The organism is Bradyrhizobium sp. STM 3843, from assembly GCF_000239815.1.
GTDB lineage: Bacteria > Pseudomonadota > Alphaproteobacteria > Rhizobiales > Xanthobacteraceae > Bradyrhizobium.
Window position 1 is genome coordinate 1 of sequence record NZ_CAFK01000098.1, and the last position, 43838, is coordinate 43838.

Annotated in this window: 34 protein-coding genes, 1 tRNA gene and 1 pseudogene; 16 read left to right on the top strand and 20 right to left on the bottom strand. The window is 64.3% G+C overall.

From position 1 onward, the window contains the following. A partial coding sequence (locus BRAS3843_RS41880) for a hypothetical protein (RefSeq protein WP_035981635.1) occupies nt 1-477 on the top strand: 477 nt, incomplete at its 5' end. 37 nt (nt 478-514) lie between these two features. On the opposite strand, the gene BRAS3843_RS13345 is transcribed toward BRAS3843_RS41880, so the two are convergent. The 5 genes and pseudogenes from BRAS3843_RS13345 to BRAS3843_RS13365 form a co-directional block, all read right to left on the bottom strand. Continuing rightward, the gene (locus tag BRAS3843_RS13345) at nt 515-1051 is read right to left on the bottom strand and encodes an NUDIX domain-containing protein (RefSeq protein WP_244425282.1); all 537 of its coding nucleotides are present in this window, start codon (nt 1049-1051) and stop codon (nt 515-517) included. A 660-nt stretch (nt 1052-1711) separates the two neighbouring features. Further along, nucleotides 1712-2833 (bottom strand): phosphatase PAP2 family protein, encoded by a 1122-nt coding sequence (locus BRAS3843_RS13350; protein ID WP_008969433.1) that lies wholly within the window; start codon nt 2831-2833, stop codon nt 1712-1714. Nucleotides 2834-3131: 298 nt separating this feature from the next. Continuing rightward, nucleotides 3132-3207: transfer RNA gene (locus BRAS3843_RS13355), tRNA-Lys, on the bottom strand. Between the two features lie 316 nt (nt 3208-3523). Further along, complete coding sequence (locus BRAS3843_RS13360) at nt 3524-6199, bottom strand: glycosyltransferase family 2 protein (RefSeq protein ID WP_008969435.1); 2676 nt, start codon at nt 6197-6199, stop codon at nt 3524-3526. Between the two features lie 398 nt (nt 6200-6597). Continuing rightward, nucleotides 6598-7164 (bottom strand): annotated as a pseudogene (locus BRAS3843_RS13365) (beta-1-3, beta-1-6-glucan biosynthesis protein); the annotation flags it as partial. Nucleotides 7165-7568: 404 nt separating this feature from the next. Between BRAS3843_RS13365 and BRAS3843_RS13370 the strand changes: the two are divergent. Beyond that, on the top strand, nt 7569-9125 hold the full coding sequence (locus BRAS3843_RS13370; protein ID WP_035981636.1) for a beta-1,6-glucan synthase: 1557 nt from the start codon (nt 7569-7571) through the stop codon (nt 9123-9125). Here BRAS3843_RS13370 and BRAS3843_RS13375 read toward each other — a convergent pair. Together BRAS3843_RS13375 and BRAS3843_RS13380 are read right to left on the bottom strand one after the other, a co-directional pair. After that, nucleotides 9085-9465 carry a hypothetical protein gene (locus BRAS3843_RS13375; RefSeq protein ID WP_008969438.1) on the bottom strand — a complete coding sequence of 127 codons (381 nt, stop codon included), beginning with the start codon at nt 9463-9465 and terminating at the stop codon, nt 9085-9087. The genes BRAS3843_RS13370 and BRAS3843_RS13375 overlap by 41 nt on opposite strands. Nucleotides 9466-9570: 105 nt before the next feature. Further along, nucleotides 9571-10995, bottom strand: coding sequence for a hypothetical protein (locus tag BRAS3843_RS13380; protein ID WP_008969439.1), 1425 nt, complete (start codon nt 10993-10995; stop codon nt 9571-9573). Between the two features lie 137 nt (nt 10996-11132). Between BRAS3843_RS13380 and glmU the strand changes: the two genes are divergently transcribed. Further along, the gene (glmU, locus tag BRAS3843_RS13385) at nt 11133-12488 is read left to right on the top strand and encodes a bifunctional UDP-N-acetylglucosamine diphosphorylase/glucosamine-1-phosphate N-acetyltransferase GlmU (protein ID WP_035981638.1); all 1356 of its coding nucleotides are present in this window, start codon (nt 11133-11135) and stop codon (nt 12486-12488) included. Between the two features lie 23 nt (nt 12489-12511). Here the strand turns inward: glmU and BRAS3843_RS13390 are convergent, their stop codons facing one another. Continuing rightward, nucleotides 12512-12733 (bottom strand): hypothetical protein, encoded by a 222-nt coding sequence (locus BRAS3843_RS13390; RefSeq protein ID WP_008969441.1) that lies wholly within the window; start codon nt 12731-12733, stop codon nt 12512-12514. 223 nt (nt 12734-12956) lie between these two features. Between BRAS3843_RS13390 and glmS the strand changes: the two genes are divergently transcribed. Then, nucleotides 12957-14783, top strand: coding sequence for a glutamine--fructose-6-phosphate transaminase (isomerizing) (glmS, locus tag BRAS3843_RS13395; RefSeq protein WP_008969442.1), 1827 nt, complete (start codon nt 12957-12959; stop codon nt 14781-14783). A 188-nt stretch (nt 14784-14971) separates the two neighbouring features. Then, nucleotides 14972-15769, top strand: a complete 798-nt coding sequence (locus BRAS3843_RS13400; protein WP_008969443.1) for a DUF502 domain-containing protein — start codon at nt 14972-14974, stop codon at nt 15767-15769. Nucleotides 15770-15810: 41 nt separating this feature from the next. Here the strand turns inward: BRAS3843_RS13400 and BRAS3843_RS13405 are convergent, their stop codons facing one another. Continuing rightward, the gene (locus BRAS3843_RS13405; protein ID WP_008969444.1) at nt 15811-16182 is read right to left on the bottom strand and encodes a VOC family protein; all 372 of its coding nucleotides are present in this window, start codon (nt 16180-16182) and stop codon (nt 15811-15813) included. 225 nt (nt 16183-16407) lie between these two features. On the opposite strand from BRAS3843_RS13405, the gene BRAS3843_RS13410 reads away from it, so the two are divergent. After that, a complete protein-coding gene (locus BRAS3843_RS13410) occupies nt 16408-17268 on the top strand; it encodes an NAD(P)-dependent oxidoreductase (protein WP_083841363.1) in 861 nt (286 codons plus the stop codon). 171 nt (nt 17269-17439) lie between these two features. On the opposite strand, the gene recG is transcribed toward BRAS3843_RS13410, so the two are convergent. After that, complete coding sequence (recG, locus tag BRAS3843_RS13415; protein WP_008969446.1) at nt 17440-19542, bottom strand: ATP-dependent DNA helicase RecG; 2103 nt, start codon at nt 19540-19542, stop codon at nt 17440-17442. A gap of 190 nt (nt 19543-19732) precedes the next feature. Here recG and BRAS3843_RS13420 point away from each other — a divergent pair, with 190 nt between their 5' ends. After that, nucleotides 19733-20020 (top strand): succinate dehydrogenase assembly factor 2, encoded by a 288-nt coding sequence (locus BRAS3843_RS13420; RefSeq protein WP_008969447.1) that lies wholly within the window; start codon nt 19733-19735, stop codon nt 20018-20020. Next, complete coding sequence (gene mfd / locus BRAS3843_RS13425; protein ID WP_008969448.1) at nt 20020-23535, top strand: transcription-repair coupling factor; 3516 nt, start codon at nt 20020-20022, stop codon at nt 23533-23535. The genes BRAS3843_RS13420 and mfd overlap by 1 nt, the downstream gene beginning before the upstream one ends. 11 nt (nt 23536-23546) lie before the next feature. Here the strand turns inward: mfd and BRAS3843_RS13430 are convergent, their stop codons facing one another. The 4 genes from BRAS3843_RS13430 to BRAS3843_RS13445 form a co-directional block, all read right to left on the bottom strand. Next, complete coding sequence (locus BRAS3843_RS13430; RefSeq protein WP_008969449.1) at nt 23547-24971, bottom strand: hypothetical protein; 1425 nt, start codon at nt 24969-24971, stop codon at nt 23547-23549. Nucleotides 24972-25416: 445 nt separating this feature from the next. Continuing rightward, nucleotides 25417-26646, bottom strand: a complete 1230-nt coding sequence (locus BRAS3843_RS13435) for a hypothetical protein (protein ID WP_008969450.1) — start codon at nt 26644-26646, stop codon at nt 25417-25419. Between the two features lie 88 nt (nt 26647-26734). After that, nucleotides 26735-28243 carry a class I adenylate-forming enzyme family protein gene (locus tag BRAS3843_RS13440; RefSeq protein WP_008969451.1) on the bottom strand — a complete coding sequence of 503 codons (1509 nt, stop codon included), beginning with the start codon at nt 28241-28243 and terminating at the stop codon, nt 26735-26737. A gap of 67 nt (nt 28244-28310) precedes the next feature. Further along, nucleotides 28311-30137, bottom strand: coding sequence for an extracellular solute-binding protein (locus BRAS3843_RS13445; RefSeq protein ID WP_035981639.1), 1827 nt, complete (start codon nt 30135-30137; stop codon nt 28311-28313). A gap of 261 nt (nt 30138-30398) precedes the next feature. On the opposite strand from BRAS3843_RS13445, the gene BRAS3843_RS13450 reads away from it, so the two are divergent. Then, on the top strand, nt 30399-31208 hold the full coding sequence (locus BRAS3843_RS13450) for an invasion associated locus B family protein (RefSeq protein ID WP_035981641.1): 810 nt from the start codon (nt 30399-30401) through the stop codon (nt 31206-31208). Between the two features lie 123 nt (nt 31209-31331). Here BRAS3843_RS13450 and hspQ read toward each other — a convergent pair whose 3' ends face one another. Then, a complete protein-coding gene (hspQ, locus tag BRAS3843_RS13455; protein WP_008969455.1) occupies nt 31332-31664 on the bottom strand; it encodes a heat shock protein HspQ in 333 nt (110 codons plus the stop codon). A 107-nt stretch (nt 31665-31771) separates the two neighbouring features. Here hspQ and BRAS3843_RS13460 point away from each other — a divergent pair, with 107 nt between their 5' ends. Next, entirely contained in the window at nt 31772-32725 is a 954-nt protein-coding gene (locus BRAS3843_RS13460; RefSeq protein WP_008969456.1) for an AEC family transporter, read from the top strand. A gap of 1 nt (nt 32726) precedes the next feature. On the opposite strand, the gene BRAS3843_RS13465 is transcribed toward BRAS3843_RS13460, so the two are convergent. Beyond that, the gene (locus BRAS3843_RS13465; protein WP_035981650.1) at nt 32727-33941 is read right to left on the bottom strand and encodes a UbiH/UbiF family hydroxylase; all 1215 of its coding nucleotides are present in this window, start codon (nt 33939-33941) and stop codon (nt 32727-32729) included. A gap of 135 nt (nt 33942-34076) precedes the next feature. Here BRAS3843_RS13465 and pcsA point away from each other — a divergent pair, with 135 nt between their 5' ends. The 3 genes from pcsA to BRAS3843_RS13480 all read left to right on the top strand — a co-directional run bounded on the left by pcsA (nt 34077) and on the right by BRAS3843_RS13480 (nt 36706). Further along, nucleotides 34077-34811 carry a phosphatidylcholine synthase gene (gene pcsA, locus BRAS3843_RS13470; RefSeq protein ID WP_008969458.1) on the top strand — a complete coding sequence of 245 codons (735 nt, stop codon included), beginning with the start codon at nt 34077-34079 and terminating at the stop codon, nt 34809-34811. After that, a complete protein-coding gene (locus BRAS3843_RS13475; protein WP_008969459.1) occupies nt 34808-35530 on the top strand; it encodes a TerC family protein in 723 nt (240 codons plus the stop codon). The genes pcsA and BRAS3843_RS13475 overlap by 4 nt, the downstream gene beginning before the upstream one ends. A 201-nt stretch (nt 35531-35731) precedes the next feature. Next, the gene (locus BRAS3843_RS13480) at nt 35732-36706 is read left to right on the top strand and encodes a quinone oxidoreductase (RefSeq protein WP_035981643.1); all 975 of its coding nucleotides are present in this window, start codon (nt 35732-35734) and stop codon (nt 36704-36706) included. Between the two features lie 55 nt (nt 36707-36761). On the opposite strand, the gene BRAS3843_RS13485 is transcribed toward BRAS3843_RS13480, so the two are convergent. The 3 genes from BRAS3843_RS13485 to BRAS3843_RS13495 form a co-directional block, all read right to left on the bottom strand. Next, nucleotides 36762-37253 (bottom strand): hypothetical protein, encoded by a 492-nt coding sequence (locus BRAS3843_RS13485; RefSeq protein ID WP_244425284.1) that lies wholly within the window; start codon nt 37251-37253, stop codon nt 36762-36764. 296 nt (nt 37254-37549) lie between these two features. Further along, on the bottom strand, nt 37550-37822 hold the full coding sequence (locus BRAS3843_RS13490) for a hypothetical protein (RefSeq protein WP_008969462.1): 273 nt from the start codon (nt 37820-37822) through the stop codon (nt 37550-37552). Between the two features lie 259 nt (nt 37823-38081). Further along, on the bottom strand, nt 38082-39278 hold the full coding sequence (locus BRAS3843_RS13495) for an acetylornithine transaminase (protein WP_008969463.1): 1197 nt from the start codon (nt 39276-39278) through the stop codon (nt 38082-38084). Between the two features lie 377 nt (nt 39279-39655). Between BRAS3843_RS13495 and BRAS3843_RS13500 the strand changes: the two genes are divergently transcribed. Next, nucleotides 39656-40789 (top strand): DUF2336 domain-containing protein, encoded by a 1134-nt coding sequence (locus BRAS3843_RS13500; RefSeq protein WP_035981652.1) that lies wholly within the window; start codon nt 39656-39658, stop codon nt 40787-40789. Nucleotides 40790-40812: 23 nt separating this feature from the next. On the opposite strand, the gene rimO is transcribed toward BRAS3843_RS13500, so the two are convergent. Then, nucleotides 40813-42138: a 30S ribosomal protein S12 methylthiotransferase RimO gene (gene rimO / locus BRAS3843_RS13505; RefSeq protein ID WP_008969465.1), complete on the bottom strand. Its 1326-nt coding sequence runs from the start codon at nt 42136-42138 to the stop codon at nt 40813-40815. Between the two features lie 112 nt (nt 42139-42250). Between rimO and BRAS3843_RS13510 the strand changes: the two genes are divergently transcribed. Further along, nucleotides 42251-42841 (top strand): ANTAR domain-containing protein, encoded by a 591-nt coding sequence (locus BRAS3843_RS13510; protein ID WP_008969466.1) that lies wholly within the window; start codon nt 42251-42253, stop codon nt 42839-42841. After that, the coding region (locus BRAS3843_RS13515) for a CmpA/NrtA family ABC transporter substrate-binding protein (protein WP_035981645.1) at nt 42838-43838 on the top strand (1001 nt) is incomplete at its 3' end. The genes BRAS3843_RS13510 and BRAS3843_RS13515, both read left to right, overlap by 4 nt.

A 43838-nucleotide genomic window follows, 5' to 3' on the forward strand; every position in this document is an offset into this window, starting at 1 on the left:
CCCGCTCCGGCGACGTTCGGCTACACGCTCTCGGTCGACCTGATAGGAGCGCCACTGACCACTGCCACGACCACGGACATCACGCCTTTTATCCTCGGTGTCGCCTCCGCTAGCGTAAACGGCAGCTCGGCGGGTGCAAGTGTCGGCAATTGCCTCAACTGTGGACCATTCCATCCCATTTCGGGGAATGGCTACTCCATCTCTGACGCTCAGCGAGACATTTCGGTTGTGCTTGCAGCAAACCTCTCCGCAATCGGGGCGGTCGATAATCTCCCGGCAAGTGACATCATCACGCTCGCCTACAACTTGAATATCGGACTGCCAGCCGGCCTTTCCGCTGAAATGGTGACGCCGCTTCCTAACAGTAGCTGGCTGTTCGCGTCCGTGCTTGGAGTGATGGCGCTGGCTGTTTGGTTCAGACAACGGCGTAGCCGGGGCGCGACGCCTTCAACAATTGTCCCTCGCTACGCTGAGTAGCCGCACGCAACCAACTTGGCTCAGGATGATGGCAAGCTCAGCTGCGCTGCGGCCGCCAGGTCGCGGCACGAAAATAGGAGCTCGCGGACGTTGCGAACGCCTGTTGCGAGATGACCTTGCTGGCGGCATCGATATCGTCCAGGCGGGTGCATTCAAGCTGACTGAAGTAGCGAAGTTCTGACATCTCGCCATCTTCGGGCCGATGACTGCCGCCGATCACCTCCGCGCGGAAGGCGATGACGGTGTAGTAGGTGAGATCGCCATTTGGATAATGGACCAGAAACTCATCCCCTCCGAACACGCCGATGAGCGCAGTTGGCTCGACGAGCAGGCCGGTCTCCTCGAAACATTCCCGGACGGCGGCATCCGCCGGGTGTTCATTCGGGTCAATTGCTCCGCCGGGAAGCCCCCATATTCCGGTCTCGCTGCTTCTGCCAAGCAGGACGCGGCCATCAACGTCAAAGATCGAGATCGAGGCCGCGGTCAGGGTGACCAGGTCATGCCCAACCTTCGCGCGAATCGCCTTGAGATAATCAGAAATGGGCATGCTGTGTTCTGGCTTCGGAGGGTCCAACAGAGGAGGGTGCGGTCAGCGCGGAAGGCCCTTGGACGATAGCACAGGGCTTGCAAGCCGGCCTCAGCTATTCGCCGTATGGACCCCGATCTTGGGCCGGACGAGACAATTGAACGTTGATTACAGGCTGTCGGAATCATTGCTGGGCCGGAATGCAGCCATGGCTCGCATGTGCAATCTGATGGCTGAGGTTTCAGGTTCGTGTGGCAACAGTCAACCATCCAAGCAGTCGTCGCAATTGCTCGACATCGAGTGAAACTGCCGGATAGTCCGGGCCGCCCCAGTCGCCGTGGTTGGTTGGAGCAAACGCCTCGAGCAGGGCGGCAGCAGTTGGCTCAGTAAGCGCCAGCTGCCGCAGGGCATCTGTCTGGATCTCCAACCGGATTGTCGAGCAGTCCGCGACGATGCGCGCCGGCGATGCGGGCGCGCCTGGCCGGAGCCGCTGCCAAAAAGTGCTGTGCCGACCAACGCTCATGATCGACGGAGCATAGCCGGTGGAAGTGTGATCGTGTGTGTGCAGCTGTAAAGTTTGGTGGCTTCCACCGCTGTCTGATCGTCACGTGCTGGCGATCTCGTCGGGGTTCAGAGTCGTCGTTCAAATGCCCAGAGAACCGTGGTCTTTGTCGCCGCATTCACCACAGACGATCAATTGGCTGCTCATCAACCCGAACCAGCCACGCCGATCGTTGCCCGCTGCACCCACGCAGATCCGCGTGGCTCCTCCAGGCTCCGGGCCGTGCCAGGCGAAACTTCGCTGGGCTCGCAGCTTTTTGTCCGAAACGAAAGCGTGGAAGCCGCAATTCGCGCCAAGCAGATTGCCAAGATAGCGACGATAATTCCCGCAAGCACATCGACGAGGAAATGTCCGCCGCCGATCGGTGTCGCGATCAACATGGTTCCATTAATGGTGATGTTGAACGGACGAAACCAGCGCCAGGGCCACAAGGCCCACGCATACAAGATCGCACTTGCCGCATGAAAGCTGGGGAACGTAATGACCCCAACGAGACGGCTGAGATCAAGCAAGCGTAACGTCCCATCCCGAATGAGTGGCATCTCGCGGGCCGTATCGTAATAGCAGTCCGGGACGATGTTTGGATAGTCCGACGGGAGCAGCCCCAACGCGTGATAAACACCAATTGCGGGCACTATCGTCGTGATACAGCATGTCAAGACGAGAGCAAGCATGAGTGCGAGAATGAATTCGGCGGTCTTGCGGCAGTAGCCGGCAAGAGGAAGGCCGATGACGATGAGGAAGACCTGCCAGAAAATTGAGCGATAGCCAAAGGCGAGGATGACGATGAACCACTCATGACTGTTCGCGAACTGCAGGTACTGCCGAAAATCGAAACCCAAAGTGCGATCGATCGCCAGCAGGTTCGCGTCTTGTAGCGGCAGATTGGCGGCCGTCGCCACATAAGTCAAAGACGTGAGGATGCTCATCCCTAGAATTGCCTGAGCAAGCCCAATCAGCAATGAGAACAGACGCGGGTGCGCGCGATGCGCAGACTGAGCATTCAAGTATCCTGAAACGCCGTAAAGGGCTGCAATCCCCAGCGCCAACAGATAGCCAAGCGGTTGGACGCGGAAATCCGTGAGCATCAGGCTCAGATCGAAAACCGCAAGGAGAACGGTCAGTACGAGCCAGTTCAGCCGGAACAAGGACCAGGCCAGCACGCCATCCTCGCCATGGCGCGCCTCGAGCAGCCCTCGCTCTGCAGGCAGGCCCGGAAGGTTGCGAAGCAGATTTGGCAATAGGGTGCCTATGGCAGGCTCCGCCATGGAGGTCTGCTCCGTTTCAGTTGATTTCAGATTGTGTCCCGTCGGTTTCTGGATACCCCAGCGCAGTCCAGAAAAGCAATTTAAAGCTGCATTTTATTCCGATACCGTTCGGGATGATTAACAATTTGAAGCTTTGGAATACCCTCGTTGCAACCATTTAAACCGGAAGCCGAGCGTCCCAGTGTGGCAGCGATGATCAGGTGTACGGAACGGCAGCTATCCCGGCTGCGCGGGTGTGCAAGGATCATTTTGTCGCTCGCATCGTGGCGAGCGGCATGCAGTCAATAATTGATTGGCTTGGTGAGCGCGCTGGGGCTCGAACCCAGGACCCCGTGATTAAAAGTCACGTGCTCTACCGGCTGAGCTACGCGCTCGCTCCCAAGGGCTTGACCGACGGGGGACCGTCGGGCCCGGTCGTGTGTCTTTCCGCGATCTGAAACGTCGGCGGTCGCCCGGCGGTTCACCAGCTTGGGGGAAAGGCCACAGCCGCGCCCAAAGCCGAACGGCCGTTCGCCCGCGCTGTGTAGGGGGTGCGGCCTGTTCGGTCAATAGCGCCGCCAAGCCAACCCACAAGGAGGGGCTATGAACGGTTTATCGCACGTTCAAAGGCGATTGGCACAGAATCCTGAGGTCTTGGACCGGCGACCGGTTATTTCTCACCAAGCACCTCGCCCTCCGTGTCGCCGGCCCTTAAACCTTCTCTGCGACCTTGGTGGCCGGCTTCTGCGAGATCAGTGCGGCCAGTTCCGGGACATAGACCGGGCGCAAGCCGATCAATTCGGCCGTGCGCACCGCGCTGTAGCGCCAGAACTCGAAGGAATTGATCCGCGACATTTCGAGAACCGCGATCGCCACGGCCGACACGAACGGCAGGCTCTCCAGGATCAGCACGGCGGCGAAGATATAGAGCTCGGTGATCTGGTAGGTGTTGGTGCCGATCAGGATGCCGGCGCCGATCAGGAGCAGGGTGGCGATCACCGCCTCCCAGAACGCCTGGAACTCGATCGACATCCGCGATAGCCCGCCCTTGGAGGTGCGGGCGAAGGCGATGTGCTCGGTGATCAGGCCCTGCGCCACCGCGCGGGAGACCGTCCATTGTACGCTCATTGCCGCCACCATGGCCCCCAGCATCTGCCACGGCCCGACCCTGACCCGCAGTCGGTACAGGACAAGGAAGTGGGCGAGGGAGACCACAAAGGCGGCGGTGATCGGGATGGTCAGGATCTTGTCGGGAATGGCGATGCCGGCAAAGGCCACGATCGGCACCCAGATCAGGTTCAGGATCGCGACCACGACCCCCAGGCTTTCGGCGCCGAGCCAGTTCAGCCAGCCGAGCAGGAACTCGCGTTTCTGGTCGCGAGAGAGCCGGCTCTTGCCGGGCAGGAAACGCCGCCAATGCTTCTTGACGATCTGGAAGCCGCCATAGGCCCAGCGATGGCGTTGCTTCTTGAAGGCCTCATAGGTATCGGGCAGCACGCCGCTTCCATAGCGGGTGTTGGTGTAATGGGTGGTCCAGCCGAGTTCCTGGATAGCCAGACCGAGATCGGTGTCCTCGCAGATCGTGTCGCTCGACCAGCCGCCGGCCACGTCCATCGCCGCGCGGCGGATCAGGCACATCGTGCCGTGCACGATGATCGCGTTCTCCTCGTTGCGCTGGACCATGCCGATGTCGAAGAACCCGGCATATTCGCCGTTCATGATGTAGTGCATCAGCGACAGGTCCTCGTCGCGATGGTCCTGTGGCGCCTGCACCAGGCCGACAGTCGGGTCGGCAAACGCCGGCACCAGGTCCTTCAGCCAGTTCTTGTCGACGACGTAGTCGGCATCGATGATGCCGATGATCTCGGCGTCGACAGCCGTACGGTCCATGGCGATCCGCAGCGCGCCGGCCTTGAAGCCCTTGACCTTCTCGGCATTGATGAACACGAAGCGCTCGCCGAGCAGGCGGCAATGATCCTGGATCGGCTGCCAGAACGCCGGGTCAGGCGTGTTGTTGATGATGATGACGCATTCGTAGTTCGGATAATCGAGCTGCGCCAGCGCGTCGAGCGTCTGCTTGAGCATCTCCGGCGGCTCGAAATACGCGGGCACGTGGATCGACACTTTCGGGAAGTAACCCTCTGGTGCGGCCTCGGCGTCCTTCTCGACCTTGTCCTTGGTCAGCAGCCGACGCGGCTGATGGCCGAAAGCGACCGCCGCGATCTCCTCGATGCGCGCCATCGCGATCAGGATCAACGGTACCAGCAGGATCAGGCCGAGGGTCAGCGCGAAGGCCGAGCCCCAGACGAAATAATGCCCGTTCCAATAGGCGAAAACATTGGAGAGCCAGCCGCCGACCCCGTGCGCCGAGATCGCCAGCACCAGTGCCTGCAGTACCGTCGGCTCGGCAATACGCAGGATCGGCAGCGAGACCAGCACGCCAATGAGCAGCGCGATCGCCGCAAGCTTCCAGTAATCCGGATTGACGATCGGACCGGTCCAGGAAAACTTCGGCTCGCGGTCGGCGTTGAGGATGCCCCAATAGGGACCGACGCCGCCCTCGAAGAATTTCCAGGGCTGATCGATGCCCTCGACGATGTTGTATTCCATGCCGATGGCCTCGGCGCGGGTGACGAAATTGCGCAGCACGCGCGCCTGTTGGAATGGTCCCGGCACGGCGTTCAGCCGGTTGTAGCCGGCGCTCGGCCAACCGAACTCGGCGATCATGATCCGCTTGCCGGGGAATTTCTCCCGCAACAGCCCGTACAGATACATCGCCTGGTCGACGGCCTGGGTGTCGGAGAAGTTTTCCCAATAGGGCAGGATGTGAGCGGCGATGAAGTCGACGTTGGAGGCGAGCTCCGGGTTGTCGCGCCAAGTGTTCCAGACGTCGCCCGTTGTCACCGGAACATTGACGGATTTCTTGACCAGCTTGATCTTGTCGATCAGCTCATCGACCTTCTGGGTGCCGGTCAGAATGGTCTCGTTGCCGACCACGATGCCGATCACGTTGCTGTTGCGGCGCGCGAGCTGGATCGCTGACTGGATCTCGCGCTCGCTGCGGTCGGGATCCTTGTCGATCCAGGCTCCAAGCATCACCTTCAGCCCGAATTCGGCGGCGATCGGCGGTACCAGCTCTACGCCGCCGGTCGAGGAATAGAGCCGGATCGCGCGGGTCACCGTCGCGAGCTTCTTCATGTCGGCGCGGATGCGCTCGACCGGCGCGACGCTGTCGACATCGGGATGCGCGATGCCTTCGTGCGGATCGTAGGAGACGCTCGGCAGCAGGCCATTGAAGTCCGGCGCCTGCTCCTTCTGCTGCAGGAGCCCCCAAAGCGCGGCGTGGGCCGCGGTGACGAACAGCAGGACGGCGACGATCGCGCGCATCGATGAGGCAACCATTCCGGGATTAGACGACAGGACCAAGCGAAGCAGTCCGCTGTTGTCCCGCCCCGAGGCCCGCCCGATCGCTTGGCCAACGCGTCAGCGAACGTGGATTGAGAAAGGACACCAGAAACCTACTCATCTCCGTGCGGGTCGGTTCACGCACGCTCTGTTACTTAGAAACTCAGGAGCCTGAAACCGCTATCGCGACGACGCTGAACAGGACCTGAACCGGCACACGAGATTCGATCGGTGCGGCCGCGATTTCAAGCGTCATACTGCCACGCCATATCGAACTGGACCATGTCGCAACTGGTATGACGCCATTGCGGGCTTCGAGCCTTCGCGGCTTGGCCAATTCCTTCGGCGGTCCGCGCCTCCGCTCCGCTATTTGGCGGGCTGCGCGGGGGGGCGGAAGCCTGCGGAGCCGGCTGCTGCGCCGGGGCCGATCCCTGCGGCGCAGCTGCCACCGGGCTTGGGGCAGGCGCCGCGGCGGCTGCGGCCTGGGGTCGCGCATCCGGATTGATCCAGCAGGCGTGAACGTGATTGTTCAGCGAGTTCGGCACCTTGTCGTCGATCTGCGCGATGAAGCGGGTCAGGCAGCGGAAGGCCGCCTGGACATGGCCGCCGGGGCAGCCGAAGCGGTCGTACAGGTCGAGGTGGCGGAACGCGGTATCGAGGTCATCCCGATACATCAGCTGCACGACGCGGCGGCCAAGCCAGATGCATTCGGGATTGCCGGCCGGGCCGCCGTTGAGCGCCTGGGTCGCTTCGGTGAACTCGTCGGCCTTGCGCTGATTTTCCTTGGATGCGTCGGCCGGGTTGCCTTGCTGCTTGCTCTGATCCTGGCCGTGCGCGTCATTGCCGCTCTGGGCCAGGGCACCGGCAGTGCCAAGCATCACAGCGAGCAGGGAAACAGCGAGATGGCGCAAAAGAGAAACCTTAAACTGAAGCACGCGTCGACCCATAAATTCCCCGATTGTTGCCCTTATGCCGTCCCGCTGCGGACGCAGTGTTGATGCCGATCAAATAGGTCCCGAATGCGGCGGCTGGTCGATTCCGACCGCCGCCCGTCGTTCCTAACGACGGCGTTGCGACAGCGCACCGCTGGCCGAATCCCATGACCGGAATCTGCGATTTTGTCCAGCAAAGCCACAACTTTATCGGGTCATTGTCGCTGCATCGTAAAGCCGGGCCGGAAACCGCGGGACGGAACGTCGCAGGTGGAAGCGATTGGCCGCAGGTCTTGGCACGGGGTCTTGGCAGACGGTCAGCAACCGGCTAAGCACCGGGCCCTGGCTGGAGCATGGAACTGAAATCTCTTCGTACACCGCTGGCGCTTCTGCTCGTCTCGTTGGGGGCAATTGCTGCCATGTGGTGGTGGCTGGCCACGCCCATCAAGCTTGTGCGCGCCCCCATTGAACCCGACGCCAAGCTGCAATGCGTCTCCTATGCGCCGTTCCGTGGCGCGCAGACCCCGCTGGATCCGACTACCCATATCGACGCTGATCAGATCGAGCAGGATCTGACACAGCTCGCCAAGATTTCCGAATGCGTGCGCACCTATTCGATCGAGAACGGTCTCGATCAGGTGCCGGCGATCGCGGCCAAGGTCGGCATCAAGGTCATCCAGGGCATCTGGCTCGGCAGCAACAAGCTGAAAAACCAGCAGCAGATCTCGGTCGTGGTCGGGCTGGTGAAGCATTATCCGCAGGTCATCACCTCGGTTGTGGTCGGCAATGAGGTGCTGCTGCGGGGCGAGATGACCACCGCCGATCTCGCTGCGATCATCCGCAGCGTCAAGGCGCAGGTCACGGTTCCCGTCACCTATGCCGACGTCTGGGAGTACTGGCTGCGCAACCGCGAACTGTACGACCTCGTGGATTTCGTGACGGTTCACATTCTGCCCTATTGGGAGGATTTCCCGGTCCGCGCCAAGCTGGCGGCCGGCCATGTGGACGCGATCCGGCAGCAGGTCGCGGTTGCCTTTCCGAACAAGGAGATCCTGATCGGCGAGACCGGCTGGCCGAGCGCGGGGCGGATGCGCGAAGGCGCGCTGCCGTCGCGGACCAACCAGGCCCGCATCGTCTCGGAGATCCTCGATCTCGCCAAGCGCGAGAATTTCCGCGTCAACCTCATCGAGGCCTATGACCAGCCCTGGAAGCGCCGGCTCGAGGGCACCGTTGGCGGCTATTGGGGCCTGTTCGACGCCGCAAATCGTGCACTGAAATATCCGCCCGGGGAGCCCGTCAGCAATTATCCGCTCTGGAAGCTGCAGATGGGTGGCGGGATGATCCTGAGCTTTGCCGTGTTCTTGACCGGTTGGCTCACTGTCCGGCGCCGGCCCTGGGCGCCGCATTGGTCGTCCTGGCTGGGCGTGGCGATCTCGGCAACGTCGACCGGCATCCTGTTCGGCATTGCGGCGGACAAGATGTTCTACGAGAGCCTTGGTGTCGGCGGTTGGCTGCAATGGGGCGCGCTGCTTGCCGCCGGTGTGCTGGCGCCGCTGTTCGGCGCCAGTGCCGCGATGGCCGGCCGGCCGCTGCCAACCTTCCTCGATCTGCTCGGGCCGGCCGACGGCCGCAAGCACACCCCTGCGACCTATCTGCTTGGCCTCATGCTGATCGTCACCGTGCTGATCGGCGCCGAGACCGCGCTCGGCTTCGTGTTTGACCCGCGCTACCGCGACTTTCCCTTTGCCAGCCTGACCATGGCGGTCGTGCCGTTTGCGCTGCTGCTCGGCAACCGTCCCGCGCAGGGCAAGCGGCCGATCGCGGAGGCAACCTTTGCAGGGCTGCTGGCGGGGTCCGCGGTCTATATCCTCTTCAACGAGGGTCGGGAGAATTGGCAGGCGCTGTGGACCTGCACGGCCTATCTCGTGCTCGCCTTCACGCTGTGGCGGGCGCGGGCCGCGCAAAGCCCAGAATGAGCAGGCCGATCGCGAGCCCCGACAATACGATATTATAGAGCACGATCCCAAGGCCGGCCGCAATCAGCCCGCCGGTCAGGAGGACGATCGACGGCCGCATCACGTGCAGGATCGCGATCACCAGCGCCGTGCCTCCGAACACCGAATTCTTGAACAGGCCGGTCGCGACCAGCCGGGCCTTGCAGATCGTGGTCTGCAAGCCGGCATCGCAGGCCAGCGCCACGGTGGAGAACTCGATCGCGAGGTAACGCAGATAGAGCGCATAGCCGATGGTGACGAAACCGACGATCAGGAGCCATTGCACCTGATACGGGGTGAGGCGGAACGGGGTCTTCTTCATGGGGCGGACTATGCTGCGGAAAGGCGATGCGGACAAGGGCCGGACGGAGCCGGACTGCATCCGCAGCCCGGCTTGACTCCCGTCAACAGCCGACACGATTCGTGGTCAGGAGCGCCGGAAGAAGGACGATAGCGTCGATGATTCCGCCGGTGGGGGTGCCGCGGCCGGTGGCGGAGGGGCCGCCGCTGCTGGCGGCTCCTCGCGGACCGCTCCATGGCGCTGCTGCTGCTGACCGGGCGGCGCGGCCCGGCGCCGCTGCTGATAGGTCGGCTTCGTGAGCATGGGTGGGACCGCCGCCTTGGCGGCATCGGATTGATCGGCTTCGTCGCCGCGAATGGCCAGCCGCTGGCCGTCATAGACCGTCGTTTCGCAGGCACGCTGGCTTTCCGCGAGGTTGGCGCAGATCTTGGCGGCCGCCGCCGCATCCGCGAGCGGTCCGGCGCCGAGCCGCAACTGCATGCCGAGACCGGTATTGCCTTCCTTGACGATGATGATCGGACGGAGCGTCGCCAGCTCCTTGTTGGTCCTGGAGAGGCCGCGCCACAATGCGCGCAGCCCGTTCAGTGAATTGGCGCCGCCGAGATCGACCGCGAATTCGGTCTTCCGCGCGGGTACGGCGCCGGCTTCGGCGGAATCGGCCGGTTTTACGCTACCGCCGTCGGCTGCTGCGTCCGGGTCGGCCGCGGCCAGCTTGTCCGGTTCGACCAGCTTGCCGGCCGCGGGATCAGGGGCGCCCATGGCCGACTTGGACGCGACGAGCGACGCCGCCGATGACGGCATCGGGCCGTTCGAAGCAAGCTGGCTCGGTCCCTGCGACGGGCTCGCGGGTCCCTGCACCTGGCCGGCTGGGGAGGATTGGGCCAGACCGGCGCCCGGCTTGGCGCTATCGGCCTGAGGCCATGCTGGAAGGGCAGATGCGGTGGTGGCGACCGGCGCCACCATCAGCGCGCCGGCCGGCGGGCTGGTAGGGGAGGTCGCAGTCGCGCTCTGTCCGACCGCGCTGCCGCCGTTCGAGCTTGCCGGAGCTTGCACGGAACTCGCGGATCCCGAGGGCTGCGATTCGACCGACGCGGCTGACGCCTGCGGTTGCTTAGCGGCGGCCTGGGCCGCGTTGGCACCGGAGCCGGAACCTTGCCCCGAACCCGGCTTGGCCAGCGCACCGGTCATGGAGTCCCAGCCCTGTTCCAGCACGGTCACGCGGGCATAGAGCCGATCCCGATCATTGTTCAGGGTCTCGATGGCAGACGCCAGCTGCCGCTGCTCGCTTTGGGTTTCGCGGGCGAGCGACTGAAGGAGCTGTGCCTGGCGCGCCAGATCCGCTGCGGAGACATGATCGCGCCGCCAGCCCAGCGCCGCTTGGTTGGCGAGCACCGCAATCACGACAGCGCACAGCGCCGCTGCAGCCCACCAGCCGATCCGCCACAAGGTGCGACGGTCGAATTCATTCTCCTCGGCGAGCAGCCCGGACAGCTTGCCACCGGTCTTCTCAGCCCCGAGGGCGCCGGCTGTTTTATTGAAGTCCTTTGCCATTCACCTGAAGCCCTGCCGAATCATGCTGGGAACATTAACAGGAAATGCACCGGTGGCCTCACCCGGCACGGTTTGCGGCGAACAGAAATCCGCTTTATGACGGCGCCATGTCCGGTATCCCCCGCACCAGGTATGTCATGAACACTCGATCCAGCCTCACAATTGTGCTCGCGGCAGGCGAGGGGACCCGGATGCGAACATCCTTGCCGAAAGTGCTGCATCCGATAGCAGGCGAGTCACTGCTGGCGCATGTGCTCTCGGCCACGCCGCACGATGCGAGCGCACGGCTGGCGGTAGTGATCGGTCCCGCGCATGACGCTGTGGCGCATGAGGTCAAGCGCTTGCGCCCGGATGCTGATATTTTCGTTCAGCGCGAGCGGCTCGGCACGGCGCATGCCGTGCTTGCGGCGCGCGAGGCAATCACGCGCGGTGCCGATGATCTTCTGGTTGCGTTTGGCGATACGCCGCTGATCTCGGCCGAAACGTTTGCGCGGCTGCGCGCGCCGCTGGCGCAAGGTGCGATGCTTGCAGTGCTCGGCTTTCGCGCCGCCGATCCGACCGGCTATGGACGTCTGCTGCTGGAGGGTGATCGGCTGGTCGCCATCCGCGAGCATGCCGATGCCAGCGAGGGAGAGCGCCGGATCACGCTGTGCAATGCCGGTGTGATGGCATTCGACGGCGCACGTGCGCTCGCGATCCTCGATCGGATCGGCAATGCCAACAAGAAGAATGAATATTATCTGGTCGATGCCGTTGCGATCGCACACGAGATGGGGCTCGAGGCAGTCGTGATCGAAACCTCCGAAGATGAAGTGCGCGGCGTCAACACCAAGGCGCAGCTGGCGGAAGCGGAAGGCGTGATGCAGACCCGGCTGCGCCGCGCCGCGATGGATGCCGGCGTCACCTTGATCGCGCCGGAGACGGTGTATCTCGCCGCCGACACCAGGTTCGGCACGGACGTGACGATCGAGCCGTTTGTCGTGATCGGCCCCGGCGTCTCGATCGGCGACGGCGCCGTGATCCATTCCTTCTCGCATATCGTGCAGTCGACGATCGGCCGGAACACCTCCGTCGGGCCCTATGCGCGGATGCGGCCGGGCACTTCGCTTGGCGACGGCGCAAAGATCGGCAATTTCGTCGAGACCAAAGCGGCAATCCTGGAGGAGGGCGTGAAGGTCAATCACCTCTCCTACATTGGTGACGCCCAAGTCGGCGCCAAAACCAATATCGGCGCCGGCACCATCACCTGCAACTATGATGGCTTCGGCAAGCACAAGACCACGATCGGGCAGGGTGCCTTTATCGGTACCAATTCCTCGCTGGTCGCGCCGATCAGGATCGGCGCGGGCGCCTATATCGGCTCGGGTTCGGTGATCACCCGCGACGTGCCCGACGATGCGATGGCGCTCGAGCGCACCCAGCAGACCATCCGCGAAGGCGGTGCTGCGCGTTATCGGGAAATCAAGACCAGGAACAAGAAGCCGAAGTCATGAGGAAGCGGCTTGGACACTTGGACCTAGCCCTCATCGTCCTGAAACTCGGCGAACATCGCACGCGTCAGACGCCAGCCGCGCTTCGTCGCACGCTTGATCGGGTCGCTGCTCTTGTGCTTGATCGGCATCGGCCTCAGCTCGCGGCCGACAGTCGGCGGCGGCCAATGGGCAAGATGGCTGCCGCCTGTCTCATTCGCATGCAGCGGGCTCGTGCCCTTGGGGTCAGGCCATTTGCGATCGGTCATGTGGACATGCCTCCGTGCCGCATTGTCTGCCCAAAGCCTTGACCGAACGTTAAGGCTGCGCCCGCAGCACGGGAGGGTTCGTGAGCCGTGCGGTTCGCCAGGGTTGAGCTTGCCACTTAACGCTGTCGCAATCCGCAATAATTATTGAATCCTGAAGCTGATCGGGTTTCGTTAAGAGAATCCGACGCTTTTGAATCTTTTCGACGATTGGGGAAGGCGCGGAATGTGCGGGATTGTCGGCATTTTGGGACGCGGGCCGGTCGCCGAGCAACTGGTTGATTCGCTCAAGCGCCTCGAATATCGCGGTTATGACTCTGCCGGTGTCGCGACGCTCGAGGGCGGGCAGCTGGAGCGCCGGCGCGCCGAAGGCAAGCTGAAGAATCTGGAAGCGCGGCTGCGCGCCGAACCGCTCAAGGGCTTCACCGGGATCGGGCACACGCGCTGGGCGACGCATGGCAAGCCGACCGAGAACAACGCGCATCCGCATGCGACCGATCGCGTCGCCGTCGTCCACAACGGCATCATCGAAAACTTCCATGAGCTGCGCGAAGCGCTGCAGAAGAAGGGCACGGTATTCGCGACCGAGACCGACACCGAGATCGTCGTGCATCTCGTGGACGAGTTGCTCAGCCAGGGCATGGCGCCGGTCGATGCGGTGAAGGAGACGCTGGGCAAACTGAAGGGCGCGTTCGCCCTCGGCTTCATCTTTGCCGGCCAGGACGATCTGATGATCGGCGCCCGCAACGGTCCGCCGCTGGCGGTCGGCTACGGCAAGGGCGAGATGTATCTGGGTTCGGATGCGATCGCGCTCGGGCCGTTCACGGACACTATCAGCTATCTGGAGGACGGCGATTGGGTGGTGCTGACGCATCAGGGCGCCATCATCTACGACCGCAACAATGCGGTGGTCAGTCGCGAGATCGTCAAGCATAGTCCGGCGACCTCCCTGGTCGACAAGGCCAACTTCCGCCACTTCATGGCCAAGGAGATCCACGAGCAACCGGAAGTCGTCGGCCACACCTTGGCGCGCTATATCGACATGGCGAGCGAGCGGATCGCGCTGCCGGCGACCCTGCCGTTCGACTTCAAGGACATTCAGCGGATTTCGATCACCGCCTGCGGCACGGCGAGCTATGCCGGCTATGTCGCCAAATACTGGTTCGAGCGCTTTGCGAGGCTGCCGGTCGAACTCGATGTCGCCTCGGAGTTTCGCTATCGGGAAGCGCCGTTGCGCAAGGGCGACCTTGCGATCTTCATCTCGCAATCGGGCGAGACCGCCGACACCTTGGCCGCGCTGCGCTACGCCAAGGCGCAGGGCGTGCATACGCTGTCGGTGGTCAACGTGCCGACCTCGACCATCGCGCGCGAAAGCGAGATCGTGATGCCGACGCTCGCAGGCCCCGAAATCGGCGTGGCCTCGACCAAGGCGTTTACCTGCCAGCTGATGGTGCTGGCGTCGCTCGCGGTGGCCGCCGGCCGCGCTCGCGGTGAATTGTCGGAGGAGGACGAGGCCACGCTCGTGCACGGGCTGGTCGAGATTCCGCGGCTGATGACGGCGGCGCTGTCGATCGAGCCGCAGATCGAAAGGCTCGCCCGCGACATCGCGAAATCCAAGGATGTGCTCTATCTCGGCCGTGGCACCTCGTTCCCGCTGGCACTCGAAGGCGCGCTGAAACTGAAGGAAATCTCCTACATCCACGCCGAAGGCTACGCCGCCGGTGAACTCAAGCACGGGCCGATCGCGCTGATCGACGAGAACATGCCGGTGGTGGTGATCGCGCCGCACGATCGTGTGTTCGAGAAGACCGTGTCCAACATGCAGGAGGTGGCCGCCCGCGGCGGCAACATCATTCTGATGACCGATGCCAAGGGCGCGGCAGAGGCGACGGTTGATTCGCTGGTGACCATCACCCTGCCTGACATGGCGCCGACCTTCACGCCGATGGTCTACGCCGTTCCGGTGCAGCTTCTGGCCTACCATACCGCTGTCGTGATGGGCACGGACGTCGACCAGCCCAGAAATCTCGCGAAATCAGTGACCGTGGAATAGCCACGGTCGGCGGCTCCTGCGCTTGTCGCTGCAGGACAATTCGTCGCGGCAGGTCGCTTTTCCTGCGGCCCCCGAGCGGCAGCGCGGCAAATAGACGGTTTGGGACGGTTGGTGGCGGAAAGGGGGCCACCCCCTTCAAAAATCTGCTAAGAGCCTTAGCTGAGATTTGATCCGATCTGGAAGTCTGCATGAGTTCCCGCGACGACCTGCCGCCCCAGCCTGAGCCTCCGGCCGATCCGCCTGCCGAAACAACCCACCACGGGTTGATGTTTCGGTTCCGCAACTATTTTCTGACCGGCCTGGTGGTGGCCGGACCGGTGGCGATCACGCTTTACATCACCTGGTGGTTCGTCACCTGGGTCGATGGCTTGGTGCGGCCGTTCGTGCCCTCGGCCTATCGCCCGGAGACCTATCTTCCGTTCGGCATTCCCGGCTCGGGCCTGATCGTCGCCGTGGTCGGCCTGACCTTGCTCGGCTTTCTCACCGCCAACCTGATCGGTCGCACGCTGGTCGACCTCGGCGAGCGCATCCTTGGCCGCATCCCGGCGGTGCGCGCCATCTATCGCGGCCTGAAGCAGGTGTTCGAGACGCTGTTTTCCGGCAAGGGCTCGAGCCTGCGCCGGGTCGGCCTCGTCGAGTTTCCGTCGCCCGGCATGTGGTCGATCGTGCTGATCTCACAGCCGCCCAGCACCGACATTGCGAACAGCCTGCCGGGACAGGAAGACCATATCTCGGTGTTTCTGCCATGCGCGCCGAACCCGACGACCGGCTTCTTCTTCTACGTGCCGAAGAGCAAGATCATCGAGATCGACATGAGTGCGGAGGACGCCGCGACGCTGATCATGTCAGCTGGCGTGGTGCAGCCGGGCTCCGACCCACAGAAGAAGGTCGCCGCGCTGGCCAACATGGCCCAGGCGGCGCGGATCGCCCACGCCGGCTCCGAGACGTCCTCAGACTTGCAGCCCGAGCCGGCAAAGGTCGAATAGGCGCGTGTTCTCCGGCGCGGTGCCAGGGGAGCCTGTTCGGCTCATTCGGCCGCCGGCCTGAAGACGCGCAGCCGATGTCCGTCGGGATCGAGCGCGGTGAAGGTGTAGCCGAAGTCCATGCGTGTCGGTGGCTGTGCGATCGTAAGTCCGCGCGAGGCCCAGTCGGCATGCAGCCGATCAACCTCGCCCGTGTCGGTGACCACAAAGGCGATTTCGCCCGCACCGGCAGCTCCGTTTGCCGCCGGCTCGACGGCCTGGCGTGACCATAAGCCGAGCATGATGCCGTCACGCAGCGGCAGCATCGCGAAGGTAGGCGCTTGCTCGATGATCGGCCGCTCGAGCAGGCCGGAATAGAACGTCGCGCTCGCCGGTGGATTGTCCACATAAAGGATCAGGAAACTGAAGTCGGGCATGACGGCTCTCTCCTTGACTGGCGCGACAGGCGCCGCGGGGGAAGAGATAACGGATCGTGCTGTCAGAACGTGTCAGCAGCGTGAGAGCGCGGCGATCAGGGTGGGGCGCCTCCCCATATCCGTGCTTCCTGCTCCGATTTTGAAATGCTGCCTTCACCTTTCGTGACTTCAGCCAATCCATGGAACACGGTTAGAGTACCGCTGTACCCGCTATCGGAGCGATCTATGATTCCCAGCATTGCTATTCTCGCGCCCGGCGCCATGGGCAGCGCGGTCGCTGCGCGCCTCGCTGAGCACGGCGCCAAGATCCTGACCTCGCTTGACGGCCGCAGCGATGCCACCAAAGCGCGCGCGGTCGCAGCCGGCATGATTGCGGCGGCTCCGGCCGAGATCGCGAACGCCGACATCATCCTCTCGATCGTGCCGCCGGGCGAGGCTTTGGCGCTCGCCGAGCAGTTGGCGACACTGATCACCAGGAGTGCGAACAAGCCCGTCATCGTCGACTGCAACGCGGTCAATGTCGAGACGGTCCGCAAGGTCGAGGAGATCGTGCTGTCCTCAGGCGCGCGCTTCGTCGATGCTGCCATCATCGGTCTGCCGCCGAAGCCCGGCACCAAGGGGCCCGCGCTCTATCTCAGCGGCGAGGACGCCAAGGACGTCGTGGCGCTGCGTGAACTTGGTCTCGACTTACGCATCGTCGATGGCCCAGTCGGCGCCGCGTCGGCGCTGAAGATGTCCTACGCCGGGATCAACAAGGGGCTGACCGGGGTCGGCGCGGCGATGGTGCTTGCCGCGACGGAGGCCGGCGCGGCCGACGCGCTGCGCGACGAACTTGCGCTGAGCGCGCCCGCGGTGCAGGCGCGACTGGCCAATTCGCTGCCGGACATGCTGCCGAAAGCCTATCGCTGGGTGGCCGAGATGCGCGAGATCGCGGGCTTTCTCGGCGACGACCATCCGGCCGCGTTGATCTATGAGGGCTTTGCACGGCTGTTCGAGCACATCGCCGCCGATGCGCAAGGCGAGGGGACGGAAGGTGCAAAGCTGGTGGATTTTGCAGAAAGCTGCAAGGCGACGAAGCCGGCGTGAGTTGAGAAGCGCAGGGCGGGCAAGCGAAGCGTGCCCACCCTTGCAAACGACGCACCTGGCTCACCGCGTACCTGGGTCATAATGGTGGGCACGGCGCTCTTTCGCCTCTATGGAGGGGAGCGTCATCGAAGGCGCCTTTGCCCACCCTATGATGCGCGATGACGGCGCGATCTACCCCGCCGTCAGCAGCGGGATCGCCTCGTCGCGCTCATAGAGATAGAGCAGGCAGCGCAGCGCCTCGCCGCGCGGGCCCTGCAGCTTCGGGTTCTCCTTCAACACCCGCAATGCCTCGTCGCGCGCCTGCGTGATCAGCTGCGCATGCACCTCAGGGCGCGCGATGCGATAGCCGGGCAGGCCGCTCTGGCGGATGCCGAGCACGTCGCCTTCGCCGCGCAGCTTGAGATCTTCCTCGGCGATGCGGAAGCCGTCGGTGGTCTCGCGGATCACGGCAAGCCGCGCCTTCGACATCTGCCCCAGCGGCTCGCGATAGAGCAGGATGCAGGTCGAGGCTTCCGACCCGCGGCCGATGCGGCCACGCAGTTGGTGCAGCTGCGCCAGTCCGAAACGCTCGGCATTCTCGATCACCATGATCGTGGCGGCCGGCACGTCGACGCCGACCTCGACGACCGTGGTGGCGACCAAAAGCCTGATCTCATGCGCCGCGAACTGGCCCATGACGCGGTCCTTCTCGGTGCCCTTCATCTGGCCATGGACGAGACCGACCTTGTCGCCGAAGCGCTTCGAGAGGCCCTCGAACCGCTTGGTCGCGTTGGTGAGGTGATCGGTGCCCTCGGCCTCGGATTCCTCCACCAGCGGGCAGATCCAATAGGCCAGCTTGCCGGCGTCGAGGGCGCGGCCGATCGCATCCATCACGTCGCCGAGCCGCGTATCAGGTACGGCGCGGGTGTCGATCGGCTGCCGCCCGGCCGGCTTCTCGCGCAGCTCGGAAATGTCCATGTCGCCGAAATAGGTCAGCACCAGCGTCCGCGGAATCGGCGTTGCCGACAGCACCAGCACATCGACGGCGTCACCCTTCGAGGTCAGCGCCAACCGCTCGCGCACCCCGAAGCGGTGCTGCTCGTCGACGATGGCGAGCGCAAGCGCCTTGAACACGACATCGGCCTGGATCAGCGCGTGGGTGCCGACCAGGAGATCGATCTCGCCGGCCTCGAGGCGTGCGAGAATGTCGCGCCGCTCCTTGCCTTTCTCACGGCCGGTCAGGATCGCAACGTTCATGCCGGCGCGCTCGGCCAACGGCGCGATGGTCTTGGCATGCTGGCGCGCCAGGATCTCGGTCGGCGCCATCAGCGCCGCCTGCTTGCCGGCCTCGGCAACGGCCGCCGCGGCGAGCAGCGCAACCACCGTTTTGCCCGAACCGACATCGCCTTGCAGCAGCCGCAGCATGCGCACCGGCTTGGAGAGATCCTCCGCGATCGCTGCCATCGCCTGCTGTTGCGAGGTGGTCAGCGCATAGGGCAGGGCGTCGATGATCTTGCGGCGCAAATGGCCATCGCCGGCATGGCGGTTGCCGGCCGGCCGCCGCAGCTGCGCGCGCACCAGCGCCAGTGCCAGCTGTCCCGCGAGCAGCTCGTCGAAGGCGAGCCGTGACCAGAATGGACCGTCGGGCAGGATGTCCGTCATCTCCTGCGGGACGTGAACGCGGGTCAACGTGTCCTTCAAAGGTGGGAAGTTGCAGCGGCTCATCACCTCCGGGCTGATCCATTCCGGCAAGGCTGGCAGCTTTGTCAGCGCCTGGCCGATGGCGCGGCGGAGCGATCCGAGCGCGAGACCTTCGGTGAGCGGATAGACCGGATCGATGCCGGAGAGCTTCGCAAACGCCGCCTCATCGAGGATGCGGTCGGGATGGACGATCTGGGGCATGCCGTCATAGCGCTGCATGGTGCCAGAGACATAGCGCTTGGCGCCGACCGGCAGCTGCTTCTCGATATAGTCGCCCTTGGCGCGGAAGAAGGTCAGCACCACGTCGCCGGTGTCGTCGCTGGCATAGACCAGGTAAGGCGCGCGGGCATTGCGCGACGGCCGGTGTCGCTCCACCGTCACCTCGAGCGTGACCACGGTCCCGACCTCGGCATCGCGAATTTTCGGCCTGTTCCGGCGGTCGATCACGCTCGACGGCAGGTGCAAGAGCAGGTCGACCAGACGCGGCGTATCGTCCGCGCTGAGCAGGTAGCGCAGAAGCTGGTCCTGTTTCGGCCCGACGCCGGTGAGGCTGGTGACCGGCGCGAACAGCGGATTGAGCAGAGCAGGGCGCATGGGCGACACTTAAGACCGTTTGTGGGCCGGCATACCCGCCCTTCCGCCGACATCCACCTGTTTTTTCGCGGGCCACGCGGCCGAACATATCGGTTCTGCGGCGGACAGGGCTGACAGGGCCAAGGGCGGTCGCTATATGAAGCGCGCCCGGCTCGTCCGGGCTTTTGGCGTTGCACTTCAGGATATCGCGATGACTGGGACCACCCGATCGAGCCAAGGCCTTGATGACCACCGCAAGCGGCTGCTGTTCCGCTGCTGGCACCGCGGCACGCGGGAGATGGACCTGATCCTCGGTCGTTTCGCCAACGCGGAGATCGCGACGCTGAACGACGAGGAACTGGCCGAGCTCGAGCGCTTGCTCGAGATTCCGGATCCGGACTTCTACGCCGCGCTGACCGGGAGCCTGCCGCTGCCGCCTGAGGCGGGCGGCCCGCTGTTTGCGCGCATCAAGGCGTTCCGCGCCGTGGATGTGGATTGATGAAAAGCCCTGTCAAATCTCCCGCCGAGCTGCTCGCGCCCGGACGCACGCTGACGCTCGCCAATGTCGCCGAGGGGGCCGAAGGTCTCGTTGCCGCCGACCTCGCCCGGGCCGTGGCCGCACGGCCAAAGCCGCCGACGGTCAGCCTGGCCGTGATCTGCCGCGATGGCGCGCGGATGCAGCAGCTGGCCCGTGCGTTGGACTTCTTCGCGCCTGACCTGCCGGTGATGCAATTCCCGGCCTGGGACTGCCAGCCTTATGACCGCGTTTCGCCGCATGGCGGCATCCTGGCCCAGCGCGTCACCACTTTGGCGCGACTGTCGCGGCTTGCCGGCAGCGACAAGCCGCTGATCGTGCTGACCACGGTGAACGCCGCGGTTCAGCGCGTGCCCGCGCGCGACACGATGGCAGGACAGGCGCTGTCGGTGGCGCCCGGTCATGTCGTGCCGATGGACTCGGTGGTCGCCTGGCTCGAGCACAATGGCTATACGCGCTCCTCCACGGTGCGCGAGAGCGGTGAATATGCCGTGCGTGGCGGCATCCTCGATCTGTTTCCGGCCGGGCTCGACCAGCCGGTCCGCTTCGACTTCTTCGGCGACAGCCTGGAGTCGATCCGCTCCTTCGATGCCGAGACCCAGCGCACGCTCTTGGACATGCGCTCGCTCGACCTGGTGCCGGTCTCCGAATTCCAGCTCGTCACCGAGACCATCCGCCGCTTCCGCATGGGCTATGTCGCCGAGTTCGGTGCGCCTGAGCGCGACGACGCGCTCTATGAGGCCGTCAGCGAGGGTCGCCGCTATCCCGGCATGGAGCACTGGCTGCCGCTGTTTCACGACAGGATGGAGACACTGTTCGATTATCTGTCGGGCACGCCCGTCGTGATCGAGCCGCAGGGCGAAGACGCGGCGCGCGAGCGCTTCAAGCAGATCGCCGATTATTACGACGCGCGGCGGGAAGCGATGGAGCATCCCGGCGGCGGCGCGATCTACAAGCCCCTCCCGGCCGATCGGCTCTATTTCAGCGAATCCGAATGGACCGCACGGCTGGACGCGGCGCCGCTGGCGCGGCTGACGCCCTTTGCGGTGCCCGAGGCGAGCGGCGTGGTCGACATCGGCGCACGCCAGGGCCGCAATTTCGCGCCCGAGCGCAATGATGCCGCCGTCAACGTGTTCGCGGCGGTGGTGGCGCATGTGCAGGCGCTGCAGGCCCAGCGCAAGAAGGTCGTGATCGCGCTGTGGAGCGAAGGCTCGCGCGACCGCATGACCAGCATGCTCAGGGATCACAAGCTGGCGCTGGTCACCAGCGTCAACACCTGGCGCATGGTGCAGGCGACGCCGCGCAATGAGACCATGCTGGCGGTGCTGGGGCTGGAGACCGGCTTCGAGACTGACCAGATCGCCGTCATCTCCGAACAGGATATCCTGGGCGATCGTCTGGTGCGGCCGCGGCGGGCGAGCCGCAAGCTCGACAATTTCATCTCGGAGGTCACGAGCCTTGCCGTCGGCGACATCGTCGTCCACGTCGACCATGGTATCGGCCGCTTCGTCGGCCTGCAGACCTTGGAGGTGGCCGGCGCGCCGCATGACTGCCTCGAGCTGCGCTATGCCGGCGAGACCAAGCTGTATCTGCCGGTCGAGAACATCGAGCTGTTGTCGCGTTATGGCTCCGACCAGACCAATGTCGAGCTCGACAAGCTCGGCGGCAGCGGCTGGCAGACCCGGAAAGCGAAGCTGAAGAACCGCATCCGCGAGATCGCGGGCGAGCTGATCAAGATTGCTGCCGAGCGAATGCTGCACGAGGCGCCGAAGTTGCCGGTGCAGGCCGGCGTCTATGACGAGTTCTGTGCCCGCTTCCCCTATGACGAGACCGAGGACCAGGAAACCGCGATCCAGGCAACGCTGAAGGATCTGGAAAGCGGCCGCCCGATGGACCGGCTGATCTGCGGCGACGTCGGTTTCGGCAAGACCGAGGTGGCGTTGCGCGCCGCCTTCGCCGTGGCGCTCGACGGCAAGCAGGTCGCCGTGGTCGTGCCCACGACGCTGCTGGCGCGCCAGCACGCAAAAACTTTCAGCGAGCGCTTCCGCGGCTTTCCGGTCAATGTCGCGCAGGCCTCGCGCCTCGTCTCGACCAAGGAGCTCAACCAGGTCAAGAAGGGACTGACCGACGGCTCGGTCGACATCGTCGTCGGCACCCATGCTCTGCTCGGCAAGTCGATCAAGTTCCGTGATCTCGGTCTTCTGATCGTCGACGAGGAGCAGCATTTCGGCGTCAGCCACAAGGAGCGGCTGAAGCAGCTGCGCGCCGAGGTGCATGTGCTGACGCTGTCGGCCACGCCGATTCCGCGCACCTTGCAGCTTGCGCTCACCGGCGTGCGCGAGCTGTCGATCATCGCGTCGCCGCCGGTCGACCGGCTTGCCGTTCGCACCTTCGTTGCGCCGCATGATCCCGTCATGATCCGCGAGGCGCTGCTGCGCGAGCGCTATCGCGGCGGCCAGGCGTTCTACGTCGTGCCGCGCATTGACGATCTCGCCGAGGTCAAGGAGTTCCTCGACAAGACCGTGCCGGAGATGAAGGTCGCGGTCGCGCATGGTCAGATGGCGCCGACCGTGATCGAGGACATCATCTCGGCCTTCTACGACGGCAAGTTCGACATCCTCTTGTCGACCACGATCGTCGAATCCGGTCTCGACATTCCCCGCGCCAACACGCTGATCGTGCATCGCGCCGACATGTTCGGCCTCGCCCAGCTCTATCAGCTGCGCGGCCGCGTCGGCCGTTCGAAGCTCAGGGCCTATGCGCTGTTCACCCTGCCATCGACGCACAAGATCAGCGCGCAGGCCGAGAAGCGGCTCACCGTGCTGCAGTCGCTGGAGACGCTCGGCGCCGGCTTTCAGCTTGCCTCCCATGACCTCGATATCCGCGGCGCCGGCAATCTCTTGGGCGAGGAGCAGTCCGGCCACGTCAAGGAGGTCGGCTTCGAGCTCTATCAGTCGATGCTCGAGGAGGCGATCGTCAACCTCAAGGCTGGCGTCACCGAGCCCACCGTCGACCGCTGGTCGCCGCAGATCACGATCGGCATGCCCGTGCTGATCCCGGAGGATTATGTCTCCGATCTCTCGGTGCGGCTGTCGCTGTATCGCCGGCTGGCCGATCTCGAGACCGACGAGGAGATCGAGAATTTCGCGGCCGAATTGCGCGACCGGTTCGGCAAGCTGCCGGACGAGACGCGCTATCTGTTCAAAGTCGCTGCGATCAAGAACTACTGCCGCAAGGCCAATGTCGAGAAGGTCGATGCAGGGCCGAAGGGCGCCGTCATCTCGTTCCGCGACAACAGCTTTGCCCATCCCGACCGCCTCGTCGCCTTCATCAAGCGCCATGGCCAGGCCGCCAGGGTGCGGCCCGACATGAAGGTCGTGTTCCTGCAGGATTGGGAGACGCCGGAAGAGCGGCTCGCCGGGGCGACCGATATCCTGAAGGACCTTGCCGAACTCGCCGAGAAGAAGAAGGCGGCGTGAGCTGCGCGCGGTCAATTGGCGGGCGTGCTGCGCCCGTCAGGAGTCCGCCGCAGCAATGGCGATTTGGACCGTGCATTGACGAAGAACACGACGCTGGATTGCTCGCTCGACTGGTGCGAGTCGCCCTCGAAGCGCATGACATAGGCGCCCGGGAGACGTGGCGCGGTCCATCGCGCCGAGATCTGCGCGATTTCCGGTCCCTGGTATTCGAGCGGCAATCCCCCGCCATAGGGCACCAGGTCGAGCGCAGCCGCGCCGCTATGCGCGCCGGCGCGTGGCACGGCGCTCACGGTCAGCCGGCCACGGATCGCCGTCGTCGGCGTATCCGGGATGATCAGTAACTGCATAATCTCGTCCGGCGCAAAGGTGCGCTTGTTGAGATTGATGGTGATGCCCGCCTTGGCCATCACGAAGGTTCTCATCTGCGATAGCCCAAAGATCTCGTCCAAAGCGTCCGCAAGCTGCACGGTGCCGAGGATTCCGACGTGGTCGCCGGGCATCGTATATTTGCCGGAGTAGCTTCCCGCCAAGGCGCTGAACACCGGGACTGTTCCATCGCCGTCGACGGTGATGGTCTGCACAAACGTCGTACCGCGATAGAGATAGGCGTTCGAGGTCTGATAACCGGTCCCGGCGATCAGATAATAGGTGACGTGGTCGGGACGGTTCTTAAAGTCCAGTTCGTGCCACGACGTCGCCGCGGCGCGGGCGTTGGACGGCATAAGCTGATACTTCTCGTCCACGGCAGTATCGTAGACATCCTGATTCTGCTGGCGTTGCCCGAGGCTGGTGTCGAGCAGCACTTCCGTGCCCGGTTTCGGGAAACATTGAAAGCCGGCCGGATATAGCGGGTTGTTTGCGATCTGGCGGTAGTCGTCGCTGCTCAGTCCGAGCGCGCCGTCCTCGCAGCCCAGCGCGTGCCCGAGCGCGGCCGCTGCGCCCAGATGCGGTCCGCAAATGCAGATGAGACGGCCGATCCTCGCGAACCAATTCGCATTCCGATATTTCCGGCTCTCCAGCACCAGCCGCGCCACCAGATTGCCCATGGAATGGCACACGAGCGTGATCGATGTCGCGCCGTCGCTGACCGCTTTGGCAAGCCGCTGCGCCAGCATCTCGGAGGAGGCGGTGAAGGCAGGCGCGGTCTGCCAGAGGTCGACGCGCCAATCATAGTAGAAGTCGACGCGGCTGGCGCCGAGCCGGCCCGCGATCTGATCCAGCTTGGTCATGATGGGGCGGTAGACAGGATATGAGTAGCCCTCCCAGACCGGGAGCTCGGCCCAGATCGCCGTCGCCACCACGGCGGGGTCGAGCAACTCACTGATCCGGTGGTAGCCCTCCCAGGCGATCTCGTCGAGCGTCGGCGGCCATACCGGCGTCTGGCCGAGACTGAGACACGATCCTTCGATACCAGGCACCAGAATGATCGTTTCCATGGGGCCCCTCCCTGGACGCGGGGTGCTGCTGCCGCATCAACACCATCAGGCTATGTGTAATTTGGTATGAACTCAATCGAAAGTTGATGGCCTCTCGTCAGGTCATTAAGGCTGCGCCGCCGGCGGTTGGACCGACTCCGTCCCTGTTATCGTCCCAAGTTCGCGGCGCGTCACCAGAGCAGCCAGCCGAACCGCATCGCCATGGTCGCGATCAGGAAAACCAGGATGATTCCGATGACACCGATCCAGTCGGTCTGATCGCGAGATCTTCCGTTTTGCATCCGCCGGTTTCCCACGCGCTTCGCTTCCAGTCTCGTTTTTGCGAGACAAGTAGGGCAAAGCCGCGACGACAGCGTGTGTCCCCGCTTGATCGCTGCAAATGGCGAGGGAGGCTCGCAGCCTCAGGCTGGACGGTCCCGACGCTCGGAAGCCGGAAGCGACGGCATCAAGACGCCGCGCGCCGCGTCTCGCCATGGAGCCGCGCAAGCAGAGTGCGTGCGGTATCGCCGACTTCCAGCGCGGCGACCGTGATGGACGGCTCGGCGCGGGTGTCGCGCTTGCCGTGCGAGGTGTGGCGCATCACGCTCAAGAGCCTGCGCGTGATGCCGTGGGCGGCGCGCAGGTCGGTTTCCGCGAAGACGACGATCACCGAGCCGTTGTCTTCGCGCGTGCCGAAATCGATCCGGCGCATCAGTCGGCTGATGATCCGGGCGCCGTCGAACTGGGCGCGGGGATGTGTTGGATCGAAGGCAAATCGTGCCACCGCGAGGCCGCTGCGTTGCTTCTGGGCCTGGGTCACGGCGGTCGCGAAGTCACGGGCAAAAGCGGGCTTGGTCAAAAGGCCGGTTTGCGGATCGAGCAGTCCGCCAGCTTCGATGCTCCTTAAGGCGCGGCTCAACCGCGTCTCGAAGGCATGCTGGCGGATCAACGGCAGGGCACTGGCGGCAATGTGCGCAGGGTCGCCAGTGACGATCTCGAGATTGGCGAGCTCAGTCGGCGGCGCTTGCAAGCTGGAGGTGGCCACGACGGCCAGGTTGCGGAAGCGCGTATCCTCGGCGAGTACGGTCAGGAAGGCGTCGATGACGCGCGGCGTGAAGCCGTCTCCCAGCACGACGCCGTCGATGTCTCGGCTCGCGAGATGTTTCGCCGCCGCCTCGATGCTGAGCGCGCCGACCACCACCATGCGCTCGCCGAACGCGACCGAGAGCGCCGGATAGGATGCGCCGCGGCCGAGCAGCAGCACCGTGGCGTCGTTCAGCGGATCGGTGTCGGGCAGGCCGACAGGTTCAGCCCTGGCCTCATCGAGCCGGCGCAACACGGTCGCATGGAGGCTGCGAAGCCGGAGCGCGGCGCGCAGACGCGCCACCAGCCGATCGGTGTCGTTCTCGCTCCGGAAGGGCACGGCATTGTCGGGAAGCGTCCCGTGGTGCCCGAGCGCGATCACGGGAATATAGGGCTTTCGCGCGGCAGCCTCTCGCGCAACGACCGCGACGTCGGCTTCGCTCGCGCCATCGAGCACCGCAACGACCGCCGCCGGTCGCGAGTCCGACATGGCGCGTGGCGCTTCGCTCCAATTGGCTTCGATCGAAGGAAAGATCTTCGCTGCCGAAAGGGCGGCGACAAGGGAAGACCGCGCGGAATTCGAGACGACGAGGAGCGGGCCTTGCTGCGACATACTGGGAACTCAAGGGCACAAGCGAACAGGCCTGTGATCCTAGGTCGCCTGCGTTAACGCGCCGTTAGCAATACACGCTGCTGGCGAGCTAGGCGGGGGAGTTGCTCCGGTCCCGGAATGCCTCCACCATCAGCGGATTGAGGCCGAGCTCCGCGAGCGCCTCGCGGGCGCGCGCATTGTCCATGGCACGCCCGGCGAGCCGGTGGCCGCTGAGCCGGTCGGGCAGGGCGGTCAGTAGCGCCCCCTGGCCCAGCCGCCGCGACCATTCGTGCAGGTCCTGCGCCAGGAAACGATAGCCTCCGACAGCCATCACCCCGGAAGGGGGCGCAGTGATCGAAATCACGTCGCGGGTGCGGTCGAGACGCACGGCGTATTCGGTATCGACATAATCGCGCGGCTGCGGCGGCATCATCGAGTCGCTCGGCGGTGGCGGCGGAGTATAGGCTGCGATCACGACCATGGGCCCGCGCAATCCGAGCGTGCCCTTCGGGGTCACCAGCACTTCGCCGGCAATGGAAGAGCCGGGCTGGTCGCGCGGCGCGCCCTGCAGTCCGGGTTTGACCGGGCCTGGCGCGCCGTCCGGCGTGGTGCGGCGCACGGCGAACAACCCGGCCTCGCCGAACAAATAGACGTCGGTCATTTCGACCTGTTGAGCGCTCCAGGTCGGGCTCGAGCTCACCTGCTCCGGCGCGCGCCACATGCCGATCACGTGGCGCAAGGTCGGCAGGCGGGCTGCGAGATCACATTCGTCGAGCCGCAACGCCAATTGTGCCGGCGCGATCAGGGTGTCGCAGCCAAGCTCATTCATCTGCTGCTCAAGCGCCTCGGAATCGAACGGATGATGCAGCGCAAGACTGCCGCCCGACAGCAACCAGGTCACGATCGAGGCGGCAAGGCCGGCAAAGGACGACGGCACAAAGGCCGACATCATGTTGGCGCCCTGCGGCAGGTCGCTTTCCAGCGAGATCGCCAGCCCGCCTGCGATCAGGCTCAAATGGGTGCGCGGCACGGCCCGGAAGCCCTCGCCGGTGACGTCGAACGAGATGATCGCCGCCTTGCGGCCGTCCTGCAGGACGTTGCGGGCCGAGCGTGAAGGCTTTGCAATCGCCTGGTCGAGCGAAAACATGCCTTCCGGCAGATCGGGACCGAAACCACAGACGTGGCGGATCGAGAACGCCTCCGCCGCGGCATTCATCGCGAGGTCAGCATGGATCACGCCGTCGACCTTGGTGGTGGTGACGATCGCGCGCGCACTGACGCGGTTCAGCGCGGCCACCAGCTCCGCCTGCCGCCACAACAACGGGAACACCGCCACTACCAGCCCAGCCCGATGGGCGGCGAGCACGGTCAGCATGAACTCCACAGTATTCGGCAGCTGCACCGCGATCACCGAATTTGCCGGAAGCCCGGAGTCGATGAAATGCGCGGCAATCGCCGAAATGATCCGGTCGGCCTCGGCGTAGGTGAGGATGCGCGGCGGCTGGCCGGTGACCCGCGGCTTGTTGACGGGATCGATCAGCGCGACCGTGTCCGGCTTGCGCGCCAGGATGCGTTGGAACAATGCATCAAGCGTCGGCGATGTCGTGACCTGATTCACTTGCTGCCCCGTGCTTCCCCGGTGCCTGACATCCGGGTCCCCGAAAAATAGCCCCGCCCGCAGTCGATCATTTCGGTGCCGAGTCCGGCCGCTGCCACCAGCTCTCGGGGAGCGATCCCGTCAGAGCTGTCCGCTTTGGCCGTTCTATCCGATTCCAGCGTGCAATCCATTCTTCCGCCGCATTAAGCACCGGAATCGCGTAGAAGCCAGCCATCAGGGCGCGGTCCAGAGCCCGGACGGCTGCAACGAAATCCGGCCTGTCGCGCGCGCGCAACAGCGCGGCGATCATGGCATCGATGGCGGGGTCCTTCGCCCCCATGTAATTGCGGCTGCCAGGCCGGTCCGCGGCCTCGCTGCCCCAGTAGAAGGCCTGCTCGTTGCCGGGCGACAGCGACTGGTCCCAGCGATTTTGGATCATGTCGAATTCAAAGCCGATCCGGCGCTGATCGAATTGCACGGGGTCCACCACGCGCACAGCGGCTGCAATTCCGGCACGCTTGAGGCTGTCGGAATAGGCCAGCGCGATGCGCTCCTGATCCCGTGTCGTCACCAGGATCTCGAAAGCGAGCGGCGCATGGGTCGCGCGTTGCCGCAGCACGGCGCCATCGAGCTGATATCCTGCCTCGGACAGCAGGTTCAATGCGGCTCGGAGCGTCGTACGGTCGCGACCTGAGCCGTCGGTGACCGGCAGGCGATAGCTGCCGTCGAGGATGTCGGAAGGGATTTCGCCGGCAAACGGCTTGAGCAGCTCCCGCTCGGCCGTGTCGGCAGCACGTCCATAGGCCGACAAGTCCGAGCCCGCAAAGTAGCCGCCGCTGCGCCGGTACAGGCCGAAGAAATAGTTGCGGTTGATCCATTCGAAATCGAACAGCAGCGTCAATGCGCGGCGTACGCGGATGTCGGAAAAGACCGGCCGGCGGGTGTTGAAGACGAGAAATTGCGAGGGCTGCGGCATGCCTGAGATGACCGTGTCGCGGACGACCTCGCCGGCTTTCACAGCCGGGAAGTCATAGCCCTCGTGCCAGCGCAGCGGCTCGTCCTCGATCCGGAAGTCGTAGAGACCGCGCTTGAACGCCTCGAACGCGCCATTCGCCTCGCGATAGAAGTCCAGCCGGATCTCGTCGAAATTCCACAAGCCGCGATTGATCGGCAGATCGCGTCCCCAATAGTCGGGGTTGCGCGCAAGAATGACGCTCGACCCGGGCCTCACCGCCGTGACACGGTAGGGGCCGGAGCCGATCGGCGCCGTCATGGTGGTTTCCTCGAAGGTAGAAACCTCAGTCGCGTGCTGCGGCAGGATCGGCATCAATCCGAGGATCAGCGGCAGCTCGCGATCCTCGACGCCGCCGAAATCGAACCGAACCGCGAGCGGGCCCAGCGCTTCGGCCTTCGCGACCTTGCTGTAATACTGCCGATGATTGGGCCGGCCGTGGTCGCGCAGCAGAGCCCAGGAGAACAGAACATCCTCCGCACGCACCGGTTGACCATCGGAGAAGCGGGCGCGGGGATCCAGTCGGAACGTGACGAAGGTTCTTGCGTCGTCGGTCTCGAGGCTCTTGGCCAGGAGGCCGTAGAGCGTGAACGCCTCGTCATTGCCGCGGGCGAGCAGACTCTCGACCACATAGGTTCGTATCTGCTGCACCGCGACACCCTTCACGATGAAGGGGTTGAGGCTGTCGAAGGTTCCGAGCAATCCCCAGGTCAGGCGACCGCCTTTCGGCGCGGCAGGATCAACGTAAGGCAGGTGGTCGAAATCGGCAGGCAGCGCAGGGAGCCCGTGCATGGCAATGGCATGGCTCTCGGTTGCGATTGCGCGCGGGGTGTAGATCGGCTGCAACAGCGCGGCCAGAACAGCACAGAGCAGGCCCGCGGCGAGCCGCATGCGCCAGAGCATTAACATCGGAACGCAAGCATTTGATTCGGAACCGCTCACAACCACCTTTTAGCACAGGCTGTGAAGGCATAGACCGCGCCCGCACAGGGTGCCGCGGCATTGATCTTTCCGCACGCCACGTTAAGAAGGCGGGCGAATTGGGCAAGGTGGCAACGCCTGTCACTTAACCGCCTCATTTCCTGAGGAGACAGCCGCGCGAAACGGCTTGGTGTGGCGCCTTTGGCGGTCTCGGGCGCTGCCGTTCAGAAAGGGTTTTCCGCAATGAATTTCCGTGACTTGGCCTCGTCGGTTGGGCCGCGTGGGCGGCTCGTCGCCTTGCTGGCGGCCACCGCGCTGGCTGTTTCCTTCGCATCGAGCGCGCAAGCCCAGGCCCCGGCGCCTGGCGCGCCGAAAGCGAAGGCTCCGGCTGCGCCCAGAGCACCAGCTCCCGCTCCTGTTCCCCAGGCCCAGGCGCCTGGCGGCGTCCCTCCAGCTGCTGGCGCGCAGGCCCAGGGCCAGCAGCCGCCTGAGCAGCAGATCCAGCTGATCTACGCGCCGTGGACCAAGTTCTGTCTCAAGGGGCAGGACGCCAACGCCAAGCAGGTCTGCTTCATCGGCAAGGACGGTCGTATCGAGTCCGGCCAGCCCGTGGTTGCGGCCGTCATCATCGAGCCGGAAGGTGAGCCCAAGAAGATCCTGCGCGTCACCCTGCCGCTCGGCATGCAGCTTCAGCCAGGCACCCGGATCGTCGTCGACAACAACCAGCCGATGCAGAACCCCTATGTGATCTGTTTCCAGAACGGCTGCATGTCGGACTACGAGGCGACGCCCGACTTCATCGCGGCCATGAAGAAGGGGCAGAATCTCTACGTGCAGGCGATCAACTCCAACGGTGCGGCGCTGACGTTGCCGCTGCCGCTGCAGGAGAAGGATACGGGCGGCAGCTTCGGCAAGGCCTATGATGGTCCGCCGACCGACCCGAAGCAGTTCGAAGAGAACCAGAAGAAGTTGCAGGAAGAGCTGCAGAAGCGCGCAGAAGAGCAGCGCAAGAAGCTCGAATCGACGCAGCCGCAGCCACAAGCTGGCAAGTGACGACGTCAACAAGTGGCGACAGCAAAAAGGCGCTCGAACGAGCGCCTTTTTTGTCTGCAAGGTCGTTTATGTGCGACGTCTGTCAGGCCGCGGGCAGCAGGCAGCACACCGCGCGCAGGCGGCTCAATTCAATGATGGATTGCGCGGACGATAGCCGCCCGACTTGTCCTTGATGAAGATCTCGGCGACCTGGGAGTGGCGGATCGGCTCGCCGGAATTGTCGGGCAACAGGTTCTGCTCCGAGACATAGGCGACATATTCGGAGTCCGCATTCTCCGCGAGCAGATGGTAGAACGGCTGGTCCTTGTGAGGGCGCACCTCCTCGGGGATCGACAGCCACCACTCCTCGGTGTTGTTGAATTCCGGATCGATATCGAAGATCACGCCCCGGAACGAGAAGATCCGGTGCTTCACGATCTGGCCGATCTGGAACTTGGCGGTTCGCGCTTTGATCATCCGTTCCGAATAGACCAGGATTGCGGCCGACGCTAGTGCCCGGGCGGCCGATTTAATCTAGAGCTGTCGCAATCCCGCATCGCAAATACCCACCCCAAACCTTTTCCATGATCGACATCCTGAACCTGGCGTTGCCGTATTTCGGCGTGGTTTTCATTGGCTTCGCCTGCGGTAAATTGAAACGGCTGCCCGACGCAGGCCTCGCCTGGATGAACTTCTTCCTGCTCTACGTGTCGTTGCCGGCGCTGCTGTTTGGCATCATGGCGCGAACACCGTTCTCGGAGTTGAACAACCCGCCATTCCTGGTTGCGACGACGCTGTCGACCATGGTTGCCTTCGCGTTGGCGCTCGTGATCGGCTGCATCGTCGGGCGGTTGCCGTTTCGTGAGGCAACCATGGCCGGCCTCGCCGGAGGGTACGGCAATATCGGCTATATGGGACCGGGCCTGGCACTCGCCGTGCTCGGCAACAAGGCTGCGGCACCGACTGCGCTCATCTTCTGTTGCGACAGCATCTTCTTGTTCTCGATCGTGCCGCTGCTGATCGAATTGACCGACCGGGACCATCCGTCGCTGTTGCATGCATTGCGCGTCGTGCTGCGTCAGATCCTGCTCAACCCGCTGATCATGTCGACCTGTGCCGGCGCACTCGCCGCGGCGGTCCATTTTCAGCCGCCGGTTGCGTTCGATCGGACCTTGCAGTTCCTGCAGAATGCGGCCGCGCCCACCGCGTTGTTCGTGCTGGGCGTGACCGTGGCGCTCCGGCCGTTCAAGCGCGTGCCGTGGGAGGTGCCCGCCGTGATCGCGGTGAAGCTTCTCATCCACCCGCTGCTGTCGTTCGGCTTGATGCTTGCGTTCGGGCCGTTTGCTCAGCCTTGGGCGGCGACGGCCGTGTTGATGGCATCGTTGCCGCCGGCGCTCAACGTGTTCGTGATCGCGCGCCAGAACGAGACCTGGATCGAGCCGGCGTCGGTCACGGTGCTGATCGGCACCTTCGCATCCGTGGTCACGCTGACCAGCGCGATGTGGCTGATCCAGAGCGGCCGGCTGGTGTTCCCCTGAACTAACCGGCGCGACGGCTTGTCCCCGGAGCGCTAGGCCGCCAGGAGGGCGCCAGTCCCTCGCGCATGGCAAGCCGACGGAGCGGTCCGATCGAGCCGATCAGATGTAGTCCGGCGGCGCGCAGCGACTGCATCGGCAGGAGATCGCTGAGCAACGAGCGATTGGCCACGTCGATCACGAAGGTGCGGCTGAGAATGTCGGCGCCCCGCGCCGCCCCATAGCGCGCGAGCACGGCAGCCGAACCGAGATCCTCACCGGCGGCTCGGGCCTTGCTCACGACCGATGCGATGTCCATGGCATCGCGCAAACCGAGATTGAGCCCTTGCGCACCGATCGGCGGCACCACATGGGCAGCCTCGCCGACCAGCGCAATACGCTGCCGCGCGTATTGATGTGGCCGCTCGATCGCGAGCGGGAACAGGTGACGGCCGGGTTCGACTTGGACGCGGCCGAAAATGGCATGCGACTGGCGTTCGGTCGCGGCCGACAGGGCGTCGTCATCCAGCGCGAACAGCCGATCCGCCTCTTTGGGCGCGGCAACCCAGACGATGCTGCAGCGGTCGCCGGGGAGCGGCACGAACACGCATGGCCCATGGGGTGTGTGGAACTCGGTGGAGACGTTGTGATGCGGCCGCGCATGGGTGATGTTGAAGGTCAGCGCGGTCTGGTTCAGCGCCCGCGTGGAGACACCGATGCCGGCCGCCTCGCGGCACAGTGAATGCCGCCCGTCGGCGCCTACAACGAGCGGAGCGGAGAGGGTGAGGCCCGACGCAGTTGTGATGGTGACCGTGTCCTCCTGCACGAGGACGCGTTCGGCCTCCTGCTCGATCCGCACCAATCCCGGAAGCTCGGCTGCGCGCCGCTCCAGCGCCTCGACCAGCACACTGTTTGCGATGTTGTAGCCGAACACATCGCGCCCGATCTCTTCGGCGACAAAGCGGACCTCAGGCGCGCGGATCAGGCGACCGGTATCGTCGACCAGCCGCATGGCTTTCAATCCCGCAGCCCGATCTTTGCAGAGCTGCCAGACCCCGAGCTCGGCGAGGAAGTCGACCGAGCCGCCGAGCAGGGCGGTGGTACGGTTGTCAGCATAGGGGGCGCGGCGGGCCACCAGAGCGGTTGCGGCACCGGTTTGCGCCAGTGCGATTGCGGCCGCGAGCCCCGCGGGACCGCCACCGACCACGGCGACATCGAAAGAGGCGGGTGTATCAGTCATGTAGGGGAACATCGACCTTCTAGCGGGCTTTTTCAAGCCCGCGTAAGGATAACGCGCTATGTAGCAAACACGCGGCGATAGAGCGCAGCCACCGATGTGCAAATCGTTCCGATTCCTGCTAGCACTGCCGGCGTCATGGACAGCTTGAAACCAGAGGGCGACGCATTGGCGACGCCGGCGCATCGTGCGGCGGCGTTTTCAGTGCACGTCTTCACCGCGCTCGGTGCCGGCGTGGCGCTGCTGGCGATGCTGGAGGCTGTTCGCGAGCACTGGACCGCGATGTTCTGGTGGTTGGGTGTGGCCCTCGTGATCGATGGTCTCGACGGTCCGATGGCGCGACGCCTGGACGTCATGACGGTGCAGCCGCACTGGTCCGGCGACGTGCTCGATCTGGTCGTGGATTTTGCGACCTATGTATTTGTGCCGGCCTATGCGATCACGGCCAGCGGCATGCTGCTGCCGCTGGCTGCGCCGCTGCTCGGAGTTGGGATAGCAGTGACCGGCGCGCTCTACTTCGCCGACCGCCGCATGAAAAGCGACGACAATCATTTTCGCGGCTTTCCCGGCCTTTGGAATATCGCCGCCTTCTATCTCTTCCTGCTGCATCCGCAGCCTGTCCTGGCAAGTCTGGCAGTGGCGGCGCTGATCGCGCTGACGTTCGTGCCGTTCCATGTCATCCATCCCGTTCGCGTGGTCCGGCTGCGCCGGCTGACCTTGTCGCTGATGGTGGTCTGGGCGCTGCTCGCGATCGACGTCCTGGCGCGGGACTTCGATGTCGGCGCGCCGATCACCGTGCTCCTCAGTGCGATTGGCCTCTACGTCGTCGCGAGCGATTCCGCGATCCGGCTCCTGAGATCCCTGAAAGCATGATCGAACTTCTGACCAATCCTGAAGCATGGGCCGCACTGCTCACGCTGACCGCACTCGAAATCGTTCTCGGCATCGACAATGTCATCTTCCTGTCGGTGATCGTCTCGCGCATTCCGCAGCCGCAGGCGACGCGGGCGCGGCAGATCGGGCTTGCGCTGGCATTGATCTTCCGCATCCTGCTGCTCAGCGTCCTGGTCTGGCTGATCGGACTGACCGCGCCTGTAGTCTCGGTGCACGGTCTCGATCTGTCCTGGCGCGATCTGATCCTGATCGGGGGCGGGCTGTTTCTGATCGCCAAGGCGACGCACGAAATTCACGCCGAAGTCGAGGCGCGGGAGTCGGATCAGAAGGGCGGGGGAGCCAGCGGCTTCCTGCTGGTGATCCTGCAGATCATCATCATCGATCTCGTGTTCTCGCTGGACTCGATCATCACCGCGATCGGCATGGCCCAGGAGCTCGAGATCATGATCGCTGCGGTCGTGATCGCGGTGGTGATCATGTATCTTTCGTCCGGCCCAGTTGCGCGTTTCGTCGCAGCGCACCCGACCACCAAGATGCTGGCGCTGGCCTTCCTGGTGCTGATCGGTGTCGCGCTGGTTGCGGACGGATTCAAGTTCCACATCCCACGCGGGTATATCTATTTCGCGATCCTCTTTGCGGTTGCGGTCGAGTTCTTCAATGTGCTGGCAGGGCGCAACCGCAGGAAGCGCGGTAGCTAGCCGGCAGCCAGTTTGACCCGGCCCAAGTTGACAAGGCGCGCGTGATCGCATTCGCTGGACGAAATCGGCCATGGGGCCTCGTCCTTCCGGACACGCGGCTTGCGATCGGCCGGGCCTGATGTCCGATGAGAATCAGGTATTTGTTGTAATAGTTTCGGCCGGACCGGAGGACACGGCCACAGGGCTGGAGGAGCAGACGCAATGGTCAAGGCGGTGTGCGTGCACAAGGTGGGAGGTCCGGACGCCCTCGTCTACGAGCCCGTCGACATTGCGGTCCCCGGCCCGGGAGAGGTTCGCATCCGCCAGCACGCGGTTGGCCTGAACTTCATCGATGTCTATTACCGCACCGGCCTCTACAAGGCGCCCGGGCTGCCTTTCATCCTGGGCAATGAGGCCGCCGGCGAGGTCGTCGCGGTCGGCCCAGGCGTTACCCATTTCCATCCAGGCGATCGCGTCGCCTATTACCATAACCTCGGCGCCTACGCGACCGAACGCAACATTCCCTGGGAGCGGCTGGTCAAGCTGCCGGATCACATCACCTATGAGCAGGGCGCCGTGCTGATGCTCAAAGGGCTGACGGTCTGGTACCTCCTGCACAAGACCTTCAAGGTCGAGCCACATCACCGCGTGCTGATCCATGCGGCGGCAGGCGGGATCGGTCTGCTCGCCTGCCAATGGGCGCGCGCCATGGGCGCGCATGTGATCGGCACGGTCGGATCGGCGGCAAAGGCTGAACTTGCCCTCGCCAATGGCTGTGACCACGTCATCCTCTATAACGAGGAGGACTTCGTCGCCCGCGTCAAGCAGATCAGTCGCAATGAGCTTTGCGATGTCGTCTATGACGGCGTCGGCAAGGCCACCTTTCCCGGCTCACTGTCCTGCCTGAAGCCGCGCGGGCTGTTCGTCAGCTTCGGCAATGCGTCGGGTCCGGTGCCGCCGTTTTCCATTGCCGAGCTCAACGCCCACGGCTCGCTGTTTGCGACCCGTCCTAAGCTCAATGACTACATCGGCAAGCGCTCCGAGCTGCTCGAAGGCGCTGATACGCTGTTTGCGGCGGTCATCAGCGGCAAGCTGCATGTTCCGATCAATCATGCCTATGCGCTGAAGGATGCCGCGAAGGCGCACAGTGATCTCGAAAGCCGCGCCACCACCGGCGCGTCGATCCTGAAACCGTAGCGAGGCTCGCGCCGGATCGGGGCCCGTGCTGTAGCGTTCGGCTGTCGAACTCCAATCACGCCGTAGCGTCTGTCGCGATCCGGGCGGGTGCCAGGCTGTCCGTCCCGAGCATCCAGTCGCGTTCGCGTGCTTCATCGGCGAGCGCGAGGGCAAGGCCGTGATTCAGCTCATAAAGGCCGGACGGCAATCCGGCGCGGCTCAAGGCGGAGCTGAGGGCATCCTGAATGAGGCCGCGCAGCGCGCGGTGCGGCGCTGAGAGCGGGACATCGACGTCACGTCCAGCCATGGCCTGCGCACAGGCACGGCGATCGAACGAGGCATGGCCGCGACAGGCCAGTGGTCGAACGGGGTGGATGATACAAGCGCCGCGGACGATGAACGGGCATGGTTCGCGGCGCGTCATGCGTTCCGTCTCGCTCAGCCCCCGCGTCGCGCGGTTGGCATGGGCGATCCGGCGCGACAGGCCGATGGTCGAACCCGCGGGACCCGCGTCGATCTTGCGGACGTAACGGTTGATCAGGAAAATTTCCGGCGCGGTCGCGCTCACCCGGAGCGCGCAGCAGGACGGGCAACCTTTTTGGCAGGCAAGCGGCGGCAGATGGGCCGTCTGAGCTTCGATGTTGGCTTCGAACAGATCGAAAGCCCGGTCGGCCAATGCTTCGATGAGCTGGCCTGAAGCTGATCGCGTGGCCAGGATCGCGCCGAACATTGTTTCCAGCCGAGCAGATGCGGCACTAATCACGGGCGCTCTCCGGCGTACAGCTCACATGCGCGTCGACCGCGGCGCCCGGCACGCTGCGGTCGACCAACAGGCGGTGAGGGCGCTCACCGCCGCTGGAAGGATCAAGCGGCCACGTCCTTCAGGATCGCCTCGAAGCGCGGACGCGGAATCCGGAAGAAGCCTCGGCCGCCGGCGAAGGTCTGGTAGTGCGGGCGCGCCCTCTCGAGCAGCAGCTTGTACCACGCGTCGGCCGTCAGATGGGCAGGCCTCTCACCGATCGAATTGATCTCGGAGCTGGGGAAGAAGCGGACGTGGATCAACACGTCCTCCATTGCCGGGCTCGGCGCAACGGCATCGCCGACCGGCAACGCTCGCGCCAGATTGTCTCTCGCCATTCATTATCTCCTTTTCTGGCCGACCTCGTTGTCGGCCCATGATGAGCAGCTTGCTCCCGGCAATGCCTCTTTCCCCGGCAGCCTGGACATTTTCCGTGCAATCGTTATATCCAATGTGATATAACGATTGGCGAACCGTCCGCGGGCTTTCGGCGCGTGAAGCATCCGCGCGAACCGCTCGCGCTGTCTTTGACCTGGATCAAATCACAGGCTCGCGTCGATAAACGACGCGAGCCTGTTGCATTTCGAAGCGGGAGGCTCAGGCAACGCGCCGGGCGGCGCCCACCTTGGTCAGGATTGCATCGAGCAGACCTATCATCTCGACGATCTCCTCCCGCGTGACGTTCAGCGCCGGCATGAAGCGCAGCGTGTCCGCCTGCGGTGCATTCAGGAGAAGGCCGGCTTCGAAGGCCTGGCTTACAATCGCCATGGCGATCGGCAGCTTCAGATCGAGCGCAAGCAGCAGCCCGCGGCCGCGGACCTCGCCAAGCCCGTGCCGCGCCGACAGCCGCTGCAACTCGGCCTCGAGATAAAGGCCGGTCTCGGCGACTGATTTCAGGAAAGCCTGCTGGCCGATCTCCTCGATCACCGCAAGCCCCGCCGCACACATCAGCGGATTGCCGTTGAAGGTGCCACCCTGATCACCATGCTCGAAGCAGGAGGCCTGCTCGGTCGCAAGCAGCGCAGCCAACGGCACGCCACCACCCAAACCCTTGCCGAGCGTCATGATATCGGGCGTGATCTCCGCATGCTCATAGGCGAATAGCTTTCCGGTTCGTCCGATGCCGGTCTGGATCTCGTCCACGATCAGGAGCAGGTCGTGTTGCCGGGTCAAGGTGCGCAGCTCGCGCAGGAATGCGTCCGTTGCCGGCCAGACGCCGGCTTCGCCCTGGATCGGCTCGAGCATGACCGCGACGGTCCGGTCCGAGATCAGCGCTTCAACCGAGGCGATGTCGTTCAGGCGCGCCTTGGGAAACCCGGGCACTTTCGGCTCGAACAGCGGCTCGAACGCCTTCTTGCCGGAGGCCGCCATGGTGGCAAGCGTTCGGCCGTGGAAGCCACCGGCAAAAGTGATGATCTCATAGGCGCCGCCTTTGTGCCGCGCGCCATATTTGCGTGCGAGCTTGATCGCTCCTTCATTCGCCTCCGCGCCGGAATTGGCGAAGAAGACCTGGTCGAAGCAGGACTGATCGACCAGTGCTTTCGCAAGCCTCAGGCTGGTGTCGTTGAAATAGGCCGGGCTTGGCGTGATCAGCCGTGTTGCCTGGTCCGCCAGGGCCTTGGCCACAGCAGGTGGGGCGTGACCGAGCGCGTTCACGGCCCAGCCCTGGATGAAGTCGAGATAGCGCTTGCCGCCATCGTCCCAGAGGCGCGAGCCCTTGCCCTGGACGAACACGGTTTTCGGGCGCGCGGTGATCTCCATCAGCGCGTCATAGGGGTAAGGGGCAGTCAGCATTGCGGACACTCCTGGGCTGGGACGAGGGATGAGAATGAACGGGGGCCAAAAGCGAGAAGGCCGCTTCCTTGCGGGAGCGGCCTTCTCGAAACCTGAAGCTGATGTGCAGCTAGCTGATCAGCATCGTTCTCGGACATGGCGCGCCCCGGCATCGTCACGGCGGTGACGACGGCAAGCGGCGGCGCGGCGGTTGGTCCGAATGATGATCATGCCGTCGCCATACAGGCGGAGGTCGGGTGGTGTCAAGGTACGATCCGCCGCTGACCGAGGGCGCAAGCGGCAGAAAAGGGGGCCTCTCGCCGTCAGAAGGCAATTTTACGAAACATTTAGGCAACACATTTACCATGGTTGCGATCATGGGAATGCAGGCGCTCGGGATGAGCGATGTCGATCCGAACCGAACGATCGCTGATGAGGTAGAGGCCGCGATAGCCGCGGGCTCGACGGATCGCTGCTGCGAAATGGCCGGACGCGTCGGCTCGCTGTTTGCCGCCTCGGCCGGGCATCTGGATATCGAGCAGCATGCCCTTTTCGCCGACATTTTCGAGCGGCTGGTCAACACCATCGAGCTGCGTGCACTGGCCGATGCGAGCGCGCGCATCGCGCTCGCCGAGCTGAGCGCGCAATTGGCGCCGGTGTCTCAGGCCCCGGCGCCGGTCATCCGCCGGCTGGCCCGTCACGAAGACATTGCGGTCGCCGGTCCGGTGCTGTCGGAATCGCCGCGGCTGGCGGCACCCGACCTGATCGAGATCGCGCAAACGAAAAGCGAAAAGCACCTGCTGGCGATCGCCGGCCGCTGGTGGCTGCAAGAGATCGTCACCGACGCGCTGCTCGCCCGCCGTTACCCGAGTGTCAGTCGCCGGCTGATGAAGAATCCAGGCGCGCGGATTTCGGCCGCAGGTTTCGCGGTGGTTGTCGCGCAGGCTGTTGCAGATCCGGAATTGGCCGTCATCACCGGTATCCGCGCCGATTTGCCGGCGGGCTTGCGCCTCCAGCTGTTGCGGGATGCAGCGGAGGCGGTGAGGGCGCGGTTGCTGTCGTCAGCACCGCCGCATCTCTACGAGGAAATTCGCAGCGCGATCGCCGTGGCCGCGGCGGGGGCGGCCAGGGACATGTCGCGAGGCCGCGATTTCGCGGGCGCCAAGCTGGCGGCGGAGCGGTTGAAGAAACAGGGCAACCTCAACGAGACCACGTTGCATGAGCTTGCCACCCAGCGCCGCTACGAGGACACCATCGCTGCGCTCGCCGAGCTTTCGAAGTCGAGCATCGAAGTCGTGCGGCCTCTGATGCAGAGCCTGCGCAGCGACGGCATCCTGGTCCCCTGCAAGGCGGCAAATTTGCAATGGGACACCGTGTGCGCGGTTCTCGATAGCCGCTTCATATCGGGCGCCACCAATCCCGGCGAGCTCGACAAGCTCAGAGCAAAATATACCGCGCTGACGGCCGAGGAGGCGCATCGTCTCTTGAAGCTTTGGGCCGTACGAACGATTGCGCCGCCCAAGAAGCACTAAAAACGAGAAGCACGCTGCATCAATCAGAAGCCGGCGACGGTGCCGTGCAAGTCATATTCGTCGGCGCGCTCGATCTTGGCCGTGACGATCTCGCCGACGCGCAGCGGACGGCGGCTGGACAGATAGACCGTCCCGTCGATCTCCGGCGCATCCGCCTTCGAGCGGCCCTTGGCCACGGTCGGGCCGACCTCGTCGATAATGATCTGCTGGCGCGTGCCGACTTTGCGCTTGAGCTTGCGTGACGAGATCTTCTGCTGACGCGCCATCAGCGCATTCCAGCGCTCCTGCTTGATCTCGTCGGGGATCTGATCCGGCAGTGCGTTCGAGGTCGCGCCCGCTACAGGCTCGTATTTGAAGCAGCCAAGGCGATCGATCTCGGCCTCATCCAGCCAATCGAGCAGATAGTTGAAATCCGCCTCCGTCTCGCCGGGAAAACCGACGATGAACGTCGAGCGCAGCGCCAGATCCGGACACTGCGTCCGCCACGCTTTGATGCGGTCGAGCGTCTTGTCTTGCGCAGCAGGACGCCGCATCGCCTTCAGCACGTTCGGGCTGGCGTGCTGGAAAGGAATATCCAGATACGGCAGCACCTTGCCATCGGCCATCAGCCCGATGACCTCATCCACATGGGGATAGGGGTAGACGTAGTGCAGCCGCACCCAGGCGCCGAGTTCGCCGAGCTCCTTTGCCAAGTCGATAAATTTGGCGCGGACGGAGCGATCCTTCCATGGGCTTTCGGCATATTTCAGGTCGAGACCATAGGCCGAGGTGTCCTGGGAGATGACCAGCAGCTCCTTGACCCCGGCAGCGACCAGCCGCTCGGCCTCGCGCAGCACGTCCGCGGCCGGGCGCGACACCAGATCGCCGCGCAGCTTGGGGATGATGCAGAAGCTGCAGCGGTTGTTGCAGCCTTCAGAGATCTTCAAATACGCGTAGTGCCGCGGGGTCAGCTTGATGCCCTGCGGCGGAACCAGGTCGAGCAGGGGATCGTGCGCCGACGGCAGCGCGCGGTGCACGGCCTCCACCACGCTCTCATAGGCCTGCGGGCCGGTGATCGACAGCACCCCCGGATAGGCCTGCTCAATCGCTTCGGGTTCCGCGCCCATGCAGCCGGTCACGATGACCTTGCCATTTTCGGCCATGGCGGCGCCGATCGCCGACAGCGATTCCTGCTTGGCGCTGTCGAGGAAGCCGCAGGTATTGACGATCACGACGTCGGCCCCGTCATGCTTGCGGGCCAGCTCGTAGCCCTCGGCACGCAGCCGCGTGATGATGCGCTCGGAATCGACCAAAGCCTTGGGACATCCGAGCGAGACAAAGCTGATTTTCGGCGCTGTGGCCTGCGACATACCTGAACTGCCTGGTGAATAGGCGTCCAGCTAGTCCTAATTCCTCATAAAGACAAGGCTTTAAGCCAGCGAAGACCATGCTATGGATGGCAGCCCGGAGACCCGTCAAGCGATGACTGCCGAGCAATCGCCCAAAATCGTCATTGTCGATGAAAGCCCGATTCGCGCCGCCATCCTGCAGGAGGGCCTGCGCGAGGCCGGCTTCACCGGCGTGGTCCATATCAGCGAGATGCAGGGGCTGCTCGCGCGCATTTACGCGCTGGATCCCGACGTCATCGTCATCGATCTGGAGAACCCAAGCCGCGACGTGCTGGAGCAGATGTTCCAGGTCAGCCGCGCGGTGCGCCGGCCGATTGCAATGTTCGTCGACCAGAGCGACGCGGCCTCGATCCAGGCGTCCGTCGAGGCCGGCGTGTCGGCCTACATCGTCGACGGCCTCAAGAAGGAGCGGATCAAGCCGATCCTCGACCTCTGCATCTCCCGCTTCAACGCCTTCTCCAAGCTGCAGGACGAGCTGGAGCGGACCAAATCGGCGCTGGAAGACCGCAAGGTGATCGACCGCGCAAAGGGAATCCTGATGAAAATGAAAGGCTTCACCGAGGAGGAGGCCTATGTCCTTTTGCGCTCCACCGCGATGCGCGAGAAGAAGAAGATCGGCGAGATCGCCCAGTCGATCCTGACCGCATCGGAGATGTTGAAATGAGTGCGCCGCTTCGGATCGGTTTCATTCCCCTGGTGGACGCGGCCGCGCTGATCGTGGCGGTCGATAAGGGATTTGCCGCGGCCGAGGGGCTCGACGTCACGCTGGTGCGTGAGGTCTCCTGGTCGAATGTCCGCGACAAGCTCAATATCGGTCTGTTCGATGCGGCGCACCTGCTGGCGCCGGTGGCGATCGCCTCCAGTCTCGGCATCGGCCATGTCAGGGTTCCGATCGTCGCCCCGTTCAATCTCGGGGTGAACGGTAACGCGATCACGGTCACATCGGCACTGCACGCCGATCTGATGGCCCATCTCGACGGCGACCGCTTCGATCCGATGGCAACCGCGCTGGCGCTCGCCCGCGTGGTGGCCAAGCGCCGCAGCGATGGCGCGGAGCCCCTGACCTTCGGCATGACCTTTCCGTTCTCGACTCACAATTACCAGCTCCGCTTCTGGATGGCGGCCGGCGGCGTCGATCCGGACGAGGACGTGCGGCTCGTGGTGCTGCCGCCGCCTTACATGGTCGACAGCATCAAGAACGGTCATGTCGACGGCTTCTGCGTCGGCGCACCCTGGAATTCGATCGCGGTCGATCTGGGCATCGGCCACATCCTGCACTTCGTGTCCGACATCCTGGTGCGTGGCGTGGAGAAGGTGCTGGCGCTGCGGCAGAACTGGGCCGAGAGGAATCCCGATGTGGTTGCGGCTTTGATCCGCGCCTGCTCGCGGGGCGCCGATTTTATCGAGCAGGACCACGCCGAGGCGGCGCAAATCCTGGCCCAGCCGGAACGGATCGGCGTCGATGCTGATGTCATCCAGCGCACGCTCGATGGCCGGTTGAAGGTCGCGCCGGATGGAGCCTTGCGCGAACACCCGCGCTATCTCCTGGTGGGGCGGGAGGGCGCCGGACGGCCTGATCCGGTGCAAGCCGCCTGGCTCTATGCCCAGATGGTGCGGTGGGGACAGACGCCGCTCAGCCCGGAGGCCCTGAAGACGGCAAT

Bases quoted from the DNA above. Each gene is read 5' to 3' on its own strand.
- recG (WP_008969446.1), bottom strand. From the start codon at position 19,542: ATGCGCCCTGCTCTGCTCAATCCGCTGTTCGCGCCGGTCACCAGCCTC.
- BRAS3843_RS13380 (WP_008969439.1), bottom strand. From the start codon at position 10,995: ATGGCAAAGGACTTCAATAAAACAGCCGGCGCCCTCGGGGCTGAGAAG.
- rimO (WP_008969465.1), bottom strand. From the start codon at position 42,138: ATGTCGCAGGCCACAGCGCCGAAAATCAGCTTTGTCTCGCTCGGATGT.
- BRAS3843_RS13510 (WP_008969466.1), top strand. From the start codon at position 42,251: ATGACTGCCGAGCAATCGCCCAAAATCGTCATTGTCGATGAAAGCCCG.
- BRAS3843_RS13465 (WP_035981650.1), bottom strand. From the start codon at position 33,941: ATGACTGATACACCCGCCTCTTTCGATGTCGCCGTGGTCGGTGGCGGT.
- BRAS3843_RS13445 (WP_035981639.1), bottom strand. From the start codon at position 30,137: ATGCTCTGGCGCATGCGGCTCGCCGCGGGCCTGCTCTGTGCTGTTCTG.
- glmS (WP_008969442.1), top strand. From the start codon at position 12,957: ATGTGCGGGATTGTCGGCATTTTGGGACGCGGGCCGGTCGCCGAGCAA.
- BRAS3843_RS13410 (WP_083841363.1), top strand. From the start codon at position 16,408: ATGATTCCCAGCATTGCTATTCTCGCGCCCGGCGCCATGGGCAGCGCG.
- BRAS3843_RS13360 (WP_008969435.1), bottom strand. From the start codon at position 6,199: ATGCGCGCGATCGTCGCCGTCCTGCTGTTCGTCACCGCGGCCCACGCC.
- BRAS3843_RS13435 (WP_008969450.1), bottom strand. From the start codon at position 26,646: ATGTCGCAGCAAGGCCCGCTCCTCGTCGTCTCGAATTCCGCGCGGTCT.
- mfd (WP_008969448.1), top strand. From the start codon at position 20,020: ATGAAAAGCCCTGTCAAATCTCCCGCCGAGCTGCTCGCGCCCGGACGC.
- BRAS3843_RS13480 (WP_035981643.1), top strand. From the start codon at position 35,732: ATGGTCAAGGCGGTGTGCGTGCACAAGGTGGGAGGTCCGGACGCCCTC.
- BRAS3843_RS13495 (WP_008969463.1), bottom strand. From the start codon at position 39,278: ATGCTGACTGCCCCTTACCCCTATGACGCGCTGATGGAGATCACCGCG.
- BRAS3843_RS13460 (WP_008969456.1), top strand. From the start codon at position 31,772: ATGATCGACATCCTGAACCTGGCGTTGCCGTATTTCGGCGTGGTTTTC.
- BRAS3843_RS13400 (WP_008969443.1), top strand. From the start codon at position 14,972: ATGAGTTCCCGCGACGACCTGCCGCCCCAGCCTGAGCCTCCGGCCGAT.
- BRAS3843_RS13430 (WP_008969449.1), bottom strand. From the start codon at position 24,971: ATGGAAACGATCATTCTGGTGCCTGGTATCGAAGGATCGTGTCTCAGT.
- glmU (WP_035981638.1), top strand. From the start codon at position 11,133: ATGAACACTCGATCCAGCCTCACAATTGTGCTCGCGGCAGGCGAGGGG.
- hspQ (WP_008969455.1), bottom strand. From the start codon at position 31,664: ATGATCAAAGCGCGAACCGCCAAGTTCCAGATCGGCCAGATCGTGAAG.
- BRAS3843_RS13350 (WP_008969433.1), bottom strand. From the start codon at position 2,833: ATGGCGGAGCCTGCCATAGGCACCCTATTGCCAAATCTGCTTCGCAAC.
- BRAS3843_RS13405 (WP_008969444.1), bottom strand. From the start codon at position 16,182: ATGCCCGACTTCAGTTTCCTGATCCTTTATGTGGACAATCCACCGGCG.
- BRAS3843_RS13500 (WP_035981652.1), top strand. From the start codon at position 39,656: ATGAGCGATGTCGATCCGAACCGAACGATCGCTGATGAGGTAGAGGCC.
- pcsA (WP_008969458.1), top strand. From the start codon at position 34,077: ATGGACAGCTTGAAACCAGAGGGCGACGCATTGGCGACGCCGGCGCAT.
- BRAS3843_RS13370 (WP_035981636.1), top strand. From the start codon at position 7,569: ATGTGGTGGTGGCTGGCCACGCCCATCAAGCTTGTGCGCGCCCCCATT.
- BRAS3843_RS13375 (WP_008969438.1), bottom strand. From the start codon at position 9,465: ATGAAGAAGACCCCGTTCCGCCTCACCCCGTATCAGGTGCAATGGCTC.
- BRAS3843_RS13475 (WP_008969459.1), top strand. From the start codon at position 34,808: ATGATCGAACTTCTGACCAATCCTGAAGCATGGGCCGCACTGCTCACG.
- BRAS3843_RS13420 (WP_008969447.1), top strand. From the start codon at position 19,733: ATGACTGGGACCACCCGATCGAGCCAAGGCCTTGATGACCACCGCAAG.
- BRAS3843_RS13490 (WP_008969462.1), bottom strand. From the start codon at position 37,822: ATGGCGAGAGACAATCTGGCGCGAGCGTTGCCGGTCGGCGATGCCGTT.
- BRAS3843_RS13450 (WP_035981641.1), top strand. From the start codon at position 30,399: ATGAATTTCCGTGACTTGGCCTCGTCGGTTGGGCCGCGTGGGCGGCTC.
- BRAS3843_RS13390 (WP_008969441.1), bottom strand. From the start codon at position 12,733: ATGACCGATCGCAAATGGCCTGACCCCAAGGGCACGAGCCCGCTGCAT.